The 56653-nt window shown below is 67.8% G+C and carries 50 protein-coding genes, 1 tRNA gene and 1 other RNA gene (2 of these 52 only partly in view); 33 read left to right on the top strand and 19 right to left on the bottom strand.

Going from position 1 to position 56653, the window contains the following annotated elements; translation table 11 throughout:
- Positions 1-507: the 5' portion of an adenylosuccinate lyase gene (purB, locus tag HNP47_RS08920; RefSeq protein WP_184279277.1), read on the bottom strand. Its footprint begins 792 nt before the window's first position; the window shows 507 of its 1299 coding nt (coding positions 1-507); it begins with the start codon at positions 505-507; the stop codon falls past the left edge of the window.
- 162 nt (positions 508-669) lie between these two features.
- On the opposite strand from purB, the gene HNP47_RS08915 reads away from it, so the two are divergent.
- The 3 genes from HNP47_RS08915 to HNP47_RS16395 are packed head-to-tail and all read left to right on the top strand — an operon-like array spanning position 670 to position 1848.
- Positions 670-990 carry a multidrug efflux SMR transporter gene (locus HNP47_RS08915; RefSeq protein WP_184279276.1) on the top strand — a complete coding sequence of 107 codons (321 nt, stop codon included), beginning with the start codon at positions 670-672 and terminating at the stop codon, positions 988-990.
- Between the two features lie 22 nt (positions 991-1012).
- Entirely contained in the window at positions 1013-1681 is a 669-nt protein-coding gene (locus HNP47_RS08910) for a glutathione S-transferase family protein (RefSeq protein ID WP_184279275.1), read from the top strand.
- 35 nt (positions 1682-1716) lie between these two features.
- The gene (locus HNP47_RS16395; protein ID WP_260394756.1) at positions 1717-1848 is read left to right on the top strand and encodes a hypothetical protein; all 132 of its coding nucleotides are present in this window, start codon (positions 1717-1719) and stop codon (positions 1846-1848) included.
- A 4-nt stretch (positions 1849-1852) separates the two neighbouring features.
- Here the strand turns inward: HNP47_RS16395 and HNP47_RS08905 are convergent, their stop codons facing one another.
- Entirely contained in the window at positions 1853-3538 is a 1686-nt protein-coding gene (locus HNP47_RS08905; protein ID WP_184279274.1) for a lytic transglycosylase domain-containing protein, read from the bottom strand.
- Between the two features lie 84 nt (positions 3539-3622).
- Positions 3623-4435, bottom strand: a complete 813-nt coding sequence (locus HNP47_RS08900; RefSeq protein WP_184279273.1) for a uracil-DNA glycosylase family protein — start codon at positions 4433-4435, stop codon at positions 3623-3625.
- Between the two features lie 195 nt (positions 4436-4630).
- On the opposite strand from HNP47_RS08900, the gene HNP47_RS08895 reads away from it, so the two are divergent.
- The 6 genes from HNP47_RS08895 (at position 4631) to glyS (ending at position 13606) form a co-directional block, all read left to right on the top strand.
- Positions 4631-6286: an electron transfer flavoprotein-ubiquinone oxidoreductase gene (locus HNP47_RS08895; RefSeq protein WP_184279719.1), complete on the top strand. Its 1656-nt coding sequence runs from the start codon at positions 4631-4633 to the stop codon at positions 6284-6286.
- Positions 6287-6350: 64 nt separating this feature from the next.
- Positions 6351-8228: a tetratricopeptide repeat protein gene (locus HNP47_RS08890; RefSeq protein WP_184279272.1), complete on the top strand. Its 1878-nt coding sequence runs from the start codon at positions 6351-6353 to the stop codon at positions 8226-8228.
- 3 nt (positions 8229-8231) lie between these two features.
- Positions 8232-9110, top strand: a complete 879-nt coding sequence (locus HNP47_RS08885) for a 4-(cytidine 5'-diphospho)-2-C-methyl-D-erythritol kinase (RefSeq protein WP_184279271.1) — start codon at positions 8232-8234, stop codon at positions 9108-9110.
- 203 nt (positions 9111-9313) lie between these two features.
- Positions 9314-10198 (top strand): fasciclin domain-containing protein, encoded by an 885-nt coding sequence (locus HNP47_RS08880; protein ID WP_184279270.1) that lies wholly within the window; start codon positions 9314-9316, stop codon positions 10196-10198.
- Positions 10199-10298: 100 nt separating this feature from the next.
- The gene (locus HNP47_RS08875; RefSeq protein WP_055805924.1) at positions 10299-11192 is read left to right on the top strand and encodes a glycine--tRNA ligase subunit alpha; all 894 of its coding nucleotides are present in this window, start codon (positions 10299-10301) and stop codon (positions 11190-11192) included.
- Positions 11192-13606: a glycine--tRNA ligase subunit beta gene (gene glyS, locus HNP47_RS16390; protein WP_184279269.1), complete on the top strand. Its 2415-nt coding sequence runs from the start codon at positions 11192-11194 to the stop codon at positions 13604-13606. Before HNP47_RS08875 ends, glyS begins: the two co-directional genes overlap by 1 nt.
- Positions 13607-13735: 129 nt before the next feature.
- On the opposite strand, the gene HNP47_RS08865 is transcribed toward glyS, so the two are convergent.
- Positions 13736-14089: an endonuclease domain-containing protein gene (locus HNP47_RS08865; protein ID WP_221415061.1), complete on the bottom strand. Its 354-nt coding sequence runs from the start codon at positions 14087-14089 to the stop codon at positions 13736-13738.
- Positions 14090-14301: 212 nt separating this feature from the next.
- On the opposite strand from HNP47_RS08865, the gene ppdK reads away from it, so the two are divergent.
- Positions 14302-16980, top strand: a complete 2679-nt coding sequence (gene ppdK, locus HNP47_RS08860) for a pyruvate, phosphate dikinase (protein ID WP_184279267.1) — start codon at positions 14302-14304, stop codon at positions 16978-16980.
- Between the two features lie 227 nt (positions 16981-17207).
- Positions 17208-17735 (top strand): porin family protein, encoded by a 528-nt coding sequence (locus tag HNP47_RS08855; protein ID WP_184279266.1) that lies wholly within the window; start codon positions 17208-17210, stop codon positions 17733-17735.
- 72 nt (positions 17736-17807) lie between these two features.
- On the opposite strand, the gene HNP47_RS16385 is transcribed toward HNP47_RS08855, so the two are convergent.
- Positions 17808-18215 (bottom strand): hypothetical protein, encoded by a 408-nt coding sequence (locus HNP47_RS16385; protein ID WP_260394755.1) that lies wholly within the window; start codon positions 18213-18215, stop codon positions 17808-17810.
- Between HNP47_RS16385 and HNP47_RS08845 the strand changes: the two genes are divergently transcribed.
- Together HNP47_RS08845 and HNP47_RS08840 are read left to right on the top strand one after the other, a co-directional pair.
- Positions 18214-19419: a M48 family metallopeptidase gene (locus HNP47_RS08845; protein WP_184279265.1), complete on the top strand. Its 1206-nt coding sequence runs from the start codon at positions 18214-18216 to the stop codon at positions 19417-19419. The genes HNP47_RS16385 and HNP47_RS08845 overlap by 2 nt on opposite strands.
- A gap of 41 nt (positions 19420-19460) precedes the next feature.
- The gene (locus HNP47_RS08840; protein WP_184279264.1) at positions 19461-19922 is read left to right on the top strand and encodes a DoxX family protein; all 462 of its coding nucleotides are present in this window, start codon (positions 19461-19463) and stop codon (positions 19920-19922) included.
- A 4-nt stretch (positions 19923-19926) separates the two neighbouring features.
- Here the strand turns inward: HNP47_RS08840 and HNP47_RS08835 are convergent, their stop codons facing one another.
- The 5 genes from HNP47_RS08835 to HNP47_RS08815 form a co-directional block, all read right to left on the bottom strand.
- Positions 19927-21081, bottom strand: a complete 1155-nt coding sequence (locus tag HNP47_RS08835; protein WP_184279263.1) for a beta-ketoacyl-ACP synthase III — start codon at positions 21079-21081, stop codon at positions 19927-19929.
- 114 nt (positions 21082-21195) lie between these two features.
- The gene (locus HNP47_RS08830; protein WP_260394754.1) at positions 21196-23262 is read right to left on the bottom strand and encodes a capsular polysaccharide biosynthesis protein; all 2067 of its coding nucleotides are present in this window, start codon (positions 23260-23262) and stop codon (positions 21196-21198) included.
- 218 nt (positions 23263-23480) lie between these two features.
- On the bottom strand, positions 23481-24311 hold the full coding sequence (locus HNP47_RS08825) for a CoA ester lyase (protein ID WP_184279262.1): 831 nt from the start codon (positions 24309-24311) through the stop codon (positions 23481-23483).
- Positions 24311-24988: an SDR family NAD(P)-dependent oxidoreductase gene (locus HNP47_RS08820; RefSeq protein ID WP_184279261.1), complete on the bottom strand. Its 678-nt coding sequence runs from the start codon at positions 24986-24988 to the stop codon at positions 24311-24313. The genes HNP47_RS08825 and HNP47_RS08820 overlap by 1 nt, the downstream gene beginning before the upstream one ends.
- Positions 24989-25048: 60 nt before the next feature.
- Complete coding sequence (locus tag HNP47_RS08815; protein ID WP_184279260.1) at positions 25049-25546, bottom strand: GAF domain-containing protein; 498 nt, start codon at positions 25544-25546, stop codon at positions 25049-25051.
- Between the two features lie 143 nt (positions 25547-25689).
- Here HNP47_RS08815 and HNP47_RS08810 point away from each other — a divergent pair, with 143 nt between their 5' ends.
- Together HNP47_RS08810 and HNP47_RS08805 are read left to right on the top strand one after the other, a co-directional pair.
- Complete coding sequence (locus HNP47_RS08810) at positions 25690-26187, top strand: hypothetical protein (RefSeq protein ID WP_184279259.1); 498 nt, start codon at positions 25690-25692, stop codon at positions 26185-26187.
- Positions 26188-26394: 207 nt separating this feature from the next.
- A complete protein-coding gene (locus HNP47_RS08805) occupies positions 26395-29697 on the top strand; it encodes a S8 family serine peptidase (RefSeq protein WP_184279258.1) in 3303 nt (1100 codons plus the stop codon).
- A gap of 62 nt (positions 29698-29759) precedes the next feature.
- Here HNP47_RS08805 and HNP47_RS08800 read toward each other — a convergent pair whose 3' ends face one another.
- From HNP47_RS08800 to HNP47_RS08780, 5 genes are all read right to left on the bottom strand, one after another.
- A complete protein-coding gene (locus HNP47_RS08800) occupies positions 29760-30437 on the bottom strand; it encodes a hypothetical protein (RefSeq protein ID WP_184279257.1) in 678 nt (225 codons plus the stop codon).
- 95 nt (positions 30438-30532) lie between these two features.
- Complete coding sequence (locus HNP47_RS08795; protein ID WP_184279256.1) at positions 30533-30994, bottom strand: DoxX family protein; 462 nt, start codon at positions 30992-30994, stop codon at positions 30533-30535.
- Positions 30991-31749, bottom strand: a complete 759-nt coding sequence (locus HNP47_RS08790; protein WP_184279255.1) for a DNA-binding domain-containing protein — start codon at positions 31747-31749, stop codon at positions 30991-30993. Before HNP47_RS08790 ends, HNP47_RS08795 begins: the two co-directional genes overlap by 4 nt.
- A 7-nt stretch (positions 31750-31756) precedes the next feature.
- Positions 31757-32620: a DUF692 domain-containing protein gene (locus tag HNP47_RS08785; protein ID WP_184279254.1), complete on the bottom strand. Its 864-nt coding sequence runs from the start codon at positions 32618-32620 to the stop codon at positions 31757-31759.
- 14 nt (positions 32621-32634) lie between these two features.
- Positions 32635-32925, bottom strand: coding sequence for a DUF2282 domain-containing protein (locus HNP47_RS08780; RefSeq protein ID WP_184279253.1), 291 nt, complete (start codon positions 32923-32925; stop codon positions 32635-32637).
- Positions 32926-33088: 163 nt separating this feature from the next.
- On the opposite strand from HNP47_RS08780, the gene HNP47_RS08775 reads away from it, so the two are divergent.
- Positions 33089-33649: a sigma-70 family RNA polymerase sigma factor gene (locus tag HNP47_RS08775; RefSeq protein ID WP_184279252.1), complete on the top strand. Its 561-nt coding sequence runs from the start codon at positions 33089-33091 to the stop codon at positions 33647-33649.
- A complete protein-coding gene (locus tag HNP47_RS08770; RefSeq protein WP_184279251.1) occupies positions 33639-34280 on the top strand; it encodes an NrsF family protein in 642 nt (213 codons plus the stop codon). Before HNP47_RS08775 ends, HNP47_RS08770 begins: the two co-directional genes overlap by 11 nt.
- Before the next feature lie 61 nt (positions 34281-34341).
- Here HNP47_RS08770 and HNP47_RS08765 read toward each other — a convergent pair.
- Positions 34342-34417, bottom strand: a tRNA-Ile gene (locus HNP47_RS08765).
- A 213-nt stretch (positions 34418-34630) separates the two neighbouring features.
- Between HNP47_RS08765 and HNP47_RS08760 the strand changes: the two genes are divergently transcribed.
- Positions 34631-35422 (top strand): SIMPL domain-containing protein, encoded by a 792-nt coding sequence (locus tag HNP47_RS08760; protein WP_184279250.1) that lies wholly within the window; start codon positions 34631-34633, stop codon positions 35420-35422.
- Positions 35423-35494: 72 nt separating this feature from the next.
- Here the strand turns inward: HNP47_RS08760 and panD are convergent, their stop codons facing one another.
- Positions 35495-35851 carry an aspartate 1-decarboxylase gene (gene panD, locus HNP47_RS08755; protein WP_184279249.1) on the bottom strand — a complete coding sequence of 119 codons (357 nt, stop codon included), beginning with the start codon at positions 35849-35851 and terminating at the stop codon, positions 35495-35497.
- A gap of 227 nt (positions 35852-36078) precedes the next feature.
- Here panD and sppA point away from each other — a divergent pair, with 227 nt between their 5' ends.
- The 15 genes from sppA (at position 36079) to HNP47_RS08680 (ending at position 53024) form a co-directional block, all read left to right on the top strand.
- On the top strand, positions 36079-37857 hold the full coding sequence (sppA, locus tag HNP47_RS08750) for a signal peptide peptidase SppA (protein WP_184279248.1): 1779 nt from the start codon (positions 36079-36081) through the stop codon (positions 37855-37857).
- Between the two features lie 104 nt (positions 37858-37961).
- Positions 37962-38285: a hypothetical protein gene (locus HNP47_RS08745; protein ID WP_017504540.1), complete on the top strand. Its 324-nt coding sequence runs from the start codon at positions 37962-37964 to the stop codon at positions 38283-38285.
- 13 nt (positions 38286-38298) lie between these two features.
- Positions 38299-39060, top strand: a complete 762-nt coding sequence (locus HNP47_RS08740; protein WP_184279247.1) for an N-acetylmuramoyl-L-alanine amidase — start codon at positions 38299-38301, stop codon at positions 39058-39060.
- A gap of 32 nt (positions 39061-39092) precedes the next feature.
- Positions 39093-39483: RNase P RNA component class A (rnpB, locus tag HNP47_RS08735), an RNA gene on the top strand.
- 442 nt (positions 39484-39925) lie between these two features.
- Positions 39926-40402, top strand: a complete 477-nt coding sequence (locus HNP47_RS08730; RefSeq protein WP_159849624.1) for a division/cell wall cluster transcriptional repressor MraZ — start codon at positions 39926-39928, stop codon at positions 40400-40402.
- Positions 40399-41391, top strand: coding sequence for a 16S rRNA (cytosine(1402)-N(4))-methyltransferase RsmH (gene rsmH / locus HNP47_RS08725; RefSeq protein ID WP_184279246.1), 993 nt, complete (start codon positions 40399-40401; stop codon positions 41389-41391). The genes HNP47_RS08730 and rsmH overlap by 4 nt, the downstream gene beginning before the upstream one ends.
- Positions 41388-41837, top strand: a complete 450-nt coding sequence (locus tag HNP47_RS08720) for a cell division protein (RefSeq protein WP_184279245.1) — start codon at positions 41388-41390, stop codon at positions 41835-41837. The genes rsmH and HNP47_RS08720 overlap by 4 nt, the downstream gene beginning before the upstream one ends.
- Positions 41834-43618 carry a penicillin-binding protein 2 gene (locus HNP47_RS08715; RefSeq protein ID WP_184279244.1) on the top strand — a complete coding sequence of 595 codons (1785 nt, stop codon included), beginning with the start codon at positions 41834-41836 and terminating at the stop codon, positions 43616-43618. The genes HNP47_RS08720 and HNP47_RS08715 overlap by 4 nt, the downstream gene beginning before the upstream one ends.
- Positions 43615-45075, top strand: coding sequence for a UDP-N-acetylmuramoyl-L-alanyl-D-glutamate--2,6-diaminopimelate ligase (locus tag HNP47_RS08710; RefSeq protein ID WP_184279243.1), 1461 nt, complete (start codon positions 43615-43617; stop codon positions 45073-45075). The genes HNP47_RS08715 and HNP47_RS08710 overlap by 4 nt, the downstream gene beginning before the upstream one ends.
- Positions 45068-46507 (top strand): UDP-N-acetylmuramoyl-tripeptide--D-alanyl-D-alanine ligase, encoded by a 1440-nt coding sequence (gene murF / locus HNP47_RS08705; protein ID WP_184279242.1) that lies wholly within the window; start codon positions 45068-45070, stop codon positions 46505-46507. Before HNP47_RS08710 ends, murF begins: the two co-directional genes overlap by 8 nt.
- A 9-nt stretch (positions 46508-46516) precedes the next feature.
- A complete protein-coding gene (mraY, locus tag HNP47_RS08700) occupies positions 46517-47626 on the top strand; it encodes a phospho-N-acetylmuramoyl-pentapeptide-transferase (RefSeq protein ID WP_184279241.1) in 1110 nt (369 codons plus the stop codon).
- A gap of 4 nt (positions 47627-47630) precedes the next feature.
- Positions 47631-49031: a UDP-N-acetylmuramoyl-L-alanine--D-glutamate ligase gene (murD, locus tag HNP47_RS08695; RefSeq protein ID WP_184279240.1), complete on the top strand. Its 1401-nt coding sequence runs from the start codon at positions 47631-47633 to the stop codon at positions 49029-49031.
- Entirely contained in the window at positions 49028-50203 is a 1176-nt protein-coding gene (locus HNP47_RS08690) for a putative peptidoglycan glycosyltransferase FtsW (RefSeq protein ID WP_184279239.1), read from the top strand. The genes murD and HNP47_RS08690 overlap by 4 nt, the downstream gene beginning before the upstream one ends.
- A gap of 395 nt (positions 50204-50598) precedes the next feature.
- A complete protein-coding gene (gene murG, locus HNP47_RS08685) occupies positions 50599-51690 on the top strand; it encodes an undecaprenyldiphospho-muramoylpentapeptide beta-N-acetylglucosaminyltransferase (RefSeq protein WP_184279238.1) in 1092 nt (363 codons plus the stop codon).
- A gap of 188 nt (positions 51691-51878) precedes the next feature.
- Positions 51879-53024, top strand: coding sequence for a mechanosensitive ion channel family protein (locus HNP47_RS08680; protein ID WP_184279237.1), 1146 nt, complete (start codon positions 51879-51881; stop codon positions 53022-53024).
- On the opposite strand, the gene HNP47_RS08675 is transcribed toward HNP47_RS08680, so the two are convergent.
- Both HNP47_RS08675 and smc read right to left on the bottom strand, forming a co-directional pair.
- Entirely contained in the window at positions 52993-53406 is a 414-nt protein-coding gene (locus tag HNP47_RS08675; RefSeq protein WP_184279236.1) for a surface-adhesin E family protein, read from the bottom strand. The two genes, HNP47_RS08680 and HNP47_RS08675, sit on opposite strands and share 32 nt — an antisense overlap.
- A protein-coding gene (gene smc / locus HNP47_RS08670) for a chromosome segregation protein SMC (RefSeq protein WP_184279235.1) crosses the window boundary here: on the bottom strand, positions 53403-56653 show its 3' portion. It continues 187 nt past the right edge of the window; only the last 3251 of its 3438 coding nucleotides appear in the window; its start codon lies beyond the right edge, outside the window; it ends in the stop codon at positions 53403-53405. Before smc ends, HNP47_RS08675 begins: the two co-directional genes overlap by 4 nt.

The following is a 56653-nucleotide window of genomic DNA, read 5'->3' as shown; positions in this document are numbered from 1 at the left end:
GCGTTTGGCGCGCTGGAACTCGGCATGATAGCCGGCCAGTTTCAGGCCGAAGGTGACGGGCTCGGCGTGGATGCCGTGCGAGCGGCCCACGGTCGGAGTGTATTTATGCTCCTTGGCGCGGGTCTCCAGCGCGGCCAGAACCCGGTCGACGCCCTCGATCAGCAGGTCCGACGACCGCGCCAGCTGAACCGCGAAACAGGTGTCCAGCACGTCCGACGAGGTCATGCCCTGGTGCAGGAAGCGGGCTTCCTCGCCGACGATCTCGGCGACGTGCGTCAGGAAGGCGATGACGTCGTGCTTTGTGGTGCGCTCGATCTCGTCGATGCGATCGGCGTCGAAGGTCGCATCCTTGCCCTTGGCCCAGATAGCGTCGGCCGATTCCTTGGGGATCACGCCCAGCTCGGCCATCTTCGTGGCGGCGTGGGCCTCGATCTCGAACCAGATCTTGTACTTGGTTTCCTGGGACCAGATGGCGGCGGCGACGGGGCGGGAGTAGCGCGTGATCATGGGCGGGTCGTGTCGGTCGTGGGGGGCGCAGAGTCAAGGTTTGCGGGGCGGCGCGGTTGACTTTGCCAGCCGTTGTCCCAGATTCAGCGCGCTTTTAGGAGGACGACCTCCCCCACATGGGACCGACGCCGGGACGACCCGACGCCATGCAGGGAGAATGTCATGGCCTGGGTATTCCTTCTTTTCGCCGGCGTGCTCGAAGTCGTCTGGGCGTTTTTGATGAAGGCTTCCGCCGGCTTCACGCGACCGTGGCCGACGGTGGGGATGATCGTCTTCATGATCGGTTCGTTCGGTCTGCTGTCGCTGGCGATGAAGACCCTGCCGCTGGGCACGGCCTACGCCATCTGGACCGGCATCGGCGCGGTCGGCGCCTTTGTGGCGGGCGCGGTCTTTCTGGGCGAGCCGCTGACGCCGCTCAGGATCGCGGGTGTCGCCTTGGTCGCATCGGGCCTGGTTGTGTCGAAGCTGGCGGCGAGCCATTGATGGCGGCGACAGGAGACGCGTGATGGAACTGGTGATCGGCGACAAGGCCTATTCGACGTGGTCGCTGCGGCCGTGGCTGGTGCTGAAACATTGTGGCGCGGTCTTCGACGAGATCATCGTGCCGCTGAACCAGCATGACACCGATCAGCGCATCCGCGAGCATTCGCCGTCCGGTCTTGTCCCGGTGCTGAAGGTCGAGGGCGAGGTGATCTGGGATTCGATGGCCATCGCCGTCTGGGCGGCCGAACGCTATCCCGAAGCCCGCCTCTGGCCGTCGGACGCCCATGCGCGCTGGCTGGCGCGTTCGGCGGCGTGCGAGATGCATGGCGGCTTCACCGGCTTGCGCACGGCCTGTTCAACCGGCCCGGATCACTGGATGGTTGGCCCCAGTCGCGCACCCGCACCGGACCATCCGGGTTTGGCCAAGGATTTGCGCCGGATCGTCGAACTGTGGCGGAGCCTGCGTGGGCGGTTTGGCGCAGGTGGGCCGTATCTGTTTGGCGACTGGTCCGTGCCGGACGCCTTCTTCACGCCGGTCGCCGCCCGCATCCGCCATTTCCAGTTGGACCTTGCCGCCCACGGAGACGACGGCACGGCCCGGGCCTATGCCGAGACCTTGCTGGCTCATCCCCACTTCCTGGAATGGGAAGCCGATGCGCTGGGCTTAACGCGCGACAACCATCCCGGCTGACGCAGCGTTAAGCGGACGCTGTTATCTCGATGGGGATGACGCGCCCGGTCCTGCCAAACTCTTCGACCCAAGCCGCTGCGCGCGGCCTCAATCCGGTCCTGGCCTATGGGCTTGCGGCCCTGGTCGGGGCGGCGTTTTGGGCCAGCCTGCTGTTCGCGGTCTTCTAAGAGGTCAGCGCGCGCCGGCGATGGGCGTCGTCTCGGCGATCAGGACCGGCTCGGCCTGCGGCGGCGGGGCGACGTAATCCAGCGCCATCGGCACGGCGCGCGCGCCCGCCGCGACGGCGTCCAAGGTCTTGAGCGGACCGCCGAACAGCCGCTGATAGATCCAGTAGCTGGCCATGACCTTTTCAACGTAGTCACGCGCCTGGGGCACGTCGATCGTCTCGATCAAGAGCAGGGGATCGGCGTCCGCGCCCAGCTTCCTGACCGCCGCCAGCATCGGCCCCGGCCCGGCGTTGTAGGAGGCCACGGCCCGCAGCAGATCGCCTTGGAAGGCCGGCAGGGCCAGCATCTTGTTGATATAGGCCTGGCCCAGACGCATGTTGACCGCCGGGACCAGCAGCTTGGTCGGGTCCGAAACGAAGGTGGGATCCCCGGTCATCTCGGCCGCCGTCGTCGGCATGACCTGCATCAGCCCGTAGGCGCCGACGCTGGAACGGGCGTTCGGGTTGAAGTCGGTTTCCTTGCGCGCCAGGGCGTAGACCAGCGCGCGCTCGATGACGAAGCCGCCTTCGGGCGTCAGGTCCGGCATCGGATAGCGGGTCGCGTCGATGCGGGTGGCGTCGCCGTTGTTGACCGGCAGGATGGCGCGCGCGAGGGCCGTCCACATCTTGGCCGCATCGCCGACGGCGGTGCGCAGCCCGGACCGCAGCTCGGTCTCGGCATCGGCGTTGCGCCCGACCTCATAGAAGGCGACGGTGCGTTTGGCGCGGGCGTCGGCCTGGACGAAGGCTTCCAGGGCGGTCGGTTCGACGGCGGCGCTCTGGGGCACATAGGCGGCGCGGCGCAGGCGGGGCTCGGCCTCATAGGCGCGGGGGCCCATGTTCTCGATCGTCGGCTCTTCTCCGAGCTGACGCAGGGCGATCTGGCCGTAGAAGGTGGCGGGCCACTGGGCCGACAGGCGCAGATAGTCGGTGACGCGATCCTGACGACCCGACTGCGCGGCGGCGCGCGCGGTCCAGAAGGCGGCGCCGGCGCGCACCCAGGCGTCCTCGGTCGGATCGTTGGCGACGCGCTCGAAGGCGGCGAAGGATTCGTGGAACTGGCCCAGACGCCATTCCGCCAGGCCGACCGTCCACCAGTCGCCGATCTGGCGACCCAGGGCCGAGGCGCCGGTCAGGTCGTCGTTGTTATAGGCGACGCGCGCCGCCTTGGCCGGATCGGTGACGCCGCCGTCGCCGGACACGGCGCTGACCAGACTGTTCCAGGTGCGGCCGATCACGCCGCCGGGCCGCACCGGCTCGGGCGCGCCGTCGGGGCGACGACGCAGCGCCAGCGTATAGACCCGGTCCGCGCACGGCAGATCCGAATAGGTCTCAAGCCAGGCCGTCAGCTCTTCGTAGGTGGCGACATGATCGGGATGGAACAGGCTTTCGAACTCGACCTGACCCAGTAGCACGCGGTCCTGCGCCTGACGGGCCGCCGTGCGGGCCGTCTCGATGTCGCCGCGTCGCAGAGCGTCAAAGGCGGTGGTGTAGGAGATTCTGTCGGCCGAGCTCAGCGCGGTGGGACGTCCGGAACCGGTCCCGGCCTCGGCGGTTGGCCCGTAAGGCGTCTCGGCGGTCGCGGCCGTCGTGGCGGCGCAGAACGCGAGAACAAGCGTCGACGCGAGGATCGCGCGGCGGAACAGAAACATAAGCGGCGGCCCCCTCGTTGGCGACGCGCGTAAGCTACGGGCGCGTGTATGGCGATCGGTCGTCAGCATGCGAACATGCCGCGATTAGCCTTGTTCTTCAACCGAGTCCGTTTCAAGGCGAACGGCCAGCGAAAGCAGGTCGCTCCACACCTGCCGCTTGGCTTGCGGCTGGCGCAGCAAAAAGGCGGGATGCAGGGTCGGCATGACGGGCGCCGACACCGCCCCTTCCAGTAGTCGCCATTCCTTCCAGTTGCCGCGCAGCTTCATGATGCCTTCCTCGGCGCCGAGCACCGATTTGGCCGAGGCTGCGCCCAGCAGCAGCACGGCCCTGGGCTTCAGCAGGGCGAAGGCCCGCTCGACGAAGGGTGCGCACATCGCCTGTTCCTGCGGGCTGGGGGTGCGGTTGCCGGGCGGGCGCCAGAAGACCGTGTTGGTGATGAAGACCTTGTCGGTCAGGCCCGCCGCCGCCAGCATCCGGTCCAGCAACTGCCCGGCCTTGCCGACGAAGGGTTGCCCCGCCCGATCCTCGTCCCCGCCGGGCCCCTCGCCGATAATCAGGACCGAGGCGTTGGGATTGCCGCGTCCGAACACCGATTGCGTCGCGCCCATGCCGCGCAGCGGACAGCCCTCGAACGCCGCGACCGCCGCCGCCAGATCCTGAAGCGTCGCGGCGCCGGCGGCCAGCCGCCGCGCCTCGGCGAGGGCGTCATCGGCGTTGACGCCGGCCAGGGGCATGACGACCGAGGCTGTCGCCCGCTGCACCGCCTTGACGGCCGGCGGCGGGGCGATGTGGGTGTGATCGACGGGCGCGTCGCCATAGCAGGCGTCGACCCCCGCATCCCGCCAGAAGGCGAGCAGGCTTTCGACTGCAGCGATGTCATGGGGTTGCGCGTTCATGTCTCGGACCACCGATAAGCCTTGACCGCCCTCGCGTCACCTTCCGATAAGCGGCATAACCACACAGATAACCGGGATTCAGGGGAAACCATGGCCGAAGACGCCATCGAAGGCGGCGCGGAAAACGCCCGTCAGGACGCCATCATCGACAATCTGCCGCCGCTGGAGGCGCTGAACGGGGTCGAGCGCGAGATCATGGAATATGATGTCGTGATCGTCGGCGGCGGCCCGGCCGGCCTGTCGGCGGCCATCCGCCTGAAGCAGCGCGCGGAAAAGGACGGCAAGGAGATCACCGTCGCCGTTCTGGAAAAGGCGGCCGAGGTCGGCGGTCATATCCTGTCGGGCGCGGTCATCGATCCCAAGGCGCTGAACGAACTGTTCCCCGACTGGAAGGAACGCGGCGCGCCGCTGGAGACGCCGGTCACCAAGGACAAGTTCCTGCTGCTGGGCCCGCAAGGGTCGGCGTCGCTGCCCATGCCCTTGCTGCCGCCCTTCATGCACAATCACGGCTGCTACATCGCTTCGCTGGGCAACGTCACACGCTGGCTGGGCGAGCAGGCCGAGGCCCTTGGCGTCGAGGTCTATCCCGGCATGGCCGCCAGCCACGTCGTCTGGGAAGAAGACACGGGTCAGGTGAAAGGCGTCGTCGCCGGCGTCTTCGGCATCGACCGTGAGGGCAAGCCGACCGGCGATTTCCAGCCCGGCATCGAACTGCACGGCAAATACGTCTTCATCGCCGAGGGCGTGCGCGGCTCCCTGGCCAAGACCATCATCGCCAAACACAAGCTTCAGGACGGCAAGTCGCCCCAGAAATACGGGATCGGCCTGAAAGAGTTGTGGCAGGTGCCGGCTGACAAGCACCAGCCCGGCCTAGCCCAGCACACCACCGGCTGGCCGCTGGACGAACACACCGGCGGCGGCAGCTTCCTGTATCATTTCGGCGATCGCTATGTGGCCGTCGGCTATGTGGTTCACCTGAACTACAAGAACCCGTTCCTGTCGCCGTTCGACGAGTTCCAGCGCTTCAAGCACCACCCCGAGATCGCCCAGCACCTGGAGGGCGGAACACGCATCTCCTACGGCGCGCGCGCCATCACCGAAGGCGGCCTGCAGTCGATCCCGAAGCTGAGCTTCCCCGGCGGCGTGCTGATCGGCTGTTCGGCCGGCTTCGTGAACGTGCCCCGTATCAAGGGCAGCCACAACGCGATGAAGACCGGGATGCTGGCCGCCGACGCCGCTTACGAGGCCGTTCAGGCCGGGCGCGCGGGCGACGAACTGGTCGAATACCAGGCGGCCTTTGAAAAGAGCTGGGTCTATAAAGAGTTGTCGCTCGTCCGGAACGCCAAGCCCCTGCTGTCCAAGTTCGGCACGACGCTGGGCGGGGCGCTGGGCATGTTCGACATGTGGTGCCGCACCCTCTTGGGGGGCCTGTCGCCGATCCCGACGCTGAAGCACGAAAAGACCGACGCCGCCTCGACCGGCCTGGCCGCCGACCACAAGGCGATCGCGTATCCCAAGCCGGACGGCAAGCTGTCGTTCGACAAGCTGTCGTCGGTGTTCATCTCCAACACCAACCACGCCGAGGACCAGCCGGCCCACCTTAAGCTGCTGGATCCGTCGATCCCGATCCGGGTCAACTTGCCCAAATACGGCGAGCCGGCGCGGCTTTACTGCCCGGCCGGCGTGTACGAAGTGGTCTATGGCGACGAGGCGGCCAAGGCCGATCCGCGCTTCGTCATCAACGCCCAGAACTGCGTCCACTGCAAAACCTGCGACATCAAGGATCCGTCGCAGAACATCGTCTGGACCACGCCCGAAGGCGGCGGCGGTCCCAACTATCCGAACATGTGACGGAACGGGGCAGGGGCGGCGTTCCGCCCTTGCCCGCCGCCGCAAAAGCGTGAAGGGTCCGGGCATGATCGCCTCCCGTTCGCGCCTGTTCGCCGCCTCCCTGCCCGTCCTCGCCGTGGCGCTTGCCGGCCATGCCTCGGCGCAGGAAACGACCCCGCCCGCCCCGACGCCGGACACCCATCCGCCGGCCGTCATCCTGGAGCCGGGCCAGACGGCGCCGGGTCAGGCCACACCAGGTCAGGCGCCGACCGAGGCCGCGCCCGATCCTCACATCATCATCACCGATACGCCCGCGACGCCGGCGATCCCGGCCATCTGGGCGCCGATCCCGACGAACGCCGAAGGCCGCAGCGCCTATGGTCTGTATCTGGCGGGCAAGCTGGCCCTGATGCAGGGCGAGGGGGCGACCGGCTCGGACTATTTGGCCCAGGCCGAACGGCTGACGCCGGAACAGCCGCGCGTGCGCGAACAGGCCTTCACCTCCGCCCTGCTGACCGGCGATCTGGATGTGGCGGCCGCCCTGGCCCCGACCGATGCGACGGCGTCTCCGGCGTTCGTCGAGGGCGGGCGGCTGGTGCGTCTGGTGCAGGAATTCGTGCGCGGCGACGCCAAGACGCCGAACGCCGAACTGGCCCGTGAGCCCATCGGCTCCCCGCATGCCCGCGCCGGTCTTCTGGTCGCGCCGTGGATCGCCGCCGCGGCGGGCGACTGGACCCGGGCGCTTCAGCCGGTCCCGACCGCCGGCGATCCCCTGACCCTGGCCTTCGCCCGCATCAATCGCGCCGCCCTGCTGGAGAAGCGCCGCGACTATGCCGAGGCCGAGGTCGAGCTGAAGACTGCTTCCGAAGTCGCTGGCGTCGGCGCCCTCTTCAAACGCCCCTATGGCGAATTTCTGGAACGGCGCGGACGCCGCGACGACGCCGTCGCCCTGTATGAAGCCGCCCTGGCGGTCCAGCCCGTCGATCCGGGCGTGGCCCGCGCGCTGCAGCGGCTGAAGGACGGCGGCCGTCCGCCTGCCTTGCCCGATTTCCGCGAAGGCGCCGCCCAAGGACTGATCACCGCCGCCGCCCAGGCTTCGGCCGAACGCGGCAACGAGTTCGCCGCCGTCTATCTGCGCCTCGCCCAGAATCTGCACGATGATGACGAGACGGAATATCAGCTGGCCCAGGTTCTTTCCCGCGCCGGTCTGAAATCCGCGGCCCGCAACGCGCTGTCGCGGGTCGGGAGCGCCGATCAAAAACTCTACGCCGCCGCTCGCGCCCAATTGGCCGTGGCGCTGGAGGAAGACGGCCAGTCGCAGGATGCCCTGGCCGAATTACGCCGCGCCGCCGCCGCCAGCCCCGACGATCGGCAGATCGTCCTGGTCTTGGCCGGTCAGTTGATGCAGCTGAAACAGCATGACGAGGCGCTGGCCTTGCTGGACGGGCCGCTCCTGAACACCGCCGATCAGGGCGCCAGCGTCCACTTCCTGCGCGGCGCCGCCTATGAGGCGCTGGGTCGTGTTCCCGAGGCCGAGGCCGAACTGTGGGCCGCGCTTCAGACCGCGCCGAACGACGCCGACATGCTGAACTACCTCGGCTATCTCTGGGTCGATAAGGGGCTGCGCGTCCAAGAAGGAGCCGAAATGATCGCCCGCGCCCATGCGCTGGAGCCCGACAACGGCAACATCCAGGATTCGCTGGGCTGGGCGCAGTTCAAACAGGGCCAGTACGAGACCGCCGTCAACACGCTGGAAGAGGCTGTCGACAAGGAGCCGTCCAATGCCGAGATCAACGATCATCTCGGCGACGCCTACTGGAAGGTCGGCCGTCAACGCGAAGCCGTTTGGCTGTGGAACCGCGTCCTGGTGCTGGAGCCCGAACCCGAACGTCGGGCCGAGGTCGAACGCAAGATCGCCAATGGGCTGGACAGCGCGCCGAGCGCTAAGGGCGTCGCGCAATAGGTCATGCCTGCCCTGACCGCCCTGGCGCAGGCCAAGATCAATCTGTTCCTGCACGTCGGAGCGGTGGACGCTGACGGCTATCATCCGCTGTCCAGCCTGGTCGCCTTCGCCGATGTCGGGGATCGCGTGTCGGTCGAGCCGGCGGATCGTCTGTCGCTGACGGTCGAAGGGCCTTTCGGTGCCGGGCTGGGCGCGACGGGCGACAATCTGATCCTGCGCGCGCTGCGCCGATTGGGCGAGGCCTGTGGCATCGGAGAGCCGAAGCTGAAGGTCTCGCTGGACAAGCGCCTGCCCATCGCGGCGGGGCTGGGCGGCGGATCGTCCGATGCGGGCGCGGCGCTGAAGCTCGCGCGCGACGTCCTGGCGCTCGATCTCGACGACGCCGCGCTTGAGGTGGTCGCGGGCGTCGTCGGCGCGGACGGGCCGATGTGTCTGCGGATGCGCACGGCCTGGGCCGAGGGGAGGGGAGACGTGCTGACGGACGAGCCCCGGCTACCGCTGCTGCCAGTCGTGCTGTTCAATCCCCGCGTCCCATCGCCGACCGGCGCCGTCTATCGCGCCTATGACGCAGGGCCGGTGCGAGCGGCCGACAGGCCCGCGCCGCCACAGGACTGGTCTATCGCCGCCGTCATCGACTGGCTGTCGGCCCAGCGCAACGATCTTGAAGCACCCGCGCTGGCCCTGACGCCGGCGATCGACGCGGCCCTGTCGGCGGTGGCGGCGACGGATCAGATCGCCCTGACCCGAATGTCCGGCTCAGGCGCGACGGTGTTTGGCTTGTATCCTAGCGACGACGCGGCCCAATCTGCTGCGCGCGCATTGTCTGCCGCACATCCCACGGCCTGGGTCAAAGCAACACAGCTGTCCGTACAGCAACGCTGAAGCTTTGTGGCCGAATACCGGCGATCAGGCCGCGAAACCGGCGATTTCGCCCAGGTCTCGCCCAGATCATCACAAACGTTACGTATTGTTTCGAAATATCGGAACCAGATCACGGCGTTCTGATTTGAGTCGGCAGTTCCGATGTCTGGAACGGGTCGCCGTCTCCCCCGTGGCGATCCTCAAACAGGAAAAAGGAAATCGCCATGCTTCGTGCAAAACTGCTTGCCGCCACCGCCGTCGTCAGCCTGATGGCCGCCCCCGCTTTCGCCCAGGACATGACCGCCCCGGCGACTACGACAACACCTGCCCCCGCGACCATGCCGCAAACCGATCCGGCCATGCCGCAGACGCCAGCTCCGACGGCTGAGGCCGCTGCGACCACGACCACGACTGCCCAGGCGACCACGCCCGTCGCCGGCGAAACCGTCGTCGACAAGCTGAAGGCCAGCGGTCAGTTCACCACCCTGCTGGCCGCGCTAGACGCCGCCCAGTTGACCGACACCCTGGCCAGCCGCCCGGCCATCTCGATCTTCGCGCCGACCGACGCCGCCTTCGCCGCCGTGCCCGAGGCCGAGCGTACGCGTCTGATGGACCCGGCAAACGCCGCCGAACTGCGCCAGCTGCTGCTGTATCACGTCATCGTCGCCGACGTGACGCCCGGCCAGATCATGGGCAAGAAGGGCGGCGTAGAGACGGCCGCCGAGAGCCAGGTTCTGCTGGACGGCACCGGTTCGGCCATCAAGGCTGACGGCGCTACCGTCGTCAGCGCCGAGTTGGACGCCTCGAACGGCGCCATCTTTCCGATCGACAAGGTCCTGAACCCGGCGAACTCCATGGCCGCCATGGGCGATGAAGAGGCCGCCGCGCCGGCCGAAGCCGCTCCGGCCGCTGAGGCGACCCCGGCCGCTGAAGCGACACCGGCCCCGACCGCGCCGGACGGTCAGCCCGCCGCGATGACGACGACCACGTCCTCGTCGCCGGTCGTCAATCCGACCGATGGTCAGGTCGATACCCCGGCCACTCCGCCGGTTGATGGGGCTGATCCCGCCGCTGACGGCGCGGCCGAAGCCAAGCCGACCCCGAACTGATCAGGGTCATCCACGCGCTCGCTCGGTAGCGTGTTGAAGCGGAAGGCGGCGGGCCCTATGGTCCGCCGTCTTTTTTGCAGCCCCTCCCCACGAGCCCGATTTGACCACCTCGACCGAGCCGCTCGCGTTTCAGGACCTGATCCTGACGCTCCACCGCTATTGGGGCGAGCAGGGCTGCGCCATTCTGCAACCCTACGACATCGAGGTCGGGGCCGGCACGCTGCATCCCGCCACCGTGCTACGCGCGCTCGGCTCCAAGCCGTGGAAGGCCGCCTATGTCCAGCCCAGCCGCCGCCCCGGCGACGGCCGGTATGGAGAAAACCCCAATCGCCTCCAACACTATTACCAATACCAGGTTATCCTGAAGCCTAACCCCGACAACCTTCAGGAGCTGTATCTGGGCTCGCTGGCGGCTATCGGCATCGATCCGAAACTGCACGACATCCGCTTCGTCGAGGACGACTGGGAGAACCCTACCGTCGGCGCCTGGGGGCTGGGCTGGGAGGTCTGGTGCGACGGGATGGAGGTGACGCAGTTCACCTATTTCCAGGGTGTCGGCGGCATCGAGGTGGACGTGGTCTCGGGCGAACTGACCTACGGGCTGGAGCGTCTGGCCATGTACGTCCAGGGCGTGGACAACGTCTATGATCTGAAGTTCACCAAGGAGGGCCTGACCTATGGCGAGGTCTTCCTGGAGAACGAGCGGCAACAGTCGGAAGCCAACTTCCACGGCTATGACGTCGACGGTCTGAAGCGCCGGTTCGAGGACATGGTGGGCGAAGTTCAGCGCCTGCTGGACATGCGCGGGCCGCAGGATCAGCCCCTGGTCCTGCCCGCCTACGACCAGGTTCTGAAGGCCAGCCACCTGTTCAACCTGATGGACGCCCGCGGCGCCATCGCCGTCGCCGAACGCCAGAGCTACATCGGCCGCATCCGCGAACTCTGCAAAGCCTGCGCCCTCGCCTACGTCGAACAAGAGCGGAAAACCGCCTGATGCCCCAACTTCTCCTCGAAATCTTCTCCGAAGAAATCCCCGCCCGGATGCAGCAGGGCGCCGCGCGCGACCTGGAGCGTATGGTCTCCGACCGTCTGAAGGCCGCCGGCCTGACGTGGGATGCGCTGACAACCTATGCCGGTCCGCGCCGCCTGACGCTGGTCATCGACGGCTTGCCCACGGCCACGCCGGACCGCGAGGAAGAGGTCAAGGGCCCGCGCGCCTCGGCTCCAGAACAGGCGCTGGAAGGCTTTTTGCGCAAGACCGGCCTGACGCGCGATCAACTGACCGAGCGCGACGGCGTCCTGTTCGCCGTTTTGTCGTCCAAGGGCCGCGCCACGACCGATCTGGTCGCCGAGACGGTCGACCAGGTCGTCCGCACCTTCCCCTGGCCCAAGTCGATGCGCTGGGGGTCCGGCACGCTGCGCTGGGTGCGTCCGATCAAACGCATCCTGTGCCTGTTCGACGGAAGGGTGGTGCCGTTCGAGATCGACGGCATTCAAAGCGACGCGATCACCGAGGGCCACCGCTTCCTGGGGTCCGGCGAGCTGCTGCGCGTCAGCGACTTCGTCGACTACCGCACCCAACTGGAAAAGAACTTCGTCCTGCTGGACGTCGCCGACCGCAAGCTGCGCATCTTAGAACAGGCCAAGGCCGCCTGCGCCGCGCGCGGCCTGGCCCTTGTCGATGACGACGGCCTGCTGGATGAGGTGGCGGGTCTGGCGGAATGGCCGACCCCGATCCTGGGCGACATGGACCCGCAGTTTCTGGCCTTGCCGCCCGAAGTCGTGCGCCTGTCGATGAAGGTGCACCAGAAGTATTTCGCCGTCCGCGATCCGTCGAAAGACGGCCTGGCCCCCAATTTCCTGGTCGTCGCCAATGTCGAGGCGACCGACGGCGGCAAGGCCCTGGCCGCCGGCAACAGCCGCGTCTTGTCCGCCCGCCTGAACGACGCCCGCTTCTTCTGGGACGAGGACCAGAAGGTCGGCTTCGACGCCTGGAACGCCAAACTGTCCGGCGTCACCTTCCACGCCAAACTGGGCACCCTGGCCGAGCGCGTCGAGCGCATCGCCGCCCTGGCGCGTGAGATCGCGCCGCTGGTCGGCGCCGACGCCGATGAGGCCGAAACCGCCGCCCGCCTGTCCAAGGCCGACCTGTTGTCAGGCATGGTCAGCGAATTCCCGGAACTGCAGGGGATCATGGGCGGCTACTACGCCCGGATTTCTCCTTCTCCCCTCGGGGGAGAAGGTGGCTCGCGGAGCGAGACGGATGAGGGGGCTGTGTCCGCCTCTTCGCCCTCGACCGCAGAGTCCGCGTCCGGCAGCCCCCTCATCCGAGCGGCTCCGCCGCCCACCTTCTCCCCCGAGGGGAGAAGGGACCGCATCGCCGACGCCGTGCGCGACCACTACAAACCCCAAGGCCCCGCCGACACGGTCCCGACCGCGCCCGTCACGGTCGCCGTCGCCCTGGCCGACAAGCTGGACACCCTGGTCGGCTTCTTTGCCATCGACGAAAAGCCCACGGGATCGAAGGATCCCTTCGCTCTGCGCCGCGCAGCTCTTGGCGTGATCCGGCTGGTGCTGGATAACAATGCGCGCGTCGGGCTGAGTTCAGCGATTGATGCAGCTGTTGATGCGGGTATTTCGACTGAAACCCGCATCATTGAAAAGTTGGCATCTCTTGAAGAAGGTCAACACTCTCAAGCCCATGAACTGTTGGAAATTCATGGGCTGCCGCATATGCGGGCGATCTCCGCTGCAAATGGCGTCACATCTCAAGTTACACTCTGGCCCAGCGTCTTCCCATTCGCGAGCTTTAACCGCCGTGCCTTCGACTTTGCCTTCCGTGAGAACAGAATATTCGGAAGGCAGTACGATCTCGTGGACAAGAGTGAAGGGCTCCTCGCCTTCTTCGCCGACCGCCTGACCGTCCTCCTGCGAGATCGAGGTCAGCGCCACGACCTCGTCGCGGCCGTCTTCGCTTTGGGCGACGACGATCTCGTCCGCATCGTGCGCCGGGTCGAAGCCCTGGCCGCCTTCCTCGCTACGGACGACGGCGCCAATCTGCTGGCCGGCTACAAGCGCGCCTCCAACATCCTCCGCGCCGAGGAGAAGAAGGGGCCTATCCCGACCGGCATGGTCCAGACCGGCCTGCCGAACCAGCCCGAGGCCGAGACCACCCTGGCCTTCGCCGTCGGCGCCGCCCGCACCGCCGTCGAGGCCGCGCTGGAGACCGAGGACTTCGCCGCCGCCATGACGGCCCTGGCGCGCCTGCGCGCGCCCGTGGACCGTTTCTTCGACGACGTTCTGGTCAACTCCGACGTCCCCGCCGAACGCGAAAACCGCCTGAAGCTGCTGGGCCAGGTCCGCGACGTGATGGGCCAGGTCGCCGACTTCGGCCAGATCGCGGGGTAGGGCAGAACCCCTCCGTCTCTCCGCTGCGCTTCGAGCCACCTCCCCATGAAATGGGGAGGAGACGGGACTTCGCCGCATCGTCTCCTCCCCACTCGTGGGGAGGGGGACCGCGTAGCGGTGGAGGGGCTCTTAGCTTCGGACTCGGTCTCTCGCTCGGTCGGCGATGAAATCGAGCACGTCGCCTAAGTCCACCCGCACCTGTTCGGAAGAGACGCGGATGACCGCAATGCCCTGGGTCGCAAGCCAGCGCGTGCGTCGTGCGTCGTGTTCGCCTCGGCCTTCATGGCTTTCGCCATCCACCTCGACAGCTAGCATCGCCTCGGCGCAATAGAAGTCGAGCACATAGACGCCCGCCGGATGCTGGCGACGGAATTTCAGACCGTCCAGCGCGCGGCGGCGCAGGTGGACCCACAATCGCGCTTCGGGCGGGGTCAGGGCGCGACGCAGGATGCGGGCGCGCGAGACGGAGCCTTCGTGCGTCAAGAACCCCTCCACCGCTTCGCGGTCCCCCTCCCCATTTCAAGGGGAGGAGACGATGACGTCAAGGTTGTGCGCGCGCGTCGCTAGGAAACCGCGCATCCGCTCACGCATTGTTACATCCGCAATGGTCAAGGCCGCTCTCACGCGCTAGATCATGCTGCATGTGCGAGCGGGGCCAACCCGCCGGACGATCCGAAAAGCTCAGGGACTACATTATGACTCAGTGGGTGTACGGCTTCGGCGGAGGCTCCGCCGACGGCGACGCGTCGATGAAGAACCTTCTCGGCGGCAAGGGCGCCAATCTGGCGGAAATGTCGTCGCTGGGTCTGCCGGTTCCCCCGGGCTTCACCGTCACCACTGAGGTCTGCACCCACTATTACGCCAACAACGAGACCTATCCGGCCGATCTAGACGCCCAGGTCCAGGCCGCCCTGGCCAAGGTCGAGGGCGTGGTCGGCAAGACCTTCGGCGATGTCGAAAACCCGCTGCTGGTCTCGGTGCGGTCCGGCGCGCGGGCGTCCATGCCGGGTATGATGGACACGGTGCTGAACCTGGGCCTGAACGACCAGACGGTCGAAGGCTTGGCCAAGCTGTCGGGCGACCGTCGCTTCGCCTTCGACAGCTACCGCCGCTTCATCACCATGTATTCCAACGTCGTGCTGGGCCTCAGCCATGACGATTTCGAAGAGGTGCTGGACCAGCACAAGGATCGCCTGGGCGTCACGGTCGACACCGACCTGAAGGCCGAGGACTGGGAGCGGGTGGTCGCCGACTACAAGGCCGTGGTCGAGCGTGAACTGGGCCACCCCTTCCCGCAGGATCCGAAGGACCAGCTGTGGGGCGCCGTCGGCGCCGTGTTCGAAAGCTGGATGAACGACCGGGCCAAATTCTATCGCCGCATGCACGACATCCCCGAAAGCTGGGGCACGGCGGTCAATGTCCAGTCGATGGTGTTCGGCAATATGGGCGAGACCTCGGCGACCGGCGTGGCCTTCACCCGTAATCCCTCGACCGGCGAGGCGCGGCTGTACGGCGAGTTCCTGATCAACGCCCAGGGCGAAGACGTGGTGGCGGGCATCCGCACGCCGCAGTCCCTGACCAAGATCGGCCGCGAGGAGATGGGCGAGACCGCCCCCTCGATGGAAGAAGCCATGCCCGAGGTGTTCGCCCAGTTCGTCGACGTCGTCGGCAAGCTGGAAAGCCATTACCGCGACATGCAGGACATCGAGTTCACGGTCGAGCAGGGCCGGCTGTGGATGCTGCAGACCCGCAACGGCAAGCGCACCGCCAAGTCGGCGTTGAAGGTGGCCGTGGACCTCGCCGCCGAGGGCGTGATCTCTCAGGAAGAGGCCATCAGCCGGGTTGAGCCGTCGGCGTTGGACCAACTGCTGCACCCGACGCTGGACCCCGATGCAGCGCGCACTGTGGTCGCCGCCGGCCTGCCGGCCTCGCCCGGCGCCGCGACCGGCAAGATCGTCTTCGACGCCGACGAGGCCGAGCGCATGTCGGGTCTGGGCGAAGCGGTCATCCTGGTGCGCGAGGAAACGAGCCCCGAGGACATCCACGGCATGCATGCGGCGCGCGGCATCGTCACCGCCCGCGGCGGCATGACCAGCCACGCCGCCGTCGTGGCGCGCGGCATGGGGCGGGCCTGCGTCTCCGGCGCCGGCGAGATCCACATCGACGAGGCCAAGGGCGTCTTCACCGCGCGCGGCCGCACCTTCAAGGCCGGCGAGGTCATCACCATCGACGGCTCCAAGGGCGAGGTGCTGGACGGCGCCGTGCCGATGATCGAGCCCGAACTGACCGGCGACTTCCAGACCCTGATGGCCTGGGCCGACAAGGTGCGCCGTCTGAAGGTCCGCGCCAACGCCGAGACGCCGCTGGACGCCAAGACCGCGCGCGGCTTCGGCGCCGAGGGCATCGGCCTGTGCCGGACCGAGCACATGTTCTTCGACGACACCCGGATCGCCGCCGTGCGCGAGATGATCCTGGCTGACGACGAGGCCGGGCGCCGCACCGCCCTGGCCAAGATCGCGCCGTTCCAGAAGTCGGACTTCGTCGAACTGTTCGAGATCATGGCCGGCCTGCCGGTCACGGTGCGCCTCCTGGACCCGCCGCTGCACGAGTTCATTCCCCACACCGAGGAAGACATCGACGCCCTTGCCGCCTCGTCCGGCATCGACGCCGACAAGCTGAAGCGCCGCGCCAAGGAGTTGCACGAGACCAACCCCATGCTGGGCCATCGCGGCTGCCGCCTGGGCGTCGCCTATCCCGAGATCTACGAGATGCAGGTCCGCGCCATCATCGAGGCGGCGCTGGAGGTTCAGAAGACGTCGGGGCAGGCCCCGCTGCCGGAGATCATGCACCCGCTGGTGGCCCTCGGTCTGGAGATGAAGTTCCTGCGCGAACTGACCGACCGCACCGCCAAGGCCGTGTTCGAGGAAACGGGCGAGAGCATCGACTATCTGGTCGGCACCATGATCGAGCTGCCGCGGGCCGCCATCCGGGCAGGGGATCTGGCGAAATACGCCCAGTTCTTCAGCTTCGGCACCAACGACCTGACCCAGACAACCTTCGGCATCAGCCGCGACGACTCGGGCCGGTTCCTGCAGGCCTATCTGGACAAGGGCATCTTCGAGACCGATCCGTTCGTCCGCCTGGACCAGGACGGCGTCGGCGGCCTGATCGAAATCGCCGCCGAGCGGGGTCGCGCGGTGCGACCCGAGGTCAAGCTGGGCATCTGTGGCGAACACGGCGGCGACCCGTCGTCCATCGCCTTCTGCGAACAGGCCGGCCTGGACTACGTCTCCTGCTCGCCGTACCGCGTGCCCATCGCCCGACTGGCGGCGGCCCAGGCGGCGCTGAACGTGGAGCGCGAGAAGGACCGCTAGTCCCTCTCGTCATTGGAGCATGAAAAGGGCGGCCTCTGCAGAGGTCGCCCTTTTTCTTTGTCACAAAACCGCCAACCTTGGCGGAACGACGTATGTGTCCCCGCGTCCACAGGCATTCGTAGTGTTTCTCAGCCTCTGGAACAGATGAAGCCCTGACCTATTTAAGCACTCGCTGGATGGGGCTGATGATCGGTCCGGTCATCACATCTAGGAGTTAATAAGAAACAATGCGTAACATTCTTCTCGCCGCCGTCGCCGTTTCCGCAATCGCCGCTCCGGCCTTTGCTCAGACCAATCCCGAGCCGCGCGGTTACGGCTCGCTGGGCTACACTCATCTTGAAGGCGACAATGCAACGACGGGCGCCGTCACCGGTCGTCTGGGCGTAAACCTGAACCGTTACATCGCGCTGGAAACCGAAGCCTCGGTCGGCGTCAAGGACGACGACTTCACCGTCGCCGGCGTCGATGGCTCGATCAAGCACGAGTGGGACGCCGCCGGTTATGTGGTCGGCAAGGTGCCGGTCTCCGACAAGCTGGAGCTGTTCGCGCGCGGCGGCTACGGCCACACCGAGCTGAAGCAGGAGTTCCCCGGCGCCAACACCGACGTGGGCGGCGACAGCTGGAACTACGGCGCCGGCGCCAACTACTATCTGGATGGCGTGAACGGCGTACGGGCCGACTGGACCCGTCGCGACTATCGTGACGATGCGGGCGAGGCCGACGCCTATTCGGTCAGCTACATCCGTCGCTTCTGATCTGATCGATCAGTCATAACGACGAAGGCGCGCTCCGCAAGGAGCGCGCCTTTCTCGTTCAGGGCAGTAAAATCAGCCGAAGTCGCCGGCCAGGGCCCAGCGCTGCGAGCCTTCGCCGAACGGGCGAACGAACCAGTCGCGATAGTATTCAAAGGTCTCGATGATTTTTTGGCGAAGATCGGGCGGGTTGACCGCCTCGCCGCGCTGGCGCTTCATCGCCGCCACGCAATCAACCACCATGTTCTGATGCGCCGAGCCACCCATGCTCTTCAACACGGTGGCGATATCATGAGCCAAGCTTTCCAGGACCTGCTTGGGCGTCTTGTGAGCCATCTGGGACATCCCCTGTTCTCGACAGGAGAATGCGTGACAAAAAGTCGTGAAAGATTCAAGCGTGGCCGGGCGAGAATCATCATGGATTCGAATTAACCTGACATAACGCGGGTCGCGCGGTTTGGTTCTCGCAAGGGAGAAAACCATGACGAATTTCGATCCGGCGGCCGCGACGGCCCAATGGCTGGCGACCTTGTCGCCCCAGGAAACCGCCCGCGCCATCGCCTATACCCACGGTTCGCACTGGTTGATCCTGTGGAGCTTCCTGGTGTCGGCCCTGGTCGCGTGGATCATCGTGCACACCGGCCTGCTGGTTGCGATCCGCAGCCGGATCGAACGTCGCCGTCGTCGGCCGAACCTGGCCAGTTTCGTCGTCGCCTTGGTCTATTCGGCCATGAGTTGGGCGCTGACCCTGCCGTGGGAGATATACCAGGGCTGGTGGCGAGAGAAACAGTACGGACTGACCAGCCAGGCCCTGGGCGGCTGGCTGGGCGAGGCCATGATCGGCGCAGCCATCTCCGTCGTGGCGACCTCGCTGCTGCTCGTGGCGATCTATGCGCTGATCCGGCGTGCGCGCCGGTTCTGGTGGGCCTGGGCGGCCGGAGTGACGGCGGCCTTCATCGTCATCGCGCTGGTGCTCGCGCCCTTGGTGATCGAACCGATCTTCAACACCTATACGCCCGCGCCGAACGGGCCGGTGCGCGACGCCGTCGTGACCCTGGCCCAACAGACCGGCACGCCATCGGACAAGATCTTCATCTATAATGGCTCCAAACAGTCCGACCGCTATACCGCCAATGTCTCGGGCCTGTTCGGCACGGCGCGGGTGGCGATGAGCGACACCATGTTCAAACAGGGCGCGGACCTGGCTGAGGTGCGCAGCGTGGTCGGCCATGAAATGGGCCACTATGTCCGGGCGCACATTCTCTGGACCGTCGGCATTCTGGTCCTCCTGTCGGTGCTGGCCTTCTGGCTGACCGACCGGCTCTATCCAGTGGCGCATCGTCTTTTGAGGGCGGATCGCGTGGGCGACATCTCCGACCCTGCGGGCCTGCCGGTCCTGGCCCTGGTGCTGGCCTTCCTGGGCGTGCTGGGCACCCCCGTCTTCGCCACCATGACCCGCACGATGGAGGAGGACGCCGACCACTTCTCGCTGGTTCACGCCAATGAACCGGACGGTCTGTCCAAGGCCCTGATCAAGACCGCCGAATATCGCGCCCCGTCGCCGTCGGCGATCGAGGAGTTCCTTTTCTACGATCACCCCAGCGTGGAGAACCGCATCCGCCGCGCCATGGAATGGAAGGCGACGCATCCAGCCCAAACCTCGGCAGGGCAACCGACGCGTCCTTAGGGCATTGAAGGCTTCGCCATTCCAAGCGGAGCCTTCGCCCCATGATCGACCTCTATCGCGGCCTCGGCCTGGGCGTTCCGGCCCTGATGGACATCGCGCCCCTGATCGCGCGGGTCGTGGTCGGGGGAATGTTCTTCCTGTCCGGCTTCTACAAACTATTTACCCCGGCCCAGGCCGAGAAGATGAGCAAGACGATGGTTGAGGCCGGCATCGCCGCCCCGCGCCAGACCGCCAAGTTTGTCTCGGTGTGCGAGTTCGCCTTCGGCGCCCTGCTGATCATGGGCCTGTTCACCAGCCTGGCGGCCCTGGTGCTGCTGATCATCAGCCTGGTCGCCCTGGTGACCGTGGCGTCAAACTCGGTGGAGGGGACCAGCCTCGGCTATCGCCTCTCCAGCTATTTCGACCTGCCGGAGACCTTGCTGATGGTCATCCTGATCTGGCTGATCGCCAATGGACCGGGGCTGTGGAGCCTGGACTTCGTCCTGTTCCTGCCCCGGCTTTAGGGCTTCAGGCGGCGCGCTTCCTGACGAAGACCGTCCCGGCCGAATAGCCGGCGCCAAAGCTGCAGATCAGCCCCGTATCGCCCGCCTCGAACCCGTCGTTGTGCAGGTGGAAGGCGATGATCGACCCGGCCGAGGAGGTGTTGGCGTATTCGTCCAGGATGATGACGTTCTCATCCGCCGAGGGTTCGCGACCCAGCACCTTCTTGCCGATCATCGTGTTCATATTGATGTTGGCCTGGTGCAGCCACAGGCGCTTTAGGTCGTGCGGATCCAGGCCCAGTTCGCCGGCATGATCCACGATCATGTCCGACACCATCGGCACCACGTCGCGGAAGACCTTGCGGCCCTGCTGGATGAACAGCTTGTCGTTCTGAATGCTGTCGTCGGCCTCGGGGCTGTCCAGATGCGCGGTGTCGCGCGCGTTGCGGTTCAAAAAGCCGAAGTTGTTGCGGATATTGTTCGAGAAGGTCGTCTTCAGCCGCGTGCCCAGCACGTCCCAGCCGCCCGGTCCCGCCGTATCCGACGACTCCACGATCACCGCCGTCGCCACGTCGCCGAAGATGAAATGGCTGTCGCGGTCGGTGAAGTTCAGGTGGGCCGAGCAGACTTCCGGGTTGACCATCAGCACCGCCTTGACCGAGCCGCCGGCGATGAAGTCCGCCGCCGTCTTGATGCCGAAGGTCGCCGAGCTGCACGCCACATTCATGTCGAAGGCGAAACCCTCGATGCCAAGGGCCTGCTGAACCTCGATCGCCATGGCCGGATAGGCGCGCTGCATGTTCGATGCGGCGCACAGGACAGCGCCGATCTCGGTGACCGGCTTGCCCCAGGCCTCGATGGCCTGACGCGCGGCCTTGACCGCCATTTCGGCCAGGATCGACATTTCGTCGTTGGAGCGTTCCGCCAGGTTCGGGGCCATCCGCTCGGGATCGATGATCCCGGCCTTATCCAGCACGAACCGGCTCTTGATGCCCGACGCCTTCTCGATGAACTCGGGCGAGGAGTGTGACTTGGCCTCCAGTTCGCCGGCCTCGATCTGGGCGGCGTGGCGGGCGTTCCAGCCGTCGGCCCAGGCGTTGTAACTGTCGACCAGTTCGGCGTTCGAGACCGATTGGTCGGGGGTGAAGAGGCCGGTGGCGGCGATCACTGCATTCGACACTTTTTTGTTCCTATCGCTCGACGCGCGGCGTCTCGCTGCTTGAGGAGCGTGTTCCTATCGCTCGGCCTGCGGGACCTTGCTGCTTGAGGACAGTCCGTTTCCTATCAGAACGCGTCAATAGGACGGCGGCGGCTTGCGGTCGAGACTGGCGATGATGCCGGCGGCCCAGCGCTGGACCTGGCCGCGCGGCGCCTTGGGTGTCGGCTGGTCACGCGCGGCGATCAGCCGGTCCACCAGATCCTCGGCCTCACAGGGCCAGCCCTCAGGCGTGATATACAGGGGATAGGCGATCAGGGCGGCGTGGACCAGGTGATCGACGCCGGCGCGGCGGCTGCGGCGCTCGAATGTCAGCCGGTCGTCGGTCAGCCCCCATCCGGCATAGAAGGGCCGGCCATAGACCGACACCGCCTTGCCCCTCATCAGGGCCTCGAACCCGGTCAGGGAGGTCAAGGTCGCCACCCGGCGACAGGCGTTCAGACAGTCCACGATATCCAGCCCGTCGCCCACCGCGTCGACCGAGGCCATGGCCCCGGCGTCCAGCCGTCCCGGCCGGTTGCCCGCCAGCACGTCGGGGTGATTGCGGTAGACCAGAAAGGCGTCCGGATGATCGCGCCGCGCCGCCTCCACAAGGGCCGAATTGGTGTTCAGATCCCGCGCACAGCCCAGCAAAATCGACTTGTCGTTCTCGACCTGCCCGACCACCAGCAGGATGTCGCGATCGGCGGGCCAGTCCGTCGGCGCCTGACCCTTCAGATTGTATTTCGACAGGCCGGCATCGACCACGCGCGTCCGCAGGGAGGCGGCCCGCGCCAACTGCATCGGCGACAGGTCCGAGCTCTCGATCAGGGTCTCCAGCCGCGAGGGCCGCGACGGATCGTAATAGACCCCCTGATCGTCCAGGGCGACTGACAGGGCGCCGACGAAGTCGGACCCTAGGCCCCGCGAACGGATGAAGCCGTCCTCCATCCGCACCGTCGGGCCCCCAGTATCTTTGGCGAAAACGGCCGCCGCCTGACGCGTCGCCTCGCTTTCCTTGCCCGCCCACCAGATCAGCCGGCCGTTCGTCGCGGTCGCATGGGCGGCGGCGCGCGACGGCGACATGAAATACCGCATCGACGCCTTGGGCGAGTTCAGCAGGCGGCGCACCGGCGGACGCTTGGCCGGCGCAAACCCCACCGCCGACCACGACCCTGCCAGCCGGTCGGCCCGGTCGCGCAGCGCGATCAGCCGCTCCAGCGCCTGTTCGGCCTCGCATCGCTCGCCCGTTATCGGATCGACATAGCGGCTGTAGGCGATCAGGGCGGCGGCCGTGACCTGTTCGATCGACCGCTCGACGCCGCGCCGTCCCGTCTGGACCGCATCGGTCGTCAGACCCCAGCCGGAGTAGAAGGGCGCACCGAAACACCGCACCGGCAGCCCTCGCAACAGGGCCTCGAACCCCAGCGCGGAGGTGACGCAATAGACCTCATCCACCGCCGCCAGCAGGTCGGCGGGCCTTACATCCGTATCGACCAGGGTGACGCCGGTCAGGTCCGTCACGCAGCCGCGCTTCTTGCCCGCCGCCACCGCCGGATGGCGTTTGACGATCAGCTGGGCGTCCGGCTCGTCGCGCCGGGCTGCGGCGATCATGTCGTCAAAGCTTTGGGCTGTCGCGAGCCCACAGGCGATGGAGGCGTCGCCGAACGTCTGGTCCACGATCAGCACACGCCGACCCGGTTTCAGCAGGCCCGGATCCAGCGGCCCGCCCATATTGGTCTTGGACACGCCCGAAGCCACGATCCGGTCGATCAGCCCGCGCGCCCGCGCGATCATGGCCGCGTCGCACCAGTCGTCCGCCGTCCGGATCAGTTGCTCCAGCCGACTGGGCCGCGTCGCGTCATAATAGACGCCCAGATCGTCGACGATCAGGCTGAGGCTGGTCGCCCCCGCCTCGCCGATTCCGACTGAGCGCAAAAACCCGTCCTCCAGCGCCACATAGGGCCGCCCGTTCTTTTCGGCCCACCGTCGCCCCGCCGCCGCCGTCGACTTCATGCCCCAGCCCAGCACCGCCTGCACGTCCTCCCCCGGCAACCGACGCAGGTCGTAGTCGGCCAGAAACACGTCGAGGAACGGGACCTTCAGCACGCCGGGCGCACAGACCCAGGCCGGGATTTTCGAAGGCGTGTCGGAGGGTAGGGGCAAGGCCGGTCCGCTGAGGTTCGACGCGAGCTTTACGGCGGTTGCGTCGACGCGACTAGGCCCCACGCTCCCATCTCCTCCCCATTTCATGGGGAGGTGGCGCGGCGCTCTTGCGCCGTGACGGAGGGGCTTTTCAAATCAACACAGGCGTCTGTGGGACTTCCAAAGCCCCTCCACCGCTTCACGGTCCCCCTCCCCACAAGTGGGGAGGAGACAGGCGGTCAACCCGCCCGCGCCAACAGCGCCTTCGCCTGGTCTAGATGCAGCCGTTCGACCATCGCCCCGTTCACGCGGATCGCGCCTCGCCCCTCGGCGTCTGGCGCGTCGAAGGCGGCGACGATCGCTCGCGCATCGGCGATCTCGGCTTCGGACGGCGAGAAGGCGGCGTTGGCGGCCGCGATCTGCGACGGGTGGATCAGGCTCTTGCCGTCGAACCCATACAGTCGCCCCTGCAATGCCTCGGCCGCCAGGCCTTCGGCATCGTCGATTCGGTTGAACACGCCGTCGATGGCCAGCAATCCGTTGGCGCGCGCGGCAGCGACCAGCATGGCCAGCCACGGCTTGAACGGCTCACGATCCGGCGACGCCCCGGTCCCCAGCGCCTTGGCCAGGTCGTTGACCCCCAGCATCAGCCCATCCAGCGCCCCGTCCGCCGTCGCGATGTCGACCAAGGCCATCAAGGCGCGCGGCGTCTCGATCATGGCCCACAGGGCGCAGCCCTTGGCCAGGCCGGCGGACAGGGCGTGCACGGCCTCGGGCGTCTCCACCTTGGGCGCGACGACCAGCGTGGCCCCCGCCGCCTTCATCGCCGCCAGATCGTCCAGCCCCCAGTCGGTGTCCAGACCGTTGATCCGAACGCCCAGGCGCGGCCCGAACCCGCCGCCGCGAACCGCCGCGACAGCGGCGTCGCGGGCGTCAGCCTTGGCCTCGGGCGCCACCGCATCTTCCAGATCCAGCACGGCGACATCGCAATCCAGCGTCCGCGCCTTCTCGATCGCCCGCGCATTGGAGGCAGGCAGATAAAGGACGCTGCGGACCCGGTCGCTGCGCATCAGACCCGGCCCGTAACGGGGATCAGGGCGCCGGTCATGGCCCGGCTCTCGGGCGAGGCCAGGAAAAGGATCACCGCAGCCAGATCGGCCGGCACGACCCAGGTCGCCGGATCGGCGTTGGGCATGTCCTTGCGGTTCGTCGGCGTGTCGATGATCGACGGCAGGACGGCGTTGACCGTCACCTTTGTGGTCTTCAACTCCTCGGCCAGCGCCTGGGTCAAGGCGTGGACCCCGGCCTTGGCCGCCCCGTAGGCCCCCATGCCGGCCCCCGCCTTCATCGCGGCGGCCGAGCCGACGTTGACAATCCGGCCCTCGGGCGAGGCCTTCAGCGCATCCAGCGCCGCGCGGCTGGCGTTCACGGCGGTGGTGACGTTCAGCGCGTGCATCCGGTCCCAGGCCGGTTCCGCATCGTCGGTCGTCTGCCAGACAAAACCGCCGGCGATGTTCAGCAGGGCGTCCAGCCGCCCGAACCGCGCGATCACGGCGTCGACGGCCTTCTGCGCCTGGCCGGCGTCCGTCAGATCGACCCCGCCGACCTCCAGCACGCCGTCGGGCACGGCGTGGCCCGAGGCATGGTCGATCACCGCGACCTGCCAGCCGCCTTTCAGCGCCGCCTCCAGCACCGCCCGGCCCAGGACGCCGTGTCCGCCCGTGATTGCGACTGTCCGCTGCATCATCCGATCCTCCATGTCGCCGGGGACCATAGAGCGGGCTGCGGCCGGATCAACCGGCCCCGATCAAGCGTCGGCGAACACCTTCGCCATCAACCGCTCCAGCGCCTCTTGATCGTCCGTATCGAAGGCGGCCGGTATCGTTGCATCCACGTCGAACACCGCGATCAGAGCGCCGGATGCGTCGCGCACGGGCACCACGATCTCGCTGGCCGAACGGCTGTCACAGGCGATATGGCCGGGGAAGGCGTGCACATCCTCGACCAACTGGGTCTGGCCCGTCGCCGCCGCCGCGCCGCACACCCCGCGCCCGAACGCGATGCGCAGGCACCCCAGCGTGCCCTGATAAGGCCCGACCACCAATTCGTCCGCCTTGTCCGGCGCGACGACATAGAAGCCGGTCCAGAAATAGTGCTCGAACGCATCCGCCAGCATAGACGCCACCGTCGCCATTCGCGCCGTCACATTCGGCTCGCCGTCCAGCACGGCCAGGACTTCCGCCTCGACCTCCAGATAGCGCGCCGCCTTGTCGGTGGGACGATCATTGCGGGCGACATAGGCCATGAGGGAAACTCCGGAGCGGGACAGGCTGGCGATATAGGCGAGCGGCCGGCCGAAGGGGAGGGGGCCGTCATTCGCCGCCGCCTGGCCGGGAACGCTTCCATACGCCCCCGTGTTGGCGCTGGGAGACAACGACGGAGGCTCGCGTGACATCCACCCCTTCACGATCGCTCAGCTTGATCGCCGCCCTGATGCTGTCGGCCGCCGCAGCCGCCTGTGGTCAGGACGCCGGCGCGCCGGGGCCAGCTGACGCAACGCAGACCCCCGCGCCGTCCGCGCCAGAGCCGACAGCACCGCCCCCGGAACCGGCCAAAACCAACACGAGGCCCGCGACCTCATTGCTGCCATCTGCGACCCCGACCGGGTCGCGCAAGTCCTGTTATCTCTCCGTCGACGGCAAGGTTCTGCTCGATGAGCCGTGCCTCGTCTATCCGTTCGGCGACGGCGGCTACACGATGAACGCCTGGTCCGAGGGCAAGCCCAAGAACTCGCATTTCGCCGTCGTCGTCCTGACGGCTGACGGCTCGGCCGACGCCACCTGGAACGCCGACCCTGACGACGACAAGGCCGGCGATCGCTTGGGGACCGTGCGCCTCCGCGACGGCTGCTGGATCAACGACCGCGTTCGCATCTGCGCGGGGTAACCGTGTTCAGGAGGACGAGGCAGGATCCAATCCGTGCCTCAAGCTTGAGCACAAGCGTATGATTTATCCCAAACAAAACCACTGGGACGAAACGTCTTAAGGCGAAAATATGGTTGACGACAACGCAAAACACCTTCGATTTGTGCGCCTGAGTTGCGTCGCGGGGGCGCAGTAGAGACGTCGGCCGCGGGCCGCAGGGGGTAAATCTTGGGTTTCAGTTTCAAGGGCGGGCTTCTGGCCGCAGCGGCCGGCGTCGCGATCATGGTGGCTACGACGGCGGCGGCGCAGACCGCTCCGGCGCCCACGGCCCCGGCCGGCGGCTTCTACATGGCCAACGGCACGCGCACGATGAACTATCAGACGGCCATCGCGTCCTGGCGCGCGGACAGCCAGTTCGCCGTCGATTATTCCAAGGGCTTCCTGGGGCTGGAACACGCCTACGCCATGGGCCTGAGCGGACGCGGACAGACCGTCGGGGTCAATGACGCCGGCGTCTATATGGCTCACCCGCTGTTCGGATCGGCCGGCAAGGTGACGGGCCTGCGCAGCCAGGCGGTCGCCGGCTATGGCAACGACGGCATGATCAATCCGCGTCGCCAGTGGGAAGGCCACGGCACGCACGTCTCGGGCACCATCGCCGGCGATCGCGTGGCGGGCCAGCCGATGTTCGGCAACGCCTTCAACGCCAAGCTTTACGCCGCCACCGCCAACTTCTCGGCCGGCGACTTCCTTTGGTACAAGGACGCGATCATCGACGGAAAGATCGTCGCCACCCAGAACCAGAACATCGTCGACCTGGCCAATACCGGCCAGGTGCGCATCATCAACAACAGCTGGGGCAGCGGCACTTCGTTGCCGTTTAACGCCTCGCTGCCCACCGTGCTGGCGTCGTTCAACCGCAACTATGGCGACTTCTACAAGCCGGTGCTGGACAAGGACGTCCTGGTCGTGTTCTCGGCCGGCAACGGCTATGGCGTGCACGCCAGCATCGATGCCGCCGCGCCGCTGAACGATCCGCGCCTGCGCTCCAACTGGCTGTCGGTCGCCAACTATTCCAGCTTCACCGCCGCCGACCCCTCGACCAGCTTCTGCGGTCAGACGGCGACCTGGTGCGTCGCTGGGCCGGGCTCGGCCGTCGTCTCGTCGGTGCCCGCTTATACGATGGACCGGGCGGGCATCCTGGCCCTCTATCCGCGCGCCAACTACGCCGGTCTGTATTCGGCGACCACGGTCACCGCGCTGCAAAACGCGTCGGTGAACCAGTTCATCGGCGTTCTAAACGCCTATTTGGCCGCTCGCGCCGCTGGTGGCCCGACCTACAATGAAGACGCATGGCGCCGCGAAGTTGGGCGTCAGGCGGCCGCCATCACGCTGGTTTCGGGGGCGCGGCTGGGTGATCCGGACGGCTTCACCTCCGTCCTGGCAGGGCTCCTGACCTCGACGAACAACATGGCGCTGCTGACCCCGGCCTTCTCGGGCGCGGTTTTGCAGTACGCCAACGACGAGCTTCAGCGCGTTCTGAACCAGTATATCAAATACACGGGCGGCGGTTATGCGGCCTACACCGGCACGTCGATGGCGGCGCCGAACATCTCGGGCTTCGCGGCCCTGCTGATGGAAAACTTCCCCGAATATTCGACGGCGCTGATCTCGGACATTCTGGTGTCCAGCTCCAAGGATCTGGACACGCCGGGCGTCGATCTGCGCTCGGGCTGGGGCGCGCCGCAGATGGACGTGGCCCTGCGCGGACCGACGGCGCTGCGCGACACCCGCGACGTCACCGTCGCCGTCGGCACGGTCGATATCTGGAGCAACAATATCGGCGATGCGCGTGACCGCTATTCGGCCGAGGTCAAGGCCAACTTCGGCAATGACATCGGCGGTCTGGTCAAGAAAGGCGGCGGTCAGCTGATCCTGACGGGCGCCAACGACTACAGCGGCCCGACCCGGGTCGAGGGCGGCCTTCTGACGGTCAACGGCAGCCTGCTGCGCTCCAGCGCCACCGTCGGCGGCGTCGGCATGATCGGCGGCACCGGTCGTCTGGCGAACCTGACGGCGGAAAGCGGCGGCGTGGTGTCGCCCGGCGACGGCGTCAATCCGTTTGGAACCCTGACGGTCGCGGGAAACCTGAACTTCAAGCCGGGCTCCTTCCTGTGGATTCGCTCCAGCGTGAACGGCGCGGCCTATTCTCGCCTGAACGTGGGCGGCACGACCAAGATCGACGGCGGGCAGGTCATCCTGAAGGCCGACAATGGTGAATGGAATCTGCGCACGCGGATGAACATCATCAACTCGACTGGCGCGGTGACGGGCACGTTCAGCGGCGCCCAGAGCGATCTGGCCTTCCTGGCTCCGGTGCTGACCTATTCGACCAACGGCGTGGTCCTGACGGTGCGGCGCAACGACGTGACCGTGGCTTCGCTGGGTCGGACGGACAACCAGCAGTCGGTCGGCGGCGCGCTGGACGCCATGATCAACAACACCGCGACCGGGACCAACCGGGATCTGTCGCTGGAAAACGCTCTGCTGGACGCCAGCGTGCCGGCGGTTCAGGGCGCGCTCAGCGGCCTGACGGGCGAGGTCCATGCCACCTTGGGCGGCCTGGCCGTTTCGGACACTCGCGTCATCCGCGACGCCATGTCCGAGCGCGGACGCAGCCAGGGCGGCGCGGCCACCTACGTCGGCAACGGCGTGTCGGTCTGGGGCAGCGGCGTCTTCGGCAACGGCCAAGGCTCGGCGCATGACGGCCTCGCGGGCTTCCGCAACGAAGCCTCCGGCTATCTGGTCGGGGCCGAGAAGGCGCTGGCGAACGACGTCCATGTCGGCGTGGCGCTGGGCGAAACCCGCTCGGAACTGCGCTCGCCGCGTCTGCGCTCGACCGGCCGGGTCACCAGCGAGCAGATCGGCGTCTATGGCGGCGCCGGCGTCGGCGACTTCCAGATCCGCGTCGGCGGATCCTGGGCCAGCGCCGATGTCCGCACGGATCGTACGGCCCAGCTGAACGCCTTCACGAACGCCCTGGTCGGCGACTACGACGGCGACGTCTGGCAGGCCTACGGCGAGGTGGCGTGGAGCCGCGCCGTCGGCGGCACGATGTTCGAGCCCTACGCCGGCTACAGCCACGTCGAATACGACGCCGATGTCGTTGAGACGGGCGGCGACGCCGCTCTGTCGGGCAATGTGAAGCAGAAGGCCGATCTGTTGACCGCCGGCTTCCGCACGCGCACCGTGCTGGCGGGCGGCGAGGGGCGTGCGCGTCTGTCTGCGGTGACGCACCTGGCCTACACCCATGACCTGAACGGCGACGGCCCGGTCTTCGACGCCGCCTTCGCCGACGGTCCGCGCTTCCTGATCGACGGAGCCAATCCTGGCGACGACGTGATCTCGGGCGGCCTGGGCTTCAACATTCAGGCGACCGAACGCACCGCGATCGAGCTGGGCTATACGGGGCTCTACAAGGACGAGTATCGCGACAACCGCATCTATGGCCGGTTCAGCGTCAAGTTCTGATCTGACTGCAAGATAAGACCGCGGCGGCCCCGATCGACGATCGGGGCCGTTGTTGTTTGCGCCTAGTTCGTCTGGGCAGACAGGGCGTCGTTGTCCTGGGTGAACGGTCGATCCCGCTCGGCCGTGCGGGTTTCGATCCAGACGCCCCTGCGCCCTGTCACCCGCTCCACCGTCTCCACGGCGCCGCGAATGACGGCGGCCGGGCTTTCCGCTTCATTGGAGCGTCGAACGGGTATCGCCGGATCGCCTTCCAGCAGCGTCGAGGCATAGACGTTCAACTGATGCCCCCGCCGCCGCCCATCGCGATAGGGAAACAGGCATAGGGTGTAGTGCCGCTCGATCCGCGCCTCCACACGCTGAACCGCCTCGGCGCGCCAGCTCGCGCCCGTGCACGTCACCGTCCGAGGCGCGCTCACCCACCCGGCCGGCGCGCGTGTCGCCGGCCCTTGCAGGCCAAAGGCGCTCTGCGCTGTCGGATCGACCAGGGTGAAGCGGGCGGGCGAACGCGGCGCATCGGCCGTGCTCAGCTGACGATAGGTCACTTGCATCGGCAAGCGATCGAGATGACGCTGCAGAGCTTGCTCAATGTCACGACCGCTGCGCGACGTCTGAAAATCCACGATCGCATAGGCCTGATCGATGCTGTGCCGATCAGCCAGCGCGGATTGAGCCGAAGCGCCTGACGCCTGACCCAGCGCAATCAGCGCCACAAGCGCCACAGACCGTCGAGAGATCGCCATAGGCCATCACGTTCACGACCGACCGCTCTGTCAAGGTCGCGCCGAATGCGGGGCTGTTCGGGCCAGTTGAGACAGACCTGAAAAAGCTCTGCGGGTCAGCTTCGCCGTCTCAGCCAATGATCCAGGCTGATCGGCCCGGCGCCGAACCTGATGATGTAGAGCAGCACCGTCGCCCAGAGCAGGTGGGTCGGCCAACCGAGGGGATAGACGAAAACCTCGATCACTATGGTCATGCCCAGAAGCGCGAGCGCGGAGAAGCGGGCGCCGAGGCCCAGCACCAGCAGGAACGGGAACAGATGTTCCGAATAGGTCGCCAGGTGGGCGGCGATGTCGCTGTGGATCAAAGGCAGTCGGTATTCCTCGGCGAACAGAGCATAGGTGCTGTCGGTGATGGTCAGCAGGCCCTCCACCTTTGTCCGGCCGGAAAGAAAGAAGACCGCCGCGATCGATACGCGCGCGACCAGGCTGAGCACAGGCAGGGGGATCGCAGCCTGAGCCAGGCGTGGGAGGGACGCCAAGGAAGGGCGCGGCGACGATGCGGCGGTCAGTTCGGTCATTGTGGCGCTCCGGTTTCGATACGGGTGAAGGCGCCGGTCAGAAGCAGGTCTCTGAACAGCTCGGATAGATGGGTTGCGGGATCGGCGGCGAGCGCGGCGAGAGCGGCCGCTCCGACGGTGCGGCCGTGCCGGCAGGCATCGAGGAAGGCGAACTGAGGACGGGTCAACCGATGGGTCTGGACCTTCATTTCCGGACGCACGATCAACAGCCCCTCGGGCGACTGGTCCCACACCATGTCGTCCGGAGGCGCAGCCAGACGATTGGCCAGCCAGATCGACGGCGCGGTCCAGTCAAACCAGAAGAGTTGCGCAGACGGATGCAGGATCGCGCGGCCGGCGTTGAGAGCGGCGTGCGACAGAGCGGCGACCGTCCCAGGGACCAGGGGCGGCGCATCAGCGGCACGGTGCGCGCGGCTCCATGCGCAATCGAGACGGGCCACAGGCGGCAGGAACTCAAGTTCAAATGCGGGCGGAAACGTCGCCAGCCACTCCGGGAAGCCTTCGCCATAGGCATCGAGAACCGGGGATGAAGGAGGCGCGCTGCGGGCGTAGATCAGGGCCGCGTCGCGAAACCAGTCCGGACCGACCAACCTTTCGACAGTCGGATAGAGACCCGCCAGGGCGTCGGCCCGCCCCTTGGCCACCGTGTTTCGATAAACCGCCAGTCCGGGCGCATTGGGATCCGCCAGCCACGGTGTGAGCACGGAGCCATGCCCCTGCAAGGCCAGGGAGAAGCTCGCATGAAATGACAGCATTTGATCGTCAGGCGGCGCGCTGGACATGGCAGGCCTCCATTATGGCGACGGCTTGATCGCGTTCGGCGATCAACTCGGCGAAGTCGGGAATGTTGTCGTCGCGCTCGATCAGCGTTGGACGCGGCCCGATCCGGGCGAGGGTCTCGGCGTAAAGGGACCAGACGGCGTCGCTGACCGGCGCGTCGTGGGTATCGATCAACAGCGCCTCTGCGTGGACGGGATCGGGCGCAAAGCCGGCCAGATGGATTTCGCCGATGAGATCGGCCGGAACGGCCGCCAGATAGTCCCGCGGGTCGGCGCCCAGATTGTTGGCGCTGATGTGCACATTGTTGAGATCGAGCAGCAGGCCACAGCCTGTCGCGGCGGCCAGTTCGACCAGGAAATCGACTTCCCCCATCTCGTGGCCTTTCAGGTCGAGGTACAGCGATGGATTCTCGATCAGCAGGCGGCGGCCCAGCGCGTCCTGCGCTCGCGCGACGTTGTCGCAGACCCGCTTCAACATCGCTCGGGTGCGCGGAAACGGCAGCAGATCGGGATGATAGACGCCGCCGCCCCGCGACCAGGCCAGGTGCTCGGACATCAGAAACGGCACGAACCGGTCAGCAAGCGTCTTGAGCCGCGCCAGATGCTCCGTATCCAGCGCCTCGTCGCCGGCGAGCGACAAGCCGACACCATGCAGGGACAAAGGTTTTTCTCGGCGGATGGCCTCCAGCCATTTCAATCGAGGGCCGCCATCGACCATGTAGTTCTCAGGGTGGACCTCGAACCACAGACCGACCGCCGGAGACGCCAGAGCCTCGTCGTAATGGCGGGCCTTGAGGCCCAGCCCCACGGTGGGGACAGGCGTCGCGGCGGTCGATCCATGGTTCATCGATCCAGCTCCGATCAGCGCGAGACGGGCGTCAGCGAGCCGTTGCCGCGCGGGGTGCGGATGCTGGTGCAGGTGCCGGCGGGCGTGTGCTTCCAGGCGTTGCCCTGATAGTCGCGCACCGAGGTGCCGGCGCAGGTCGTGCCGGGGCCGGCGGCGCAGTCATTCTTGCCGGCCAAAGCGACGCCATAGCATTTTTCCATGGCGGCCGGTTTCGCCTCGGCGTTCCTGGCCGATTGGGCTTGGGCCATGCCTGCGCCGGCGGTCAGGGCGACGAGGGTGGCGGCGGCGATCTTGGTGCGGGTCATGCAAGCGGTCCTTCTGAGAAGCACGGCCGTTCGTGGCCGCTGAATCCGCCTTTCGTCGACGACCCGCCGCGCGTTACATTTTCGAGCCAACTATTTTTCGTGCGTGATTTTGCGAGACGCCGTGTAACCGTCACGGCCTCCGCAGCGTAGGTCGCAGTCGCACGTGCTTGACCGAGAATCACAACTCAAAGCCTTGATGATCAGGGGCCTGGACGGTGACGCGCAGGCTTGGCGCGTGCTGCTGTCGGACCTGGCCGCGCACCTGCGGCCCTTTTTTAAACGCCGCCTTTTCAACGGAGAAAGCGACGCGGAGGACCTCGTGCAAGAGACCCTGATCGCCATTCACGCCAAGCGCGCCACATGGGATCGCAACCAGTCGTTCACGGCCTGGGCCTTCACCATCGCTCGCCACAAGCTGATCGACCACCTGCGCCGCCAGGGCCGACGCCTCACCGAGCCGCTGGATGACGCGAGCGTGCTGCTGGCAGAGCACACGGTCGAGGACGGGGTCATGCGACGCGATCTGACCCGCGCCTTGTCGATCCTCCCGGCGCGACAGCGCGCCCTGATCCATGATGTGAGAGTCACCGGGCTGAGCGTGGCCGAGGCGGCCGAGCGCCACGGCTATTCCGTCGCCGCCGCCAAGGTCAGCATCCATCGCAGCTTCAAGGCTTTGACCGCGCGCTTTGCGGCTGGAGCAGCAGGGTCCAACGATGAAGACTGATGACCTGATCACCAGCCTGGCGCTGGACTTGCCCCCGACGTCCCAAAGCGAGGCGGACCGTCGTGTGCTGCTGTTCATGCTGCCGGCGGCGGGCGTCGCCCTTGCGGGTGTCGTGTGGTGGCTGGGATTGCGACCGGATCTGATGTCGGCCGTCGCCGGATCGACTTTTTGGGCCAAGGCGGCCTATACGGCCGCCTTGTGCGTCGCCGGCTTCTGGCTCCTGGATCGACTGGGGCGGCCGGGGGCCTCGCCGTGCCGTCCCGCAATCCTGCTTGCAGCCATCCTTGCCGTCGCTGCCGGATGGGCTGTCGTGGAGTTGCTGGGCGCCGCGCCCGACGCGCGGATGGGCATGGTCATGGGTCGCTCCGCCAGGGTCTGTCCGACGAACATCCTGTCGCTCGGCGCTATGGCGGCGCCGTTCATCTTCTTCGCCGCGAGGCGATTCGCGCCTGTGAAGCCCGCTTTCGCCGGCGCCGCCGCTGGTCTTCTGACCGCAGGGCTGGCCGCGACCGTCTATGGCCTGCATTGCCCCGAGCATACGGCCGCCTTTGTGGCCGTCTGGTACACCTTGGGCATCGGCCTCGTCGCGGTCCTGGGCGCTGCTTTGGGTCGTTTCGCCTTCCGCTGGTGAATCTGCTTGCGACACTGCCGGCAAGCGGTCTTGAACCGCTGAGTGGTTTCGACAGACAGAGTGGTAGGCCCGGAGGGACTCGAACCCCCAACCAGACCGTTATGAGCGGTCGGCTCTAACCATTGAGCTACAGGCCCCCAAGGCGCGCCTCGGCGGTAGGGGTCTCGCCTAGCAGGCGCGGGCGCGGCTTGCCAAGCGGGGGCGGGCAAGAAGGCGATCTTTCGGCGATTTCACGAAGATGAACGGAAACTGCCAGCGGGGTGCGGGCGTTGGTTCAGGCGAGAACGGCCAAGGTCGTTGCAACGGATCGGCGAATGCCCCGGTCCTGGATCGCTTACGGAGAAGACTGCATGACCCGCACCCTGGCCGCCGCCCCCCTGAAGACCCTGTCGTTGAAGACCGTCGCCCTGGGCGGCGCCGTCGCCGCCGCCGCCTTCCTTGCTGCCGCCACGCCGCGCGCCATGGCTCAGACGGCCGAACCCATGGGAGCCATGCACATGATGCAACCCGCGCCGTCGCTGAATCTGTCGGCCTATGGCGAGGTCAAGGCCGCGCCGGACATGGCCACCATTACCTTCGGCGTGCAGACCGAGGCCGTCACGGCCCAGCAAGCCATGCGCGACAATGCTGCGCAGATGACGCGCGTCGTCGCCGCCCTGCGCCGCGCGGGCATCGCCGAACGCGACATCCAGACTTCGGGTCTGAACCTGTCGGCGCAATACGACTACGTCCAGAACGAGCCGCCCAAACTGCGCGGCTATCAGGCGGTCAACCGCGTGACGGTGGTCATCAACGACCTGAGCAAGGTCGGCACGACGGCCGACGCCGTGGTCGCCGCCGGCGTCAACCAGATCGACGGCATCAGCTTCGGCCTGAAGGATCCGACCGCCGCCGAAAACCAGGCGCGCCAGTTGGCTGTGCGCAACCTGCAGGCCAAGGCCCAGCTGTACGCACAATCGCTGAACGTCCAGCTGTCGGGCATCCGCAACCTGACCGAGGGCGGCGGCTATGCGCCCCAGCCTCCGATGCCGATGTTCGCCGCCCGCGCCGTGTCGATGGACCGGGGCGAGAGCACCCCGGTTTCCGCCGGCGAACTGACGGTGCGGATCGACATCACGGGCGTCTACGACATCGCCCGCTGATCGCATCAATCGGATGAAGAAAAGGCCCGCCGTTGCCGGCGGGCCATTTTGCATTCTGGGAAGCGAAGCGCCTCAGCCGGCGTTCTTTATCTCGTTAGCGTCGTCCAGCAGGACCACGTTCGGGTTCCACTGGCGGGCTTCTTCCTGCGGCAGCTGGCCGTAGGTGACCACGATCACCTTGTCGTTCTTCTGCACCAGACGGGCGGCGGCGCCGTTGACGCCGATGACCTTGGAGCCGCGCGGCGCCTCGATCGCATAGGTGGTGAAGCGCGCGCCGTTGGTGATGTTCAGCACATCGACCTGCTCGTGCGGATAGATGCCGGCGGCGTCCAGCAGGTCCATGTCGATGGCGATCGATCCCTCGTAATCGAGATCGGCCTGGGTCACCGTGGCGCGGTGCAGCTTGGACTTCATCAGGGTGACCAGCATCGTGCGGTCTCCAGCAAGAAAAACGCGGGGCGCAGGCCCTCGCTCACAGGCGGCTCATATAGGGATTTCCTGCCCCGGCATCAATCCGCACGCTGCGCCGCAGCAATCGGGTGCGGCTGCGAACGCCAAGTGAACCGACGGATTGCACGCACGTCATTTGACGACGGCCCGCGTCCCCCTATGCTGGCGACGCCATTTCCGGCCTGCGAGCGCGCGTTTTCCCTCCGATGAAGCAATTCTTCCTGACGGTCCTTGGTGTCTTCACCGGGCTGATCCTGTTCGTCGTCGTCATTCCCGTGGTGCTGCTGACGGTCGCCGTCGCCTCGTCGTCCAAGCCGACGACGCCGGCGACCACCGTGCTGGAGCTGGACCTGCGCGGCGGCGTCAGCGACCAGCCGTCGTCCAATCCGTTCGCGGCCTTCGGCAGTTCCGGCCTGGCCCTGACGGACGTGGTCGATGGCCTGCATCAGGCCCAAAGCGACAGCAGCGTCAAGGCTCTGCTGATCCGCCTGCCGGAAAGCGGCATGACGCCCGCCACCGCCGACGAACTGCGCCAGGCCATCCACCGCTTCCGCAACGCAGGCAAGCCGGTCATCGCCCACAGCCAGGGCTTCGCCCCGTCGGGCGCGGTGATGTCCACCTATATGGTCGGGGCCTCGGCGTCGGAGCTGTGGATGCAGAACACCGCCGGCTTCCAGGCCACAGGCTTCTCGGCCGACAGCCTGTTCCTGGGCCGCGCCTTCCAGAAATACGGCGTCAAACCCGAGTTCGAACAGCGCTACGAGTACAAGAACGCCGTCAATGAATACACCCAGAGCGACTACACCGGCCCGCACCGCGAGGCGATGACCGCCTGGATGACGTCGATCTACGACACCGCCCTGGCCAACGCGGCCAAGGACCGCAAGACGACGGCCCCGGCGCTGAAGACGGTGATCGAGGCCGGGCCCTATTCGGCCGAGCAGGCGCTCAGCAACCGGCTGATCGACAAGGTGGGCCAGGTCGAAGAGGCCGAGATCGCCATCAAGACCCGCGCCGGCAAGGGCGCCGAGATCGTCGAGTTCGGCAAATACGCCAGCCAGAAGGGCGAACGCACGGGGTCGGGCAAGAACGCCATCGCCATCGTCGGCGGGGAGGGGGCCATCGTCACCGGACGCGGCGGCGGCGCCAATTTCGGCGGCGGCTCGTCCATCCATTCCGACGACACGGCCGAGGCCATCTACGACGCGATCGAGGACAAGAGCGTCAAGGCGATCGTCTTCCGCGTCTCATCGCCGGGCGGTTCGCCTGAAGCGTCCGAGCAGATCCTGGCCGCCGTGCGCGCGGCGCGGGCGGCGGGCAAGCCGGTGGTGGTGTCCATGGGCGCCTATGCGGCCTCGGGCGGATACTGGATCAGTTCCGAGGCCGACTGGATCGTGGCCCAGCCGACGACCCTGACCGGCTCGATCGGCGTGTTCGGCGGCAAGTTCGTGCTGGCCGATGCGCTGGGCCGGTTCGGTGTCGACATGCGTGAGCTGACGGTGGGCGGGGAATACGCCGACGCCTTCTCGCCGACGCAGGAATTCACCCCCCAGCAGCGCGCGGCCTTCGCCGGTTCGATGGACCGGATCTACGACGACTTCATCGCCCGTGTGGCGACGGGCCGCAAACTGTCGCCGGACCGGGTGCGCGAAATCGCCAAGGGGCGTGTCTGGACCGGCGCTCAGGCCCTGCCGCTGGGCCTCGTCGACCAACTGGGCGGCGTGACCGAGGCGGTGAACAAGGCCCGCCAACTCGCCAAAATTCCCGATAACGAGCCTGTCCGCTTCAAGCATTTCCCCAAGCAGCAGTCGCCGTTCGAGGCCCTGTCGGAAATGTTCGGCGTCCAGACCGAGGCCGCCAAAGCCCTGGTCATGCTGGGCGGCGTCATGGCCGATCCCCAGGCCCAGGCCGTGATGCGCCGGATCGACAGCGACCGGATGCGCAGCCAGGGTGCGGTGGTTCTGGCCGACCAGCCGATCTTTTGACGGGCGCGGCGCACGCGACCGTGCGTCGCGGTCCATTGACCGCAGGCCCCGATGGACCGACATTGCGTATCAGGCGTTCCTCGGATCGCCTGAAAGGATGATCCATGTTCCAGCCTGAACGTCTCGCCGCCATCGGCCATGCCGCCCGCCGCCGTCCCAACGGCCTGGTGGCGTCCGTCATGTGGGTCGCCGGCATGATCGCCGCCGTCTGCGCAATGGCGGTCGGCGCCGTCCTCGCCGTCTTCACCGCTGCGGCCGTGGCGGTCATCGCCCTGTTCGCCGGCGTTCTGGTCTTTCTGGTCGGTCTGGTCATGCGCACCCGCCGCAATATCGCGCCGCGTCGCCGCAACAGCGATCCCGACCTGATCGAGGCCCACAAGGTGGACGGCGCCTGGGTCGCCTATGGCTGGGAGCGCAACGGCCGCTGAGCCGACGCCGCCCATGACGTCCTACATCGACGCGCCTTCGCCCAACTTCGACGCGCGCCGTGCGCCGCCGGACATGCTGGTGTTGCACTATACCGGCATGCAGACCGGCGAGGCCGCGCTGGCCCGCCTGCGCGACCCTGAGGCCAAGGTCTCGGCCCATTATCTGGTCGAGGAAGACGGTCGCGTCTTCCAACTGGTGCCCGAGGAGCGCCGCGCCTGGCACGCCGGCCGCGGCGTCTGGCAGGGCGAGGACGACTGCAACGCCGCCTCCATCGGGATCGAGATCGTCAATCCCGGCCATGAGTTCGGCTATCGCGCCTTCCCCGAAGCCCAGATCACGGCCGTCATCGCCCTGATCTCCGATATTCGCAGTCGCTGGACCATCGCCGACAACCGCATCATCGCCCATTCCGACCTGGCGCCGGATCGCAAGGAAGATCCGGGCGAGCTCTTCCCCTGGAAGCGTCTGGCCGAGGCCGGGCACGGCCTGTGGTTCGAACCGGCGGCCGAACGGGTGCAGGCCCTGGGCGGCCTGCTGCAGAAGGGCGATCAGGGCATCGGCCCGATGGTGCTCAGCGCCGGCCTGCATCGGCTGGGCTACGGCCTGAAAGCCAGCGGCGACTACGACGCCGCCGTGGAAACCGCCGTACGCGCCTTCCAGCGTCATTGGCGCCCGGCCCGCGTCGACGGCGTCGCCGACGGCGAAACCCGCGCCCGCCTGGTCGGCCTGCTCCAGCTGGCCAGCGCCGAGAGCGTCACGGGCGTATTGAATTGACGTTCGCGCCGCTAGCGCGCATCTAGCGCGCGCCAGACGGCTGGGCGGTCGCGGCGGACTTCGCGTCCGTCGAGGAAAGTCCGGGCTCCACGGTGAAAAGGCGGCGGATAACTTCCGCCCGGGGCGACCCGAGGGATAGCGCCACAGAAAGCAAACCTCCGGCCTTGCGAGGCCGGTAAGGGTGAAAGGGTGGGGTAAGAGCCCACCGCGTGCCTGGCAACAGGGACGGCATGGCAAGCCCCGCCTGGAGCAAGACCAAATAGGGACATCGCGCGGGGTTCGCCTCGCGGGGCTCACCGCCTCAGATGTCCGGGTAGGTCGCGAGAACCGTTCAGCAATGGACGGTCCAGAGGAATGATCGTCGCCGATCCAGGCTTCGGCCTCGGAGCGGAACAAAACCCGGCTTACAGGCCGTCTGGCAAAATTTTTACTGGGCCTATCGCGCTTCGCGCTTCTTGAGGCCCATTTTTCACGGGCCTTTCGGCCTTCGGCCTGGTTGAGGCCCATTGGGTAGGGTGTTTGCGCCTTCCCATTGCGCGTCGCCTGATCCGACTTCGGATTATCCCCGCATTTCAGCGTTCTGGCAGCGGTCCCGCAGGTTTGCGGTCGTTAACCTATTGTCTGTTCAAGGAAGGTTAGAACGCTTCACAGCCTGTGAATACTTCGTTCGTTCCTTGTATGTTCCTGCTGTTCGACCGTGCTTAAGTCGTCACACGTCAAAACATGGTTAAATCTTGGCTTCGATCCCATTGAGGCCCATCTGATCCCATGCTATCCCACAATCATGATTTGGGGCTGAGAGGCGGGCGCGGCGGGCGTTCGTCAGGGCATCTAGGGACGGGCCGAAGGGTTCGATTGGCAGGGCGTGTTTCTCTCGACCTATGAGAAGCAGCTGGACGGCAAGCGCCGTCTCCTCATTCCCAACGACTTCCGCACGACCGAAAACGGCGCAGCCGGCGGTGTCTTCATCTTCCCCTCGATCGAAGCGGACTGCCTGGAAGCGGGCGGCGACCGCCTGTTCGCCGTCTATGCCGAAATGATCGAGGCCTTGCCGTTCGGCTCCGAGGAGCGTTCGGCGCTGGAGTGGCAGGTCATGGGCGAGCAGGTGCGCCTAGCCTATGATTCCGGCGGCCGCATCACCCTGCCCGAAGCGCTGTGCAACGAAGCCGGCCTGGACGACACTGTCGTCATCGTCGGCCTGAACGACCGTTTCCAGATCTGGTCGCGCGAGAAATGGGCGGCCCGCCGCGCTGAACAGCGCGCCCTGGCCAAGGCCGGCATGGCCCAGATCGGCGCCCTGAAACTGGCGGCCCAGATGAAGCTGGCGGGGGGCGGATCGTGACCGACGCCTCCACCAATGCGCCCCACGCCCCCGTCCTGCTGGCCGAGGTGATCGAGGCCCTGGCGCCTGCGCCCGGCGACGTGGTGATCGACGCCACCTTCGGCGCCGGCGGCTACACCCGCGTCATCCTGAAGACTGGCGCCCAGGTCATCGGCCTGGATCGCGACCCGACGGTCCAGCCGCACGCCGACGCCGTCGCCAATGATTTCCCCGGCCAGTTCCAGCTGATCCGCACCCCCTTCTCGGGTCTGGCCCAGGCCTTTTCCGACAGCGGCAAGGCAAAGCTGGACGGCGCCGTCTTCGACATCGGCGTCTCGTCGATGCAGCTGGACCAGGCCGAGCGCGGCTTCTCCTTCATGCGCGACGGTCCGCTGGACATGCGCATGTCCGATGAGGGCGCGACCGCGGCCGATATCGTCAACAGCTGGGACCACGGTCCCCTGGCTCACATCTTCAAACTGTATGGCGAAGAGCGCCAATCGGGCCGCGTCGCCACCGCCATCCTGCGTCGCCGCGTCGAACAGCCCTTCACCCGCACCCTGGATCTGGCCGAGGTGGTCGAAAAGGCCCTGGGCGGCCGTCGCGGCGCGCCCATCCATCCGGCGACGCGGGTCTTCCAGGCCCTGCGCATCGCGGTCAATGACGAACTGGGCGAGCTGGAGCGCGGTCTGGAGGCCGCCGAGGCGACGCTCGCCCCCGGTGGACGCCTCGCCGTCGTCACCTTCCATTCGCTGGAAGACCGCATCGTCAAGGCCTTCCTGACCGAGCGCACGGGCAACAGCCCCGCCGGTTCGCGTCATGCGCCGATGGCCGTTGATCCGCGCAAGCCCAGCTTCACGCTGCAGTTCAAAGGCGCGCGCGAGGCGGGCGACGAAGAGCGTTCCACCAACCCCCGCGCCCGCTCGGCCAAGCTGCGCGCCGCCGTGCGCACCGACGCCCCGGCCTGGGGTCGGATCGACGGTGCGACCAGATCGGGGGCTGCGGCATGACCACGGCGCCCTTCTTCACCTATTCGCGCACCGCCCTTCAGCGTCTGTTCGACTGGAAGGTGCGCGGCGTGCGTTGGGTCGAGATCATCGGCGTGGCCCTGGTCGCGATCATGATCGTGTCGGTCTATGCCGCCAAGGCCGCCGCGGCGCGTGAGAGCAGCCGCATCGCCCAGATCGAAAAGGACATCCGCGAGAACGGACAGCGCGTCCGCCTGCTCCGCGCCGAGGTCGCCCGGCTGGAGCAGCCCGCCCGTCTGGAAAGCCTGTCGCGCCAGATCGGCATGGCGCCCGTCGCAGTCGCTCGTCAGGCCAAGGAAGGTCAGCTGACGGCCCTGAAGCCCGTCCCCGCTCAACCCGCCGCGCCCACGCCTGCAGCCACCCCGGCGCCCGCCGCCGTCGCCGACGACGCGCCCGTTCCCACGCCCTCGCCGGAGCCGGCGCAATGAGCGTTCAGGATCATCGCTATCACCGCCCAGCGCCGGGCGCCGATTTCCAGGAACGGCTGCAAGGCCGTCTGTCGCCCTTCTGGCGCTGGCTGACGGAACTGGTCTGGCGGCTGGAGCACGGCTTCGAGCGCGCCCGCGCCGACGCCCGCCCGGAAGAGGACACGCGCGTCCGCATCTTCCTGATCCTGATCGTCTTTTCCTGCGTCTTCGGCGGTCTGGCCATCGGCGCGTCGTACAAGGCCCTGTTCGCCCCGGCCAACGGCCTGGGACGCGGCGTCAATCCGAACGCCTTGGTGCGCGGCGACCTAACGGATCGCAACGGCGAACTGCTGGCCACCAACATCATTCACTACGGCCTCTATCTGGACCCGGCCGAGATTTGGGATCGCGACCTGGCCTATCGCCAGATCCGCCGCGCCCTGCCGCGCATCTCGGCCGAGCGTCTGAAGAAGGTGCTGGGCGGCGACCGTCGTCTGATCGCCCTGACCGGCCTGACGCCCCAGGAAAAGGCCGCCGTCCACGACCTGGCGCTGGGCGGCGTCACCTTTGAGCCCGAAGACCGCCGCGCCTATCCGCTGGGAACCTCGGCCGTCCACCTGATCGGCGACGCCGATACGGGCGGGCGGGGCGTCTCGGGCGCCGAACTGGCCTTCAACGACGAGATCCGCGCGGCGGGTCAACGCGGCGAGGCCTTCCCCCTGTCCATCGACCTGCGCGTGCAGGGGGTGCTGGAAAATGAACTGGCCGCCGCCGCCATCAAGGCCCAGGCCAAGGGCGCCGTCGGCATCGTCACCGACGTCCAGACCGGCGAAGTGCTGGGCATGGCCAGCTGGCCGACCTTCAACTCCGCCGACCGCAACGCCGCGCCCGACGGCGCCACCCTGAACCGCGCCGTCTCGGGCCACTACGAAATGGGCTCGGTGTTCAAGACCTTCACCGTCGCCGCCGGCCTCGACACCGGCCGGGCCGACATGAACACCCTGTTCGACGCCTCCCAGGCCTTCCAGATCGGCGATCGCAAGATCAAGGATTTCCACGCCCAGAACCGGGTGATGACCCTGGAAGAGGTCTATCTGCACTCCTCCAACATCGGCACGTCGCAGCTGGCGGTGCAGATGGGCCCCAACACCATGCGCGACTATTTCCGCCGCCTGGGCCTGCTGGACGCCGCCAGGATCGAGCTGAAGGAATCGGCCAAGCCCGTCGTGCCGCGTCGCTGGGACAACTCGACCCTGGCGTCGCTGTCCTTCGGCTACGGCATCATGATCACCCCGGCCCAGATGGTTCAGGCCATGGGCGCCCTGACCAATGGCGGTCGGATGATCCCGCTGTCGCTGCGCAAGGGCGGCGCCCGCAACGTCCAGCCGCAACAGGTCGTCACCGAAGAGACCTCGCGCGCCATTCTCGACCTGCTGCGTCGCAACGTCGTCAAGGGTTCGGGCGGCTTCGCCGACGCGCCAGGCCTGCGGGTCGGCGGCAAGACCGGCTCGGCCAACAAGCTGGTCGGCGGTCGCTATGACCCCAGCCACGCCCTGGGCTCGTTCGCGGCGGTCTTCCCCGTCGATGGTCCGCTGAACGGCAAGCGCTACGCCATCCTGATCGTGATGGACGAGCCGGGGACCTATCCCAAGACCGGCGCCTATGTCGCTGCGCCGGCCGTGCACAATATCGCCGACCGCATCGCCGGTTTCCTGGGCGTCGAACGCCGCGACGACCGCTGGCGCACGGCCTCTGGCGAGAAGATTCCGCAATATCAGGACGTGGCGGGGGACGGGCTTTGAGCGCGCTTCACCTGTCCGACCTGCTGCGCCGCGACGTGTCCTCCGACCCCGTTATCACCGGCGTCACCGCCGACAGCCGCAAGGTCTCGCCCGGCGCCCTGTTCGTCGCCCTGCCGGGCACGGCCGCCGATGGCCGCGCCTTCATCCCGCAAGCTCTGGCGCAAGGCGCGGCTGCGGTTCTGGCGCCGACCGACACGCCGGATGGCGCTGCGCCCGTTCTGGTCACCTCGGGCGACGTGCGCCGCGCCTACGCCATCGCCGCGCGCGGCTTCTACGGCGCCCAACCCAAGACCTGCGTCGCCGTCACCGGCACCAACGGCAAGACCTCCGTCGCCACCTTCTGCCGCCAAATCTGGGCCGGGATCGGCCACAAGTCCGCCAGCATGGGCACGCTGGGCGTCATCGGCCAAAAGGGCGCCAAGACCTACGCCCTGACCGGCCCCGGCCTGACCAGCCCCGACGCCGCCGAGGCCGCGCGCCTGATGGCCGAACTGGCCGCCAAGGACGTGACGCACGTCGCGCTGGAGGCCTCGTCCCACGGCATCGACCAGCGCCGTCTGGACGGGGTCGCTCTGAAGGCCGCCGCCTTCACCAACCTGACCCAGGACCACCTCGATTATCACGGCACCATGGCGGACTACCGCTCCGCCAAGATGCGCCTGTTCGAGACCCTGCTGCCGCGCGGCCGCACCGCCGTGCTGAACGCCGACTCCGACGCCTATTCGGTCTTCGCCTCCGCTTCGATCATGGCCGGCCTGGGCGTCATGGGCGTGGGCGAGCGCGGGCGCGACCTGACCCTGATCGGCCGTCGCGCGACGCCTGAGGGCCAGCGTCTGACCATCGACGTGCGCGGCGACATCCGCGAAATCCTGCTGCCGCTGGCCGGCGCGTTTCAGGCGTCCAACGCCCTGGTGGCGGCCGGTCTGTGCATCGCCGCCGGCGATCCCGCCGACGCCGTCATCGGCGCGCTGGAAGGCCTGACCGGCGCGCAGGGCCGCCTGCAACGCATCGACGGCGGCCAGGAAAGCCGGGGGGAGGTCTATGTCGACTACGCCCACACGCCCGACGGACTCGAGACGGTTCTGAACGCGCTGCGTCCCCACGCGACCGGCCGACTGATCGTCGTCTTCGGCGCCGGCGGCGACCGCGACCGTGGCAAGCGCCCCCTGATGGGCGAGATCGCCGGGCGTCTGGCCGACATCGCCATCGTCACCGACGACAATCCGCGGTCCGAAGACGCCGCCGCCATCCGCGCCCAGGTCCGCGCCGGCTGCCCGGACGGGATCGAGATCGGCGACCGCCGCGCCGCCATCGAGGCCGCCGTCGAAATGATGCGTGACGGGGATGTGGTGGTCATCGCCGGAAAAGGGCATGAACAGGGTCAGATCGTCGCGGGCGTGACCCACCCCTTCGACGACGCCACTGTCGCGTCCGAGGCCCTGTCTCTCTATGCCTGAACACTCCGCCCGCCCGCTCTGGTCGGCCGCTGAAGTCGCCGCCGCCACGGGCGGCGTGCTGCAGGGCGACGATCGCCCGATCACGGGCCTGACCTACAACAGCCGCGAGATCGTCCCCGGCGATCTGTTTCTGGCGCTGAGGGGCGAACGCGACGGGCATCAATTCGCAGCCGCCGCCTTCGCATCGGGCGCTGCGGCCGCCCTGGTCGAGCTCCCGGTCGAGGGCGGCCCGTGCGTCGTCGTGCCCGATTCCTTGCGCGGTCTCGAAGCCCTGGGCGTCGCCGCCCGCGAGCGCGCGCCCCATGTGAAGCGCGGCGCCGTCACCGGCAGCGTCGGCAAGACCAGCGTCACCCAGGCGATCAAGGCGGGCCTTGATCTGGCCGGTCCCGCGCATGGCTCGATCAAGAGCTACAACAACCACATCGGCGTGCCCCTGACCCTGGCCCGAATGCCGGTCGAGACCCAGCGCGCCGTCTTCGAGATCGGCATGAATGCGCCCGGCGAGATCGCGCCCCTGTCGCGTTTCGTCGCCCCCCACGCCGCCTGCGTCACCACGGTCGGTCCGGTCCATATCGAGGCTTTCGCGGATGGCGAGGCCGGCGTCGCGCGTGAAAAGGCGACCATCTTCCAGGGTCTGGTCCCGGGCGGTGCGGCGGTGGCGAACGGCGACGTCGCCTTCTCGGCCGTCCTGTGCGATGCGGCCAAGGCGGTCGGCGCGCGCCTGCTGACGTTCGGTTCTGACGCCGGCCATGACGCCCGCCTGCTGGACTTCCGGCCGGACGCCGAGGGCGCGGCGGTCGCCGCCGAACTGTTCGGGCGACGCATCGACTATCGCCTGGCCCAGTCCGCCGCCCACTGGGGCCTGAACAGCCTGTGTGTCCTCTTGATGCTGGACGCTCTGGACGTAAAGCTGGACACGGGCCTGGAGGCCCTCGCCGGGTTCCAGCCTCTGGCCGGACGCGGCCAGACCCGCACGGTCACGACGCCGGCCGGCGCCTTCACCCTGATCGACGAAAGCTACAACGCCAATCCGCTGTCCATGGCCGCCGGGTTCAAGACCCTGGGCGCGCGCTCGACCTCGGGCCGCCGCGTGGTGGTGCTGACCGACATGCTGGAGCTTGGCGAGCAGAGCCGCGACCTGCATGAAGGCCTCGCCGGCCCCATCGACGCCGCCGGCCTCGACCTGGTCCACGCCGCCGGGCCCGAGATGCGCTGGCTTTACGACGCGCTTCCGGTCTCGCGACGCGGCGTCTGGCGCGCCACGGCGGCGGAACTGGCGGCCGAGGCGGCCCTGCTGGTCGCGCCCGGCGACATCATCATGGTCAAGGGCTCGAACGGCTCCAAGGCCTCGCTGGTGGCCCAAGCTTTGGCGAACCTCAGTCGCGCCGAAGGCGTCCCCTCAAGCAGTGACGCCCCGCGGGCGTCGCGGTAGGGAAGAAACATGTTTTACCTGCTCTATCTCTACTACGCCGACGTGGCGCACCAGTATCCGCTGCTGAACCTGGTTCAGTACCAGACGGTGCGCGTTGCCCTCGCCATGGCCACCGCCATGATCGTCGCCGTCGCCATGGGCAGCCGCTTCATCAATTGGATCCGCGCCAAACAGGGCCGGGGCCAGCCGATCCGCGACGACGGCCCGGTGTCCCACCTGTCCAAGGTCGGCACCCCAACGATGGGCGGTCTGATGATCCTGGCCGGCATCGGCGTGGCGGTGCTGCTCTGGGGCGACCTGACCAACCCCTACATCTGGATCGTCAGCTTCGTGACGGCGGCCTTCGGCGTGCTGGGCTTCATCGACGACTACGCCAAGGTGACCAAACAGACCTCGGCCGGCCTGACCTCGAAACAGAAGCTCCTGGCCCAGACCGTCGTCGCCGTCGTCGCCGGCGTCCTGACCGTGCTGTGGATGACCGTCTCGCCGACCTCGCCGGGGCTCGAGACGTCGATCGCCTTCCCCTTCTTCAAGGCCGTGCTGCTGAACATCGGCTGGTTCTATGTGGCGTTCGCGGCCTTCACCATCGTCGGCTTCTCCAATGCGGTGAACCTGACGGACGGTCTGGACGGTCTGGCGACCGTGCCGGTGATGATGGCGGCAGGCGCGTTCGGCGTGATCAGCTACCTCGCCGGCAACTTCGTCTTCGCCCAGTATCTTCAGGTCCACCACGTCCCCGGCGCGGGCGAACTGGCCGTCTTCTGCGCCGCCATGATCGGCGGCGGCGCGGGCTTCCTCTGGTACAACGCTCCCCCGGCCAAGATTTTCATGGGCGACACGGGTTCGTTGGCCCTGGGCGGGGCGCTGGGCGCCATCGCCGTCACCACCAAGCACGAACTGGTGCTAGGCATCGTCGGCGGCCTGTTCGTCATGGAGGCCGCCTCGGTCATGATCCAGGTCGGCTATTACAAGCTGACGAAGAAGCGCATCTTCCTGATGGCGCCGGTTCACCACCATTTCGAGAAGATGGGCTGGCCGGAATCCACGGTCGTCATCCGTTTCTGGATCATCGCCGGCGCCCTGGCCCTGCTGGGCCTGTCGACGTTGAAGCTGCGCTGATCCGATGATCCCCGTTCCTGGCTTTGAAGGCAGGCGGGTCGCGGTCTTCGGCCTGGGACGGTCGGGGATCACGGCCGCGCGCGCCCTTCAGGCCGGTGGCGCGATCCCGATCCTGTGGGATGACGGTGAGACCGGCCGGGCGCAGGCGAAAGGCGAGGGCTTCACGGTCGAGGACTTGGGCACCGCCGACTGGTCCGACTTCGCCGCCCTGGTCCTGTCGCCCGGCGCGCCCCTGACTCATCCCAATCCCCACTGGACCGTGGACCTGGCCCGTGCGGCCCGCGTGCCAGTCCTCGGCGACATCGAACTGTTCGCCCGCGCCCTGGCCTCGTATTCGTCGTCATCCTCCGGCTTGACCGGGGAACCGCGCGTCGTCGCCATCACTGGCACGAACGGCAAGTCCACCACCACCGCTTTGATCGGCTGGGTGCTGAAGTCGGCGGGCCTGACGGTCCACGTCGGCGGCAATATCGGCGTCGGCGTCCTGGCCCTGCCCGAACCGACGCCCGACGCCGTCTATGTGATCGAGGTCTCCAGCTACCAGCTGGACCTGACCACCACCTTCGCCCCCGATGTCGCCATCCTGACCAACATCAGCCCCGACCACCTGGACCGCCACGGCGGCATGGACGGCTATGTCGCGGCCAAGGCGCGCATCTTCGCCAATCAGGGACGGGATGATGTGGCCTTGGTGGGCGTGGACGACACCTGGGGGCAGGAGATTGCGCGTGACCTGTCAGATCGCGCCACCGTCATCTCGACCCGCCCCTCACAGAGAGCAGAAGGATATGTCGCGCAGCCGGGCGCGGTTTCGAAGGATGGTGAATTGGTCGCCGACCTCTCCACCGCCCGCTCGCTCCCTGGCCGTCACAACGCCCAGAACGCCGCCTTCGCCTATGCGACCGCCCGCGCGCTCGGCATTGATCACGACGCCGCCGTCGCCGGCCTGCTGTCCTTCCCCGGCCTGGCGCACCGTATGGAGGCGGTCGGCCGCCTCGGCTCCGTGCGCTTCATCAACGATTCCAAGGCCACCAACGCCGACGCCGCGCGTCAGGCCCTGGCCTCCTACCGTTCCGTCTTCTGGATCGTCGGCGGCGTGCCCAAAGCCGGCGGCATCGCGGACCTGGCCGACCTCTTCCCCCGCATCGCCAAGGCCTATCTGATCGGCGACGCGGCCCCGGCCTTCGCCGGCACATTGGCCGACACGCCCCACGTCATCGCCCGCACCCTCGACGCCGCCGTGGTGGCCGCCGCCGCCGATGCGGCCTCGGCCGGCGGCGACCAGATCGTCCTTCTGTCCCCCGCCTGCGCCAGCTTCGATCAGTTCAAGGACTTCGAGGCGCGCGGAGAGGCCTTCCGCGCCGCCGTCCTGGCTCTCGGCGCCGTCCCGGAAACCGCGTCATGAGCGCTCCCTACACCCCCGCCTTTTCCCGCAACGACCAAAGCCATGTGGCCCAATGGTTCTGGACCGTGGATCGCGGCCTGCTGGGTGCGGCCCTCGCGCTGATGGCCCTCGGCGTGGCCCTCAGCTTCGCCTCCAGCCCCGCCGCCATCCTGGCCGATGAATCGATCACCGACCCCTTCCACTATTCCTGGCGGATGATGGTCTTTTCGGGCGTGGGGCTCAGCATCATGCTGACGACCTCGCTGATGTCGCCGCGCGGCGTGCGACGCATCGCGGTCCTGGCCCTGTTCGGCGCCATCGTCGTGATGATGGCCTTGCCGTTCATCGGCGACACGGTGAAGGGGGCCGCCCGCTGGGTGAACTTCGGTCCCTTCAGCCTGCAACCGTCCGAGTTCGCCAAGCCCGGCCTGATCGTCTTCGCCGCCTGGATGTTCGCCGAGGCGCAAAAGGGCCAGGGGGTGCCCGGCGTGACCATCGCGTTTGGTTTCTACGCCCTGACCGTCTCCTTGCTGCTGATCCAGCCCGACATCGGCCAGACGCTTCTGATCACCACCACCTTCATGGCCGTCTTCTTCATGGCGGGCGTGCCGTTCAAATGGATGGCGGTTCTGGCCAGCCTGGGCATGGCGGGGCTGGTGTCGCTGTATTTTGTCTTCGGCCATATGCGCGACCGCCTCAGCCGCTTCTTCTCGCCCGAAACCACCGACACCCATCAGATCGACAGCGCCTCGGAGGCGATCCGCGCCGGCGGCCTGCTGGGCCGGGGCATCGGCGAGGGCGTGATGAAGCGCCGCGTGCCCGACCTGCACACCGACTTCATCTATTCCGTCGGCGCCGAGGAGTTCGGCCTGATCCTCAGCCTGATCATGATCAGCCTCTACGCCTTCATCGTCATCAGAGGCATGCGCCGGGCCATGAAGCTGACCGATCCGTTCGAGCAGACGGCGGCGGCGGGCCTGTTCATGCTGATCGGGCTTCAGGCCTGCATCAACGTCGCGGTGAACCTGAACCTGATCCCGACCAAGGGCATGACCCTGCCCTTCATCAGCTACGGCGGCTCCTCCATGCTGGCCATGGGCCTGACCATGGGCTTTGCGCTCGCCCTGACGCGGCGCCGACCCGGCGCCTACGAACCCGGCGCCAGCCTGACCCTGGGCCGGCGGCTCATTTGATCTTCGTCATCCTCCGGCGCGAAGCGACCGGGGGACCCAGCGGCGCGCGCGAGCGCGAACCTGTCGCGGAGTGGATGTTCAAGATCTATGCGGCGGACGCATCGCCTCCGGCGCCACTGGGTCCCCCGATCTCGCTACGCTCGCCGGAGGATGACGAAAGTAGGCGACATCCCGCATTCTTCCGCAAAAAAAACCCGCACGATCCCAACGACTTAAGAATCAGCAGCGACCGTCTCCTGCCCACGCTGCAAAACCGTGCGATCCTGTCGCCGCCCCATTCCTCGCCGCACCGTTCCCCGCCGACATTAGACAGATTAGACGAATTAGACGGTGTTTTTGCCTGCCCACCGTCTGAACTTCAGACTATTCAGACCCTCTTTTTCGGAGCCTCGCCCATGACCAAGCTCTGCATCGTCGCCGCCGGCGGCACCGGCGGCCATATGTTCCCGGCCGAGGCCCTGGCGCGCGAGATGGGGGCGCGCGGCTGGCGTGTGGTGCTGGCGACTGATCACCGGGGCGAACAATACGCCCATGCCTTTCCGGCCGAGGAACGGCTGGCGCTGGACGCCGCCACCGGCTCCGGCCCACTGGGCCTGGTCAAGGCGGGCGTCGCCATCTTCAAGGGCGTGGTCCAGGCGCGAACGGCCTTCGACCGGCTTGGCGCCGACATCGTCGTCGGCTTCGGCGGCTATCCGTCCGCCCCGGCCCTGGTCGCCGCCGTCACGTCCCAGCGACCGACGGTGATCCATGAACAGAACGCGGTCCTTGGCCGCACCAACCGCATCCTGGCCCCCTATGTCGGTCAGGTCGCCTCATCCTTCCCGACGCTGGAACGCGCGCCGGCCAAGGTTCAGGGCCGCTCGCACGTCGTCGGCTCGCCGGTGCGGGCTGAGATCCGCGCCCTGTTCGATCGTCCCTATGTCGCCCCCGCCGCCGACGGTCCGATCCAAGTGCTGGTGACCGGCGGCAGCCAGGGCGCCCGCATCCTGTCTGAGACCACGCCCCGCGCCTTGGCCGCCCTGCCGGAAGCCCTTCGCCGCCGCCTGAAGGTGCAGCAACAGTCCCGCCCCGAGACGCTGGAGGCCGCACGCCAGACCTATCTGGAGGCCGGGATTGAGGCCGAGGTCGCCCCCTTCTTCCGCGACATGGCTGAACGGCTGTCCAAGGCCCATCTGGTCGTCGGCCGCTCCGGCGCCTCGACCTGCGCCGAACTGGCGGTCGCGGCCCTGCCGTCCGTCCTGATCCCGCTGAAGATCGCCACCGACGACCACCAGCGGCTGAACGCCAAGGCCCTGACCGATGCGGGCGCGGCCGAGGTTATTCTGGAAGACGACCTGACCGTCGATCGACTGTCGGCTGTCCTGGCCGCCGTCCTGTCCGACCCCGCCCGCCTGTCCGCCATGTCCGCCGCCGCCCGCTCCGTCGCCATCCCCGACGCCGCCCAGCGCCTGGCCGATCTGGTCGAGGCGACGGCGGGGCGCCCATAATGTCTCCTCCCCACTTGTGGGGAGGGGGACCCCCAAGGGGTGAAGGGGCTCTTGAAGTCCCACAGGTGCCTGCGATGCGGTGCAGAACCCCTCCGTCACGGCGCAAAGGGCGCGCCGCGCCACCTCCCCATCGCTTCGCGACAGGGAGGAGACATCAACCCTCTCGGCCCTGACGCGTTAGAAAGCCCATGCCTCCCGAAATCATCGCCGTCACCCGCCAGATCCGCGCCCTGTGGCGCCGGTTCGACTGGCTGCCCGAATGGGCGGTCATCGGCCTGGTCCTGCTGGTCTTCGTCGGCGGCGGCTGGCTGACGCACAAGATCGTCTTCGCCATCCTGCGTCGCGTTGTTCGGAACAAGGACCTCTTCTGGCGCGGCGTGGTCGAGCGCGCCCGGGTCAAGCTGCGCGTCCTGATCATCATCATCGGCATCGGCATCGGCGTGACCGTCTCGCCGATGGATCCCGGCCCGTCCGAGAATATCCGCAGCGCCCTGCTGTTCCTGTTCATCCTGACCCTCGGCTGGATGGCCTCGGGCGTGCTCGACATGTGGTCGGTCATGCACCTCAAGCGGTACAATATCGCCGTCGAGGACAATCTGCTGGCCAGGAAGCACCTGACCCAGACCCGCATCCTGCAGCGGGTGGCCAAGGTCGTGCTGTTCATCGTCACCGTGGGCCTGGCGCTGATGACCATCGCCGGCTTCCGTCAGTGGGGCGTCAGCCTGCTGGCCTCGGCCGGCGTCGTCGGCATCATCGCCGGTCTGGCGCTTCAGCCGATCCTGACGAACATGGTCGCCGGCATCCAGATCGCCCTGACCCAGCCCATCCGCCTGGACGACGCCGTCATCGTCGAGACCGAGTGGGGCAATGTCGAAGAGATCACCTCGACCTATGTGGTGGTCAAGCTGTGGGACTGGCGCCGGATGGTGCTGCCCTTGTCGTATTTCATCACCAAGCCCTTCCAGAACTGGACCCGCGAGAACGCCCGCCTGATCGGCACCGCCTTCTTCTACGTCGACTACGAGGCGCCGATCGACCGGTTGCGCGAGGCGTTCGAGGGCATCGTCAAAAGCTCGAAACTGTGGGACGGCGACGTTCAGGTGATGCAGGTCACCGACATCACCGAACGCGTGCTTCAGGTTCGCTGTTTGGCCAGCGCCCGCTCGGCCCCGGTCGCCTTCGACCTCCGCTGCGAGATCCGCGAGAAGCTGATGGCCTTCATGCGCGACGAGTGCCGCGAGGCCCTGCCGCGCGACCGTATCGAATGGCCGCAAGGGTCGGACAAGCCCGCCGAGGGGGCCGTCAGTCCGCCAGCGCCCTTTGTCCCTGGCTGATGGCCTGTTCCAGCGTCAGCGCCTGGGCCGGCCGTTCGATTCCGCAGGCGATGGCCAGCAGCTCGGCGGCATCCCCGCCCGGCGCGGCGTCATAGGCGGGCGCGGCGTCCGGCGTCGCTGGCCCTTCCGTCCCGTCCGCCTTCAAAGAGGAGAAGTACAACCGATCCGCTGTCTTCGCCTGACAATCGAACGCCCACCGCGACCAGCCCCCGACATAGGTCACGTCTCCGACCTTGAACCCGGCCTCGGTCACCTGCAGTTCCCGCATCCGCGCCACGTCGCCCTCGCGCTCGATCGAGGCCGCGTCGGCATAGATGGCGAACCGTCCCACGCCGGTCGGGACTAGCTGAGGATCGGCGAGCGCGAGCAGCAGGGCGATCATGCGACTAGGGTCTCCGCCTGTTTCAGGTCCACGCTGACCAGCTGGCTCATGCCGCGTTCGGGCATGGTGACGCCGTACAGCCGGTCCATCCGGCTCATGGTCACGGGGTTGTGGGTGATGACAATGAAGCGGGTGTCGGTGCGACTGCGCATCTCGTGCAGCATTCGGCAGAAGCGGTCGACATTGGCGTCGTCGAGCGGCGCGTCCACCTCGTCCAGCACGCAGACCGGCGCGGGGTTGGCCAGGAAGACGCCGAAGATCAGGGCCGCCGCCGTCAGCGCCTGTTCGCCGCCGCTCATCAGGCTCATCACCGACAACCGCTTGCCGGGCGGGCAGGCGTAGATCTCCAGCCCCGCCTCCAGCGGGTCGTCGCTCTCGACCAGCTTCAGCTCCGCCTGACCCCCGCCGAACAGGGCCTCGAACAGCGTCTTGAAATTGGCGTTGATGACGTCGAACGCCGCCACCAGCCGCTCGCGGCCCTCGGCGTTCAGCTCGTCGATGCCGTCGCGCAGTTTGGCGATCGCCTGGGTCAGGTCGATCCGTTCCGACTTCATGCTGTTCAGCCGCTCGCCGTATTCGACCGCCTCGTCCTCGGCGCGCAGGTTGACGGCCCCTAGGGCCTCGCGTTCGCGCTCCAGCCCGTAGAGCAGGCTCTCGGCCCCGGCGGCGTCGGGCGGGCGGGCGATGGCGTCGTCGGTCAGCTTCTGACCCAGCTCCTGCGGCGACATCTGCGCCGTCTCGCGCAGGGTGGTCTCGGCCTCGGCCAGCTTCTCGGCGGCGGCCTCGGCGCGGGCGGACAGGCCAGCGCGGGCCTCGCGGGCCTGCGACGCGGCGGTCTCGGCGGCGCGCGATGCGCGGTCGGCCTCGGTCGCCTCGGTCTCGGCGACGGCCATGGCGTCCGACGCCGCCTGTTTCCTCTGTTCGGCCGCGACCAGGGTGTCCAGCAGCTTGCCGCGCTGCTCGGCGAAGCCCTGGGGCGCGACCTCGGCCTGTTTCAGCAGGGCGGCGGTCCGGTCGGCGTCCTTGGCCAGGGCGGCGACGCGGCCGGCGCTGTCCTTGGACCGCGTGACCCAGCCTTCGCGCGCGCGGGTCAGGCTGCCCAGGCGCTGCTCGCGGCCCTGACGATCGCGGGCCTCGGCGTCGCGGTCGGAGCGGGCAGTCTGGGCGGCGAGGCGCGCTGCGTCGGCGGCGGCCCGGGCGGCGGTCAGCTCGTCGCGCAGGCCAGACAGAGTCTCGGACGGGGCGTCCGTGGTCTGGGCGGCGTCTAAAGCGGCCTGAGCCTCGGCCACCTCGGCGGCCAGCCGGGTTACCGTGTCGTCCAGGGCCTGGGCGCGGGCCTCGCGGCGGGCCTGGTCGCGGGCCAGGGTCTCGACGCGGTCTCGGGCCATGGTCACGGCCTTGTCGGCGGCGAAGGGAGCCAGGCGGGCGGTCTTGACCGTCTCCTCAGCGGCGCGGAAGGCGTCGGTGGCGGCCCTCTGGGCGGCCTGGGCCTGGTCGAGGGCGGGGCGGCCCTTGTCGATGTCGGCCTCCAGCTCGGCCAGCCGCGTGCGCTGGGCCAGGCGGACGGCGGCGGGGCGCGGCGCCTCGGCGCGGCTGACGAAGCCGTCCCAGCGATAGAGGTCGCCCTCGACCGTCACCAGGCGTGCGCCGGGAGGCAGGGCCTGGGCCAGTCGCGCGGCGTCGGCCCTGAGCGCGACGCCGCACAGGGCGAGGCGGGCGGCCAACTGATCGGGGGCCTGGACGTGGGCGGCCAACGGCGCGACCCCGGCGGGCCAGACCGGCGTCGGCGCGTCCGCCCCGCCCCAATAGGCGGTGGCCTTCGCGTCCAGCGCGGCGTCCAGATCGTCGCCCAGGGCGGCGGCGAGGGCGGCCTCATAGCCCTTGTCGGCGCGGACCTTGTCCAGAGCCGGGGGATGGTCGCGTTTGCCCGTCACCAGCAGCTGGGCCAGGCCCCGCGCCTCGGTCTGCAACCGGCCCAGCCGGTCTTCGGCGGCGCGGGCGGCGGTGCGGGCCTCCTGCTCGGTTCGGGCCAGGTCGCCGCGCTTGGCCTCGGCCGCCTCGACGGCCTCGTGGGCGGCGGTGAGGTCGGTCTGGGCGGTCTCCAGCGCCTGGCGGGCGGTCTCCAGCTCGGGTGTTTCCAGCGGGCCCAGGGCCTCACGTTCGCGGCTGGCCTGGTCGTGCTGGCCGGTGACGCGGGCCAGGCGGGTCTCGGCGTCGCGCTTGCGCGCCGTCTCGACGTTGGCGCGGGCCTCGACGGCGGCCAGGGTTCCGGCCAGGCGTTCGACCTCTGCGTCGGCAGCCTTGCGGGCGTCCTCGGCGGCGGCCAGGGCCTTGTGCAGTTCGGGGCCGCGTTCGGGGGCGGCGGCGATCTCGGCCTTAAGCCGCGTCAGTTCGTGGTCCAGCCGGTCCAGTTCGCGCTGGGCGTCGGCGGCCATGTTGGTTTCACGCTCGACGTCGGCGGCGATGCGGGCGGCCTCGGCCTTGAGCCGGTCCACCTCGGCGCGGGCGGCCTGTTCGGCCATGTCGAGCCGGTCGCGCTCCAGGCTGGCGCGGTGCAGCAGAGCCGACGCAACGGCGTCCTCCTCGCGCGCAGGCTTCAGGGCTTCCTGAGCGGCCAAGGCGGCCGTCTGTGCGGCGGCGGATGCGGTCGTGGTTTCAGCGACCGCACGGTCGGCGTCGCGCAGTTCCTCGGCGGCGGCTTCGGCGGCCAGCCGGGCGTCGTTCCAGCGAACGAACAGCAGCGCGGCCTGAAGGGCGCGGATCTCGGCGGAGATCTTCTTGTATTTCTCGGCTTGGCGGGCTTCGCGCTTCAGCCGGTTCAACGCCGTCTCCAGCTCGCGGCCGATGTCGTCCAGCCGGTCCAGATTGGTCTCGGCCGCCTTGAGCCGCAGCTCGGCCTCGTGGCGGCGGGTGTGCAGGCCGGCGACGCCGCCCGCCTCTTCCAGGATGCGGCGGCGGTTCTGCGGCTTGGCGGCGATCAGTTCGCTGATCTGCCCCTGACGCACCAGGGCGGGCGAGTTGGCGCCGGTAGAGGCGTCGGCGAACAGCAGCTGGACGTCGCGGGCGCGGACCTCCTTGCCGTTGATGCGGTAGGTCGAGCCCTGGCCCCGGTCTATGCGGCGCGACACCTCCAGCATCGGGCTGTCGGTAAAGGGCTGGGGCGCGCGGCGTTGCGCGTTGTCGATGGTCAGGCTGACTTCAGCATGGCTGCGCGGAGGGCGGCCCGCCGCGCCGGCGAAGATGACGT

Origin of the sequence: Brevundimonas vesicularis, from assembly GCF_014204545.1 — a bacterium.
Classification (GTDB): domain Bacteria; phylum Pseudomonadota; class Alphaproteobacteria; order Caulobacterales; family Caulobacteraceae; genus Brevundimonas; species Brevundimonas vesicularis_B.
The sequence above is the reverse complement of the archived record's forward strand: the minus strand, read 5'-3'. Positions and strand labels throughout refer to the sequence as shown.

Excerpts from the sequence above, each read along its gene's own strand:
- HNP47_RS08915 (WP_184279276.1), top strand. The coding sequence starts at position 670 with ATGGCCTGGGTATTCCTTCTTTTCGCCGGCGTGCTCGAAGTCGTCTGG.
- HNP47_RS08910 (WP_184279275.1), top strand. The coding sequence starts at position 1,013 with ATGGAACTGGTGATCGGCGACAAGGCCTATTCGACGTGGTCGCTGCGG.
- HNP47_RS16395 (WP_260394756.1), top strand. The coding sequence starts at position 1,717 with ATGACGCGCCCGGTCCTGCCAAACTCTTCGACCCAAGCCGCTGCGCGC.
- HNP47_RS08905 (WP_184279274.1), bottom strand. The coding sequence starts at position 3,538 with ATGTTTCTGTTCCGCCGCGCGATCCTCGCGTCGACGCTTGTTCTCGCG.
- HNP47_RS08900 (WP_184279273.1), bottom strand. The coding sequence starts at position 4,435 with ATGAACGCGCAACCCCATGACATCGCTGCAGTCGAAAGCCTGCTCGCC.
- HNP47_RS08895 (WP_184279719.1), top strand. The coding sequence starts at position 4,631 with ATGGAATATGATGTCGTGATCGTCGGCGGCGGCCCGGCCGGCCTGTCG.
- HNP47_RS08890 (WP_184279272.1), top strand. The coding sequence starts at position 6,351 with ATGATCGCCTCCCGTTCGCGCCTGTTCGCCGCCTCCCTGCCCGTCCTC.
- HNP47_RS08885 (WP_184279271.1), top strand. The coding sequence starts at position 8,232 with ATGCCTGCCCTGACCGCCCTGGCGCAGGCCAAGATCAATCTGTTCCTG.
- HNP47_RS08880 (WP_184279270.1), top strand. The coding sequence starts at position 9,314 with ATGCTTCGTGCAAAACTGCTTGCCGCCACCGCCGTCGTCAGCCTGATG.
- glyS (WP_184279269.1), top strand. The coding sequence starts at position 11,192 with ATGCCCCAACTTCTCCTCGAAATCTTCTCCGAAGAAATCCCCGCCCGG.
- ppdK (WP_184279267.1), top strand. The coding sequence starts at position 14,302 with ATGACTCAGTGGGTGTACGGCTTCGGCGGAGGCTCCGCCGACGGCGAC.
- HNP47_RS08855 (WP_184279266.1), top strand. The coding sequence starts at position 17,208 with ATGCGTAACATTCTTCTCGCCGCCGTCGCCGTTTCCGCAATCGCCGCT.
- HNP47_RS08845 (WP_184279265.1), top strand. The coding sequence starts at position 18,214 with ATGACGAATTTCGATCCGGCGGCCGCGACGGCCCAATGGCTGGCGACC.
- HNP47_RS16385 (WP_260394755.1), bottom strand. The coding sequence starts at position 18,215 with ATGGTTTTCTCCCTTGCGAGAACCAAACCGCGCGACCCGCGTTATGTC.
- HNP47_RS08840 (WP_184279264.1), top strand. The coding sequence starts at position 19,461 with ATGATCGACCTCTATCGCGGCCTCGGCCTGGGCGTTCCGGCCCTGATG.
- HNP47_RS08825 (WP_184279262.1), bottom strand. The coding sequence starts at position 24,311 with ATGCGCAGCGACCGGGTCCGCAGCGTCCTTTATCTGCCTGCCTCCAAT.
- HNP47_RS08820 (WP_184279261.1), bottom strand. The coding sequence starts at position 24,988 with ATGATGCAGCGGACAGTCGCAATCACGGGCGGACACGGCGTCCTGGGC.
- HNP47_RS08815 (WP_184279260.1), bottom strand. The coding sequence starts at position 25,546 with ATGGCCTATGTCGCCCGCAATGATCGTCCCACCGACAAGGCGGCGCGC.
- HNP47_RS08800 (WP_184279257.1), bottom strand. The coding sequence starts at position 30,437 with ATGGCGATCTCTCGACGGTCTGTGGCGCTTGTGGCGCTGATTGCGCTG.
- HNP47_RS08795 (WP_184279256.1), bottom strand. The coding sequence starts at position 30,994 with ATGACCGAACTGACCGCCGCATCGTCGCCGCGCCCTTCCTTGGCGTCC.
- HNP47_RS08790 (WP_184279255.1), bottom strand. The coding sequence starts at position 31,749 with ATGCTGTCATTTCATGCGAGCTTCTCCCTGGCCTTGCAGGGGCATGGC.
- HNP47_RS08785 (WP_184279254.1), bottom strand. The coding sequence starts at position 32,620 with ATGAACCATGGATCGACCGCCGCGACGCCTGTCCCCACCGTGGGGCTG.
- HNP47_RS08780 (WP_184279253.1), bottom strand. The coding sequence starts at position 32,925 with ATGACCCGCACCAAGATCGCCGCCGCCACCCTCGTCGCCCTGACCGCC.
- HNP47_RS08770 (WP_184279251.1), top strand. The coding sequence starts at position 33,639 with ATGAAGACTGATGACCTGATCACCAGCCTGGCGCTGGACTTGCCCCCG.
- HNP47_RS08760 (WP_184279250.1), top strand. The coding sequence starts at position 34,631 with ATGACCCGCACCCTGGCCGCCGCCCCCCTGAAGACCCTGTCGTTGAAG.
- panD (WP_184279249.1), bottom strand. The coding sequence starts at position 35,851 with ATGCTGGTCACCCTGATGAAGTCCAAGCTGCACCGCGCCACGGTGACC.
- sppA (WP_184279248.1), top strand. The coding sequence starts at position 36,079 with ATGAAGCAATTCTTCCTGACGGTCCTTGGTGTCTTCACCGGGCTGATC.
- HNP47_RS08745 (WP_017504540.1), top strand. The coding sequence starts at position 37,962 with ATGTTCCAGCCTGAACGTCTCGCCGCCATCGGCCATGCCGCCCGCCGC.
- HNP47_RS08740 (WP_184279247.1), top strand. The coding sequence starts at position 38,299 with ATGACGTCCTACATCGACGCGCCTTCGCCCAACTTCGACGCGCGCCGT.
- HNP47_RS08720 (WP_184279245.1), top strand. The coding sequence starts at position 41,388 with ATGACCACGGCGCCCTTCTTCACCTATTCGCGCACCGCCCTTCAGCGT.
- HNP47_RS08715 (WP_184279244.1), top strand. The coding sequence starts at position 41,834 with ATGAGCGTTCAGGATCATCGCTATCACCGCCCAGCGCCGGGCGCCGAT.
- murF (WP_184279242.1), top strand. The coding sequence starts at position 45,068 with ATGCCTGAACACTCCGCCCGCCCGCTCTGGTCGGCCGCTGAAGTCGCC.
- mraY (WP_184279241.1), top strand. The coding sequence starts at position 46,517 with ATGTTTTACCTGCTCTATCTCTACTACGCCGACGTGGCGCACCAGTAT.
- murD (WP_184279240.1), top strand. The coding sequence starts at position 47,631 with ATGATCCCCGTTCCTGGCTTTGAAGGCAGGCGGGTCGCGGTCTTCGGC.
- HNP47_RS08690 (WP_184279239.1), top strand. The coding sequence starts at position 49,028 with ATGAGCGCTCCCTACACCCCCGCCTTTTCCCGCAACGACCAAAGCCAT.
- murG (WP_184279238.1), top strand. The coding sequence starts at position 50,599 with ATGACCAAGCTCTGCATCGTCGCCGCCGGCGGCACCGGCGGCCATATG.
- HNP47_RS08680 (WP_184279237.1), top strand. The coding sequence starts at position 51,879 with ATGCCTCCCGAAATCATCGCCGTCACCCGCCAGATCCGCGCCCTGTGG.
- HNP47_RS08675 (WP_184279236.1), bottom strand. The coding sequence starts at position 53,406 with ATGATCGCCCTGCTGCTCGCGCTCGCCGATCCTCAGCTAGTCCCGACC.